The organism is uncultured Devosia sp., from assembly GCF_913055165.1.
In the GTDB taxonomy this organism is placed as follows: Bacteria; Pseudomonadota; Alphaproteobacteria; order Rhizobiales; family Devosiaceae; genus Devosia.
In genome coordinates this window covers 1-43,316 of record NZ_CAJXJS010000029.1, presented here as the reverse complement: position 1 = coordinate 43,316, position 43,316 = coordinate 1, and the positions used below count along the sequence as shown (strand labels likewise).

Below are 43,316 nucleotides of genomic sequence, written 5' to 3'. Positions count from 1 at the left end.
ATCAAAGCCGCGGAAATTTCTGCGATCCTCAAGGACCAGATCAAGAATTTCGGCCAGGAAGCCCAGGTTTCCGAAGTCGGTCAGGTGCTCTCCGTCGGTGACGGTATCGCCCGCGTCTATGGCCTCGACAATGTGCAGGCTGGTGAGCTCGTCGAGTTCCCGGGTGGCGTCAAGGGCATGGCCCTGAACCTGGAAGCTGACAATGTCGGCGTTGTGATCTTCGGCTCCGACCGCGCCATCAAGGAAGGCGATGTCGTCAAGCGTACCGGCGCCATCGTGGACACTCCTGTCGGTCCGGGCCTGCTGGGCCGCGTGGTCGATGGCCTGGGCAATCCGATCGACGGCAAGGGCCCGATCGAGCACACCGAGCGCCGCCGCGTCGACGTCAAGGCCCCGGGCATTCTGCCGCGCAAGTCGGTGCACGAGCCCATGTCCACCGGCCTCAAGGCCATCGACGCGCTGATCCCGATCGGCCGCGGCCAGCGCGAGCTGGTCATTGGTGATCGCCAGACCGGCAAGACCGCCATCATTCTGGACACCTTCCTCAACCAGAAGCCGGCCCATGACGCTGGCAACGAGACCGACAAGCTTTACTGCATCTACGTCGCCGTGGGTCAGAAGCGGTCGACCGTTGCCCAGTTCGTGCGCCAGCTCGAAGAGTCCGGCGCCCTGCCATACTCGATCGTGATCGCTGCGACCGCCTCGGATCCGGCCCCGCTCCAGTACATCGCGCCGTTCACCGGCTGCGCCATCGGCGAATGGTTCCGCGACAATGGCAAGCATGCCGTGATCGCCTATGACGATCTGACCAAGCAGGCTGTCGCCTATCGCCAGATGTCGCTGCTGCTGCGCCGTCCGCCGGGCCGCGAAGCCTATCCGGGCGACGTGTTTTACCTGCACAGCCGCTTGCTCGAACGGGCCGCCAAGATGAACGAAGACCACGGTCTTGGTTCGCTCACCGCGCTGCCGGTCATCGAGACCCAGGCCAACGACGTGTCGGCCTACATTCCGACCAATGTGATCTCGATCACCGACGGCCAGATCTTCCTTGAGACCAACCTGTTCTTCCAGGGCATCCGTCCGGCCGTGAACGTGGGTCTGTCGGTGAGCCGCGTGGGTGGCTCTGCCCAGATCAAGGCGATGAAGCAGGTTGCCGGTTCGCTCAAGGGCGAACTGTCGCAGTACCGTGAAATGGCCGCCTTCGCCCAGTTTGGTTCGGACCTCGACGCTGCAACCCAGCGCCTGCTGAACCGTGGTGCGCGTCTGACCGAGCTGCTCAAGCAGCCGCAGTTCTCGCCGCTCAAGACAGAAGAACAGGTCGCAGTGATTTTTGCTGGTGGCCAGGGCTATCTGGACTCCATTCCCGTGAACAAGGTGCAGGATTTCGAAAAGCACGTGCTGTCGAACCTGCATTCCAAGCACGCTGACCTTCTGAAGACCATCGCCACCGAAAAGCAGCTCAGCGACGATACCCGCGCCAAGCTGAAGTCGGCTCTCGACGAGATCAAGAAGACCTACGCGGCCTGAAGCCTGAAGGAGACGACAGGCAATGCCGTCGCTTAAGGACCTAAAGAACCGGATCGACTCGGTCAAATCGACCCAGAAGATCACCAAGGCCATGCAGATGGTGGCGGCGGCCAAGCTCCGTCGCGCCCAGGAAGCTGCGGAAGCTGCCCGCCCCTATGCCGAGCGCATGGGCAAAGTGCTGGCTGCCCTCGGCGCAGTCTATGATGGCCAGGAAAACGCTCCGGTGCTGCTCGGCGGCACCGGCAAGGATGATGTGCATCTGCTGGTGGTTGCGACCGGCGAACGTGGTCTGGCCGGCGGGTTCAACTCGTCGATTGCCCGCCTCGCCCGCGACCATGCTCAGAAGCTGATTGGCCAGGGCAAGACGGTCAAAATTTTGACTGTCGGCCGCAAAGGTCACGATATCCTGCGCCGGCAATATCCAGAGCTGATCGTCGACACCTTCAACTTCCGCGACGTCAAGCAGGTCGGTTTTACCCAGGCGAGCCAGGTTGCGGACAAGGTGCTTGAACTATTTGCGGCGGGCGAGTTCGACGTTGCGACCTTGTTCTTTGCCAAGTTCGGTTCGGTGATCAGCCAGGTCCCGACGGCCCAGCAGATCATTCCGGCCAAGCTGGAAAAGATCGAGGCTGAAGGCGAGGTCAACGCCCCGGCCGTGCCCTATGAGTACGAGCCGAGCGAAGAAGCCATCGTCGAGGACCTGTTGCCGCGCAATATCTCGGTGCAGGTGCTGCGGGCGCTGCTCGAAAACAATGCTTCGTTCTACGGTGCGCAGATGTCCGCGATGGACAATGCCACGCGGAATGCCGGCGAAATGATCAACAAGCTGCAGCTGAGCTACAACCGCCAGCGCCAGGCCCAGATCACCAAAGAACTCATCGAAATCATTTCGGGCGCGGAAGCGCTCTAACCCATCAGCGAGGACGAACAAATGGCAGAAAAGAAGGCCGGTCGCGTTTCGCAGGTCATTGGCGCCGTCGTTGACGTGGTGTTCGACGATCACCTGCCCGCCATCCTGAACGCGCTTGAAACCACCAATAATGGCCAGCGCCTGGTGCTCGAAGTGGCCCAGCACCTGGGCGAAAATGCTGTGCGCACCATCGCCATGGACACGACCGAAGGTCTGGTTCGTGGCACCGAAGTGACCGATACTGGCGCATCGATCTCGGTGCCAGTCGGCGACGAGACGCTTGGGCGCATCATGAACGTGATCGGTGAGCCGATCGACGAAGCTGGTCCGGTCAATACGGCCGGTCGCCGCGAAATTCACCAGGAAGCCCCCGATTTCGTGGATCAGTCCCCGGAAGCCGAAGTGCTGGTCACCGGCATCAAGGTGGTGGACCTGATCGCCCCCTATGCTCGCGGTGGTAAGATTGGCCTGTTCGGCGGTGCCGGCGTGGGCAAGACCGTGCTGATCCAGGAACTGATCAACAACGTCGCCAAGGCCCATGGTGGTTATTCGGTGTTTGCCGGCGTGGGTGAACGCACCCGCGAGGGCAACGACCTCTATCACGAGATGATCGAATCGGGCGTGAACAAGGACCCCAAGGAACATGGTGGCTCTGCCGCTGGCTCCAAGTGTGCCCTCGTCTTCGGCCAGATGAACGAGCCTCCCGGCGCCCGTGCTCGCGTGGCCCTGACGGGTCTGACCGTGGCCGAGCACTTCCGCGACCAGGGCCAGGACGTGCTGTTCTTCGTGGACAACATCTTCCGCTTCACCCAGGCCGGCGCCGAAATGTCGGCTCTTCTGGGCCGCATCCCCTCCGCCGTGGGTTACCAGCCGACGCTGTCGACCGACATGGGCGCGATGCAGGAACGCATCACCACCACCACCAAGGGCTCGATCACCTCGGTGCAGGCCGTTTACGTGCCCGCCGACGACTTGACCGACCCGGCCCCGGCCACCACCTTCGCGCACCTTGACGCGACGACCGTGCTGAACCGCGCGATCTCGGAAAAGGGCATCTACCCTGCCGTGGACCCGCTGGCGTCCAACTCGCGTATTCTGGACCCGCAGGTTGTGGGCGAAGAGCACTACCAGGTGGCCCGTGACGTGCAGGCCATCCTGCAGAAGTACAAGGCCCTGCAGGACATCATCGCCATCCTGGGCATGGACGAGCTTTCCGAAGAGGACAAGCTGACCGTGGCGCGCGCCCGCAAGATCGAGCGTTTCATGAGCCAGCCCTTTGACGTGGCCGAAGTGTTCACCGGTTCGCCCGGCGTGTTCGTGTCGCTCGAAGACACCATCAAGGGCTTCAAGGGTCTGGTTGCCGGCGATTATGACCATCTGCCGGAAGCCGCCTTCTACATGGTCGGCACCATTGATGATGCCGTCGCCAAGGCACAGAAGCTGGCTGCCCAGGCTGCTTAAGAAGCGAATAGCGAAATAGGGAGTAGCGAGTAGGGGTAGAGAACAGCAACGGCGAGACCATTCGCTATTCGCTATTCGCTACTCGCTAAAAAGAAGATGGCTGAAGGCCTCAAGATCGAGATCGTGTCGCCCGAGCGGCTGGTGCTGTCCGAAACTGTTGTTTCGGTCACTGTGCCGGGTACAGAAGGCTACTTCACCGTCATGGATGACCATGCCCCGTTCATGACCACGCTCAAGCCCGGCTTCATCACTGTGACTCGTTCTGGCGGCGCGGCCGACGTGTACTTCGTCAAGGGCGGTTTTGCCGACGTGTCTGCGACAGGCCTGACAATCCTTGCCGAGCAGTCCGTGCCCTTCGCCGAGTTTGATCATGGCGATCTCCAGGCACAGATCAAGGCGGCCGAAGAAGAACTCAACCGGGCTGCCACGCCTGAGGACAAGTCGTATGCCCAGGAAGTGGTGTCGGGCCTGCTCAATCTGGCTATTGAGGCCCAGCACATCGACGGCGCCCACGTCCACTAAGACAAGCCGCTGGCATCGAAACAAGGCCGCCTTTCGGGGCGGCCTTTTTGCTTGAGAAGTGAGCAGGCTGCTCTCTTTATATGCAAACCCTTGATAGAAAAGGGATTTTGTACCCGTTATACGGTTGGTTAAGGCTTTGCGCGCAAAGTCGGCGCCAGACGGTGACCGCCGGACAGAAGTTCGGCCTGCGGGGACAAGAATATGACCAGGCTTTTGGGCAATTTGCGCCTGACTTTCGCCATCTCCACCCTGACGATCGGCGCTATCGTCATTGCCATTCTGGCGGTGCTGGCCAGTCTCTTCGTCAGCCTCAGCGGCTCAGTGGAGCGGGATGCCAGCAAGGCACTCACCAACACCACCCGGATCGCGGCACAGATCTTCCAGGTCAACTTGCCGAGCCTGGAAGTGGTCGTTGGCGACGGCGGCAATGTGGAGGCCCTGGTGGCGCGAAACATGCCGCGCTTCCGCAATCACAATGTCATCGACGCAGTCGCCGGTGTCTCTGGCGCTGCGGCGGCCGTCTATGTGCTGGACACGGAAGTCAGCCCGGACTTCCTGGTCGGCAGTACCAGCCTTATGGACCCCCAGGGTGAGCGGATGATGGAGATGCCGATTGCGGCCGGCACCCCGCTGTTCGACTCCCTGGTCGCAAATGAACCGGTACGAACCGAGATGGAATTGGGCGGCAGCACCAATCTGGTGCGCTACCAACCGATCGCCACGAGTGAAGGCGTGGTCATTGGCACTCTAATGGTGGTGGTGGACCGGGCCCCATACGAGGCGGTATTGGGCCAGACCATGCTGGTGCTCGGGGGAACGAGCCTGGTCGCCGTGTTCCTGATTGCCATTGCGGCGCTGTTGGCCGCACGCCAGCTGACCCGCCCCATCCCGCGATTGGCGGCGGTCATGGGCGAAATCGCCGAAGGTGATCTCGATGTCGCGGTGCCTTACACCGACCGGCGCAATGAAATGGGTGCCATGGCTCGGGCAGTCGAGGTCTTCCGTGCCAATGGGTTGGAAAAAGCTGCGCTCGATGCGCAGGCCCGGCAGCATCTGGCAGAGGCTGCAGATCATACCGGACAGTTGCAGGCCATCTCGCGCAGCCAGGTGGTCGCCGAGTTCGGGCTGGACGGCACCGTGATGACGGCCAATGACAACTTCCTCGCCCTGCTTGGCTATCGGCTGGAGGAGATCGTCGGCCGGCCCAATGCACTGTTCCTGTTCGACGCGGATCCGGCGAGCGACAGCTATCGACAGTTCTGGCAGGAACTGTCCGAGGGCGCGTTCAAAAGCGGTGAATATCGCCGCCGGACCAAGGATGGCGCGGAGGTGTGGATTCAAAGCACCTTTACCCCCATTTTCGATACAGAGGGCGATGCCTACAAGATCGTGCAGTTCGCGACGGATGTCAGCGCGCGCAAGCGCTCGGTTGCGGCCATTGGCGAGGGTCTAAAGAAGCTCTCGGATGGCGATCTTACCAGCACCATTGCCGAGCCTTTCCCGGCGGAGTTCGAGGACTTGCGCGTCGCGCTCAACGGCACTGTCGCCCGCTTTGTCGATGTGGTCGGTCAGCTGCGCGCAACGACCCGATCACTGCGGACCGCCAGCGGTGAATTGCTGACCGGCGCCAATGATCTCTCCGAACGCACCACGCGGCAGGCCGCAACGATCGAAGAAACGTCGGCTGCCATGGAAGAGCTGGCCGGAACCGTGGCCAACAATGCCGGCATGGCCGAACAGGCTGCCGGCAAGGCCGAGATGGTGTCCCATGCCGCCCAGGAAAGCGGAACGGTCATGGGCGAAGCGACCGGTGCCATGGAGCGGATTACCCAGTCTTCCTCCAAGATATCGAACATCATCGGCATGATCGACGATATCGCCTTCCAGACCAATCTTCTGGCACTCAATGCCTCGGTCGAGGCTGCCCGGGCGGGCGATGCCGGCAAGGGCTTTGCCGTGGTTGCTGTGGAAGTGCGGCGGCTGGCGCAATCGGCCGCCCAGGCCTCGGCGGAGGTCAAGGCGCTGGTGGAAAAGAGCGCCGAAGAGGTCAAGGGTGGATCAAGTCTGGTGGCTGCAGCCAGTGACAAGCTCAAGGCCATGCTTGACGCGGTCAGGGAGAACAGTGAGCTGGTGCGAACCATAGCCCGGGCCAGCAAGGAGCAGGCGGCCTCAATCGAAGAGGTCAACTCGGCCGTCCGTACGCTGGATCAGATGACTCAGCACAATGCTGCGTTGGTCGAGCAAACCAATGCCGTCATCGCCCAGACCGAGGGCCAGACGCAGACTCTGGACTCCATTGTGGAGATATTCGTCCTTGACGAGGAGACGGACGATCTGCCGCGCAGTGTCAGGCAGGCGGCTTAAGGCAGCGAGCGCCTGGCTTCTCTGCTATGAGGCCAGCGCAGCGCTGACCAGCGCCCGGGCATGCAGATCGGTTGTGTCGTAGGTCGGGAGCGCGCTGGAGCTGTCGTCGATCAACATGCCGATCTCGGTGCAGCCCAGGATGACCGCCTGGGCACCGCGTGCGGCCATGCGGTCGATGGCAGCCTGAAAGACGCGACGGGACTCGTCACGCACAATGCCCTTGCACAGCTCCTCGTAGATGATGCCGTTGAGATTGGTGTGATCCACCTCCGGCACCAGGGTGGTCAGTCCATGGCTGGTGAGGCGCTGCTTGTAGAAATCCATCTCCATGGTGAAGCGCGTGCCGAGCAGGCCCACCGTGTCGAAGCCGTCGGCCAACAACGCTTCGGCGGTGGGGTCGGCAATGTGCACGAACGGCAGATCGACCCCTTCGAGCATGATATCGTCAACCACATGCATGGTGTTGGTGGCCAGTCCAAGCACCTGGGCGCCTGCGGCCGCCAGGTTTCTGGCGACGGCGTTGAGTTGGTGGCCGGCCGCTTGCCACTCCCCCGCCGCCTGCATCTGGGCAATTGGCGCGAAATCAACCGAGTGCAAGATGACCGGCGCCGAGTGAAGGCCGCCGCGCCGTCTGCCGGTTTCTTCGTTGAGGATCCGATAGTAGTGCGCGCTGGATTCCCAGCTCATGCCCCCAATCAGGCCTATGGTCTTCATCGTTTCAGACATGGGTGAAACGCTGCGGAATATCGCGGAATGCCTCTACCACCTTCTCGTAGGCCGGGCGCTTGAAGGGAACGATGAGGCTGGGCGCGCGGCTCAGCTTTTCCCAGCGCCAGGCATTGAACTCGGGCTCATGCCTGCCGCCAGCCGGCTCGGAAATGTCGATTTCGCTCTCCGGCCCGGTAAAGGCGAACGCAAACCAGCGTTGCCGCTGGCCACGATATTTCCCGCCCCAGGCCTTGCCCAGCACATCGTCCGGCAGGTCGTAATAGATCCATTCGGGGGCTTCGGCGAGCAGGCTCACCGAAGTCATGTTGGTCTCTTCGTGCAGCTCTCTCAAGGCGGCCTTGAGCGGGTCTTCGCCCTTGTCGATCCCCCCCTGGGGCATCTGCCAGGCAGAGCCATGGGCAGCCGACTGGTCTGGATCGCCAGCAGATTTGCGATGGCCAAAGAACACATTGCCATGCGCATTGAACACGGCGAGGCCCACGCAGTCACGATAAGGCAAGGCATCACGCGGGGGCGGGGTCATGGCACAACTCTTATTTCATTAGCGCGCTGGCCGGAACCAGCGCTATGCCCTTGGCATCCAGTTCTCTGGCCCATTCGGCCACGGCCTGTACCGAAATGGGCAATGCACTGACAATACCAATTGCGCTGCCGGTTTCCATGGCCTGCGCTTCAAGGCTGGCAAGTGCTGAGAGGATGGATGCCCGCGCTGGATTGGCGTCGATCACTTGTGTGGCGCGGGCGAAGGGGACGCGATTGGCGCCGGCCATTTGCGCGGCCACGGAGCGGTTTGACGAGCCATCATCAAGATAGCCGAGTCCGCGCGCGCCAAGTTCTTCCAATATGGGTGCCATATCGGTCGCCGAGGCGGTGAAGCGGGCGCCCATATTGTTGATCACGCCGAAATAGCCACCGAACCGGGCCATCAGCCAGAACAGCTTCTCAAGATTGTCGCGTGGCGATTCACCGGTGAGGATCGTGTGTGGACCGGGGTCGTTCTGCGGATAGTCGAAGGGTTCGAGCGGGACTTCGAGCATCACCTCATGGCCTGCCGTGCGTGCGGCGGCAACGGTGTTTTCCAGCGAGCGACCGTAGGGCGCAAAGGCGAGGCTGACCTCGTCGGGCAGTTGATCAATGGCGTCGAGCGAGCCCTGCTCGTTGATGCCGAGGCCAGTAACGACAATGGCGACCATGGGCCGCCCGGATCCGACCGCAGCGCTGGCATCGCGGCGATAGGCAATGAAGGGCGTCAGCCCGGTGCCGGACATGCGCGGAATGGCGCCATGGGCGGTTTCTTCGCTGAGATCGGGCAGGATACCAAAGCGATCCGGGCTTTCGCCGGGTGTCGGCATGCTGCCGGGCAAGGGAACCGAGACAATGGAGCCATCTGCCGGAAACTGATGTGGATCGGCCGTAATGGTGGCGGGGCCGGTGGCAACCGTGTTGGCAATGGTGTTGCCGTCGCGGGTGGAGGTGATGGCAACCTCCTGGCTGGGGCGGCCCCCGTCGGGATCGTCAACCAGAACCAACCGCAGAGCGACGCCGCCAATGACCAGAAAGATGAGAATGAACAGCAGGCGTGCCAACGGAAAGTGAAACTTGCCCGTTCGTTCCTGCTTCTGGCGCCGGCGTCCGGTCAGTGGCGTGGAAAGATCATTGGCCATCGGCGCTGGGCTCGTCCCCGGATCGGTCTTGGCTCCGTCGTATTTCCGGGCTCACAGGCCGGAGTTACCGGAAACACGTCAAGCGGATGCGGCGCGAATCAGACCGCCGCATCCCGACTTTATCACGACGCGACCTATTCGCCGCTGGGCGGATAGGCCGGATCGGATTCTTCGCCCTTGATCAGACGGATGGCATATTGGAGCTGGGTGTCCTCAGTCTTCTCCGCCGGGACATAGACCGAGGACCCGACCGTGGCTTCTTCCTGGCCATCCACGGTGATGTGCCCTTCAAGACCGGCTTCACCAATAATCTCGTCGCGCCCCTGGAATTCTTCAGGCACGACCTGCCGGACCTCAATATCCGGGGTGATGCCCAGCGCCTGGATGGAGCGATTGTTTGGCGTGTAGTAGCGCGCCGTGGTCAGTCGCATGGCCCCATCGGGGCCCAGCGAAATGATGGACTGCACAGACCCCTTGCCGAAGGAACGTGTGCCCACCACGGTGGCGCGCTTGTGATCCTGCAGGGCGCCGGCAACGATCTCCGAAGCGGAAGCCGATCCACCATTGATCAAGACCACCAGCGGTACTTCGGCAAGCTGCGCATCAAGCGGGTCGGGCGCGGCGTCATAACGGGCGCTTTCGCTTTCGGTGCGTCCGCGGGTCAGAACCACGGCACCGCGATTGAGGAAGGCGTCCGCCACATAGACCGACTGGTCGACCAGACCCCCGGGATTGTTCCGCAAATCCAGGATGATGCCCTTGGGGGGCACGTTGTCGCGTTCCTCGTAAATGTCTTCGATGGCACGCTCGATACCGACAAAGGCCTGTTCGGAGAATCGAGCCAGGCGCAACACGGCGATATCGCCTTCGCCTTCGGTCTCGCCGCCTTCCATGCTCCAGCGCACGGCGCGCATGGAGATGATGCCCCGCGTCAGTTCGAACTCTAGCGGATCGCTGACGCCTTCGCGGAAGACGGTAATCTTGACAGAGGTGCCGACTTCGCCGCGCATTTTTTCGACGGCTTCGTCCTGGGTCATGCCCTGAACCGACTGGCCGTCGATCTCGATGATCAGATCATTCGACAGGATGCCGGCGCGGGCCGCGGGAGTATCGTCGATGGGCGAAACGACTTTGATCAGCCCCTCTTCCATGATGATCTCGACGCCCAGGCCGCCGAACTGGCCCGAAGTATCCTCGCGCATGTCGGCATATTCAATGGGCGGCAGATAGCCCGAATGCGGGTCGAGCGAGGTCAGCATGCCCTGGATGGCGGCGCGGATCAGTTCCTGCTCATCAGGCGGGTCGACATATTCAGCGCGGATGCGGTCGAAGATCTCGCCGAAAAGGTTGAGATCGGCATAAATCTCCAATGGATCGCGCGGCGCTGCGGCCCGCTCAGCGGCGGTCGGTTCGGCTTCCTCGCCACTTTGGTTGGGCTCAATCTGCTCCTCAACCGGCGCCGGATCGGCAGGGGCCTGATCCTGGGCAATCAGCATTGTGGCGGGCACCAGCACTGCCGCCGTGATAGCGGCAAGGCGAAGGGTGGTCAGGCGCATGGATGTCTTATCCCGTCTGTTCTGGTCTGGCCCACCACCCGGCCGGGTCGAAAGGCTCGTTGTTTTCTCGCAGCTCAATATAAAGGGTCGGCTGGTCGTTTCCAGCATTGGTGCTTACGGTTCGTCCAATTGTGCGTGATCCCATGGTTCCCAAGGGTTCGCCCATCTGCACGAATTGGCCGATCTCTGCGGTGATCGCGCCAAGGCCAGCAAGCAGGGCCGTGTAGCCGCTGCCGGTATTGAGAATGACGATCTGGCCATAATTGAGGTAAGGCCCCTTATAGAGCACCCAACCATCGGCAGGAGCCAAAACTTGGGCTTCGGCGCGGGTGACAATGGACTGACCCTGGGCGATGCCGCCGCGCCCGTCATTGGCACCGAAATCGACCACTGTGACACCATTGGCGGGAGAGGTCAGGTAGCCACGCGCCAGGGGGAAGGGCACGGCGGGCTGGGTACGGCCGGCGTCGGCAAAGGCCAGCTCGATGGCCTCGGGCGAGAGCTGGGGCAGGTCGGCATCGGTGGTCGCCGGGGCCGCGGTGGCGCCGGCAGCAGCGCGCTCGGAAAGGGCACCGATCAATTCGCGCAGTGTACTTGCGCGCTCGGCCAGAGCCACGGCCTCGGCCTCTTCGGCCTGCAGTTCGGCGCTCATCTGATCGATGCCCGCCTTGCGGGCTGCGATCAGCGTGGCGATACGCAGTTGTTCTTCCTCAAGAACCTCATGATTGGCCTTGAGGGTTTCCTCTTCGGCCAGAGCCGCGGCCTTAATTTCGGTCAGTGTCTTGAGGTCTGTGGCCACGGCATCGGCGCGCTCGCGCAATTGAGGCAGGATTGCCGCGATCAACATGGCGCCGCGCGCCGAACCAAGGGCGTCGCCGGGATCGACGATCAATGCCGGTGGTGGATTGAGTGAAATTCGTTCCAATGCCGCCAGGACATTGGAGACTTCGGCGTCGGCGCCATCGAGCCGTCCGCGAACTTCCAGCTCACGAACGATCAGATCGGAAATGCGCTCCTCGACATCGGCGACTTCGATCTCGGCGAGCTTTACCCGCTGGGCCGCGGCGATCAGGGCTGCGTTCTGCTGGGTGCGGTCCCCTTCCATGGCCGCGATCTCGGCCTTCAGGGCGTCGATGCGCTCGCGGCTGAGCGAAAGGGTGGCCTCCACCTCGGCAAGGTCGGCCGCGTTATGAACGGCGGGGTCGCCGCTTTCACTTTCCTGGGCTGCGGGGTCCTCAGTAAGTGCCCCAGTGGCATCGGCGCCTTCGGGCGCTGCCTCCGGCTCCATGGATAGAGAGGGGCGCAGTTCCATGTCAACTGCGGGTTCAGGGGCCGTTTCGGTCTGCGCCAGGCCGGGCCAGGAGAGGGCGCCTGTGAGCAATAGGCCGACCAGCAGGCTTCCTATACGATGTGCCGGCCGCAGGGGCATGGCGTCTCCTGAGAAAGGGGAAACCCCCGAATCAATTGGGGCACACTCTAGCAAGCGTGCAGCAAACCGGCGGTTAACATTGCTTAACCATGCCGTGAGCTGGTCAGTCGCCGCGGTGATAAGGATGACCCGAAAGGATGGTGGTGGCGCGATAGAGCTGCTCGGCCAGCATGATGCGGACCAATTGATGCGGCCAGACCATGGGCGAGAAGCTGAGCGCGAGGTCGGCCGTGCGTACGAAATCCGGATCGATGCCGTCGGCGCCGCCGATGACGAAACCGACCGCCGCCCTGCCATCGTCGCGCCAGCGCGCGAGTTGGCCGGCAAAGGCCTCGGAATTGAGGCCCTTGCCGCGCTCATCGAGCATGATGGTGATGCCGTCGGGCAAAGCAGCGCGCAAGGCCTTGGCCTCCTCGGCCTTTCGGGCGGCAGAGGAACCTGCACGGGACTCACTGATTTCGGTGACGTCGAACCCGGTCAGGGCCAGCGGTCTGCCACTGGCGCCGGCGCGCTCAAGATAACGGGCCACAAGCTCGCGCTCTGGCCCGTTCTTCATCCGGCCGATGGCCGCAATCGCAATGCGCATCTGGTCGGGCGGCGCCTAGTGCTGATCTGCGGCGAAGTCGGCCTGCCACATCTTCTCGATATTGTAGAATTCGCGCACTTCAGGGCGGAAGATGTGCAGGATCACATCGCCTGCATCCACCAGAACCCAATCGCAATGCGGCAGGCCTTCTACGCGCGGCTTGCCATAGCCATTGTCCCGCAATGCGGTGATGACTTGGTCTGCCACCGCGCCGACATGGCGCTGGGAGCGGCCCGAGGTCACGATCATGTGGTCGGCCAGCGACGATTTGCCGGCGATGTCCACCGAGACCGTTTCTTCGGCCTTGGCATCGTCCAGCGTATCGAGAATGAGGTCGATCAGGGGTTTTTGCGCGCCGGCCAGATTGGCGGGCGAAGCGGTGGTGGTGTTTTCGGGCAGCGCGGCCATCAGAAACGGCCTTCTGCCCATGCGCGAGCATGGGTCATGCGTAAGTTGAGCATCCTTGGTTGTTGATCGGAATGTTGCGGCGTCGTGAAAACGGCAAGCCGTCTGTTCCTGTTCCGGTGACAATGATCACACTTGGTTCCAAATATGCGCTCTTGCGACCAATTTCGCAAGATCAGGGGCCAATCAATCCTTGCGCATGGTTCTGCGAAGCCCTTATGGCGGTCGAGGACAGGGCCGATTGCCGACCTTGCAGGTAGATCCAGGCCGGGGCCTGGCAACTGGCCAGAACCGCTGCGTCGCTTTCGTCGTGCTGGGCGTGGTCAAAGGTCGCGGCGGCACGAGATGCCAAGGCCCGCCGCGCCGCGCCGGGCCGGACATAGACGGCAATGGGCACCTTGGCGGCCATATCGCGCCAATTCTGCCAGCGGTGAAAATTTGCCAGGCTATCCGCTCCCATTATCCAGACGAAGCGACGGTCGGGCATGGCCGAAGTCAGGAAGTCGATGGTCTGGGAGCTATAGGCAAAGCCCCGCTCTGCTTCGAACCCGGTGACGCGCACGCGCGGGTCGGCGATCAGGCGGCGCGCGGCCAGAACGCGATCCTGCAGCGGCGGCAGGCCGGAATTGTCCTTGAGCGGGTTGCCAGGCGTCACCAGCACCCAGAGCGCGTGCAGCTGCAGCCGGCGCAGCGTTTCCTCCATCACCAGCAAATGGCCCTGGTGCAGCGGATTGAAACTGCCGCCAAATAGCCCGATCCGCATGCCGGTCGCCGACGGCGGCAGGGTCGTAATGCCGGGGATGCGGAGGGGTGGGCGCCGGGTCACAGGATCAGGGTCGCAACTGTCCAGTGCCGCGGACGCGATATTTGAAGCTGGTCAGCTGTTCGACGCCGACGGGTCCGCGAGCGTGCATCTTGCCGGTAGCGATGCCGATCTCGCCGCCGAAGCCAAATTCGCCGCCATCGGCAAACTGGGTCGAGGCATTATGCATGAGAATCGCCGAGTCGATTTCGTTGAAGAATTTTTCGACCGCGGCTGAATCTTCGGCGATGATCGCCTCGGTATGGTAGCTCGAATAATGCTCGATATGCGCAATGGCCGCCTCGATACTGTCCACCACCTTCACCGAAATAATGGCATCCTCATATTCGGTCTTCCAGTCTTCTTCCGTCGCTGGCTTGGCGGCTTCGACCATGGACATGACCGTCGCGTCGCCGCGGATTTCGCATCCCTTGGCCACTAGAGCGTCGATGATCGGCTTGAGATGGGTGGCCACAACGTCCTTGTGAACGAGCAGGGTTTCAGCGGCGCCGCAAATGCCGGTGCGGCGCATCTTGGCATTGAGGGTGACGTTGACGGCCTTGTCGAGATCGGCCGATCTGTCGATATAGACATGCACCAGCCCCTCGAGGTGGGCAAAAACCGGCACCCGGGCTTCGGCCTGGACGCGGGCCACCAGTGTCTTGCCGCCACGGGGCACGATGACGTCGATGTTTCCGTCCAACCCCTTGAGCATCTCGCCAACGGCCGCGCGGTCGGTGGTGGGCACCAGTTGCACACATTCCACCGGCAGCCCGGCCAGATGCAATCCGTCCAGCAGGCAATCGACAATGGCGCGGGACGAGTGGAAGCTGTCGCTGCCCCCGCGCAGGATGACGGCGTTACCGGACTTGATGCACAAGGCGCCGGCATCGGCGGTGACATTGGGGCGGGATTCAAAGATCACCCCGATGACGCCCAGAGGGGTGCGCACGCGCTCGATATGCAGGCCATTGGGGCGATCCCACTCGGACATGACCGTGCCGACGGGATCGGGCAATTCGGCAATCGTCCTGACGGCCTCGATAATGCCGTCAATGCGGGCATCGGTGAGCAACAGCCGGTCCAGAAAGGCCTTCGAAATGCCCTTTTGTTCGGCGGCCTGCATGTCCAGGGCGTTGGCCGCCAGTATCTTCTTGCGATGAGCGTTGATGGCGCCCGCAGCGGTCAGCAGCGCCGTTCGCTTCTGTTCGGGCGTAGCGATCTTGAGCGCGTTGGCCCCAATGCGGGCCTTGCGGCCGATATCGGCCATCAGTGCTGGAATGTCGGTTGTGATGGCTTCAGCCAGGCTCATGGTTCGCCTCCATCTGCTGTTCGGTCTCGTTGTCGCCGCGCGCGCCCGTGAGCACGAGGTTGTCCCGGTGCACCATGGCGCCGCGATTGCCCGAGCCCAGCAGCTCGATTACCGCTTCGCTGTGCTTGCCAATGACCAGGCGGGCGTCCTCGCTGTCGAAGCTGACCAGGCCTCTGGCAATCTCCTGGCCTTCAGGGCCCAGCACGGCAATCGTATCGCCCCGTTCGAAATTGCCGGTGATCTGGGTCACACCAACCGGCAGCAGGGACTTGCCCAGACTGAGCGCGCGCGCTGCACCGGCATCGACGCGCACAGTGCCGGCGATCGCCAACGTGCCCATGATCCAGCGTTTTCGCGATTGAGCGCGGGTGGTTGCCGGCTTGAAGAGCGTATGCAGCCCACCCTCGGTCAGGCGTCGCAGGGGATGCTCTTCGGTACCCTTGGCGATGATCATGGCCGTTCCGGCCTGGGTGGCGATCTTGCCGGCCTCGACCTTGGTGGTCATGCCGCCGCGTGAAAGATGGCTGGCCGCGCCGCCGGCCATGGCTTCGATTGCCGGGGTGATTGCTTCGACCACGGGCAGATGGCGGGCGCCGGGGTCCCTGGCGGGCGGCGCGGTATAAAGGCCGTCGACATCCGAGAGCAGGACCAGAAGGTCGGCCTCGATCATGGTGGCCACGCGGGCCGAGAGCCGGTCATTGTCGCCATAGCGGATTTCGGCGGTGGCAACGGAGTCGTTCTCATTGATGATGGGAATGGCCCCGAGACCCAAGAGTGTCTGGATGGTGGTGCGGGCGTTGAGGTAGTAGCGCCGTTCCTCGGTGATATTGGGGGTGATGAGAATTTGCCCGGTGACAATCCCGTGCTGCCCAAGTGCTTCTGCCCAGGCCTGGGACAGGGCAATTTGTCCTGCACTGGCGGCAGCCTGGCTCTGCTCGAGTGTCAGTGCGAGCGCGGAGAGGCCCAGCAGGCTGCGACCCAGTGCGATGGCGCCTGAGGAGACGATGACGATTTCCCGGCGCTCGGCCTTGAGCGTGGCGATGTCGGCGGCAAGGCCCGCCAGCCAATCGGCGCGCAACCTGCCGGCCTTGTCCACGAGCAGGGCCGAGCCAATCTTGATGGTGATGCGGCGGTAGTTGGTGAGGGGAGAGGCCATGCCCATCAAGGCGTCCATTTCTCTTCTGTCTTCCGGCGCTCGGTCTCCGCCTTTTCGGCCTTCTCGGCGTCCAGGATATGGAGGACGTCGAACAGCACCTGTTCCACGCCCTCGCCGGTGACCCCCGAAACCAGCCTCACTTCGGCCTTGCTGACCTTTTTGAGAGCCTTGACCTTGGCCTTGAGTTCTTCGGGTGTCAGCGCATCGACCTTGTTGAGCACCACGATTTCGGGCTTTTCGGCCAGCACATCGGCATAGGCAGCCAGCTCATAGCGGACCGCCTCATAGGTGTGGGCGACATCTTCGTTGGTGCCGTCGATAAGGTGGATGAGGACGCCACAGCGCTCGATATGGCCAAGAAACCGGTCGCCAATGCCAATGCCTTCGCTTGCCCCTTCGATGAGGCCAGGGATGTCGGCCAGAACAAATTCGCGTTCGGCGATGCGCACCACACCCAGGTTGGGATGCAGCGTGGTGAAAGGATAGTCGGCAATCTTTGGCTTGGCGGCCGATACCGCGGAAAGGAAGGTCGATTTGCCGGCATTGGGCTGACCGACAAGTCCGGCATCGGCGATGAGCTTGAGCCGAAGCCAGATGCCCTTTTCGATGCCTTCCTGACCTGGATTGGCGCGACGCGGCGCCTGATTGGAACTGGTCTTGAAATAGGCATTGCCGAAGCCGCCATTGCCGCCCTTCAAGAGAACCACCCGTTGGCCCACTTCGGTGAAGTCTGCGATCAGCGTTTCCTGATCCTCTTCAAAAATCTGGGTGCCCACCGGCACGCGCAGGACAACGTCCTCCCCATCGGCACCGGTGCGGTTCTTGCCCATGCCATGAACGCCGGTGCCGGCACGAAAGTGCTGTTGGTAGCGGAAATCGATCAGCGTGTTCAGACCGTCGGCACATTCGGCAATGACGTCACCGCCACGGCCACCATTGCCACCGTCGGGGCCACCGAACTCGACGAACTTTTCGCGCAGGAAGCTGACGGCGCCGGCGCCGCCGGAACCGGATTTGATATAGACCTTGGCCTGGTCAAGAAATTTCATGCCTGTCGTGCCTTCCAGCACCTATTGGGTCGCGCCTGCCGCCCGGTTGGCGGGAAACCAGCCCTGCTGGTAGCGCGCTCGTGTCAGTTTGGTGTCGATATGCTCCAGCTCAGCGCCGCGCGCAAGGCAGAGCAGGGTGGATCGGCCGGTCTCGACAAATCCAAGCCGCCGCTGGATCGCCAGCGAGGCAGTGTTGAAGTGGAAGACACCAGACACAATGGCCGGGGCATCACTTGTGTCGAAAAACCACTTCACCGCTGCCGTGGCGGCCTCGGTCATGATGCCTTTGCCCCAATAAGGCTTTCCGAGCCAATAGCCAAGTATGGCACCCCGTCCCATCGGCTGGTAGCCGATATGACCCACATATCCTTCGCCCGCAAGCTCGATGGAGAAGCTGGTCTGGTTCAATTGCTGGTCGCCCTTCTGGGTTGCCAGCCAAGTGCGGGCGTCACTCAAATGATAGGGAAAGGGCACACGCGCCAAATTGCCCGCCACCTCCATGTCGTTGAGGAAGCGCGCGATGGGTTCGGCGTCACCCATCTGCGGTGCCCGCAGGATCAGCCGGTCGGTACGAAGGGTAGGTGTCAAGCGCGCCACTCCATTACCAGGAGTGGTTTGCCGAGATGGCGCTCGACCACGCTATGGGTGTGCTCGATGGTGGTGAACCCGGTTTTCTCGAGCACGCGGATCGAGCCGGCATTGTGTGCCAGCACGCGCGCCCGAATCGGGGTCAGCCCGATGGCGGTGGCAGCGCCGAGCAGACCGGTGATCGCCTCGGGCGCATAGCCTTTGCCCCAATGGCTCTCACCCAGCCAGTAACCGAGCTCAGTGGGCCGGTCGTCGTGAAAATAGAGGCCAATCACGCCCATCAGACGGTCGCTGCCCCTCTCGGCAATAACGAACGGGTGGTGGAGGGCGCGCTGCTCCTTTCCAAGAAAGGTACGGCCGTGGCTCTCCTGGTAGGGGAAGGGCAGGTTGGCCGTCGGCTCCAATACGTTCCAGTTATTGGCCTGGGCGATGAGATCATCGAGGTCCGAAATGTGCGGCGCGCGCAGCACCAGCCGCTCGGTCTCGATGGTCTCGGGCAGCTCGTTTCTCAGGCGCATTGCTTGGACTCCATCATCTGCCAGCGCGTCCGGGTCAGCCGGGTCAGCACATGTTGCACATTGTGCTGCAGCGCGTGCGAAAATCGCATGTCGCGCCCCACCTCTTCAAAGCCCAGCTTGGCTTTGAGGCGCAGTGAGGCGCGATTGTCGTGATGGGCGCTGGCGGAAATATGGTCTGTGTTGCTGGTGGCGAAATGCCAGCCAATGACGGCGCGGGCGGCCTCAAAGGCATAGCCGCGGCCCCAATGCTGGCGAGCGATCCAGAACCCCAGTTCATTGTTCAGAGCGACACAGCCGATCAACCCGCGCCCGGGCAGATCGATAATGAACATGGATCGGTCGGGGCCGTTTGCCGGTGCCAGCCGCAGCCAGTCATTGGCCATGGCGAGAGTGAAAGGAAAGGGCAGGGGCGTCAGCCAGCGGGCGACGGCAAAGTCACTTACCCCCAAGGCAAAGCAGGGGGCATCACCGGGGCGGGCAGGGCGAAGCACAAGACGGGACGTGTGGAGTTCGGTCATCTCTGGTCGAACTCCAGATAGAGAAACACCGCTGGCTTGCCGCGGTTCGTGCCCAGGGGCTCGGGGCCTTCCTGAGTTTCGATAAATCCGGCTTTGCGCAACACGTTGCGCGAAGCGTGGTTGTCTTTGAGCGCGCGCGCGCGCAATGCTGTGGCTCCAGCCGCTCGCGCCGCCGAGACGACCATCCTGGCGGCCTCTGTGGCATAGCCCAGGCCCCAATAGGGTTCTCCCAACCAATATCCGAGTTCCGGCACCTGTCCGTCGCCGAAATGAAGGCCGACCACGCCCATGAATTCGTCATCACGGGTGATGGCGAGGCAGAATTCCTCGGCGCTGGGCACGATCTCGTTGATGAAGAATTCGGCGTCGCTCAGCCCGTAGGGAAAGGGCAGCCGTGCCATCCATTTATGCACATTGGCATTGTTGGCCAGGGCAGCAATGGCGGGAGCATGAGCCAGTGTCGGGGTTACCAGGACCAGGCGCTGGGTGCGGATGGCGGTGGGCAGGCGGTGCTTGAGGCTGGTCGCGACGCTGGTCATTTGCAAATGCTCCGGGGAAGAAAAAAGGGGAACCGGCGGACCGGTTCCCCTTCGCATTTGCTGTCTTTTGCCAAACGCAGCGCCGGGGAACAGGTCTCCGGCGGGTTTGTCAGGCCTGCCGGGTTATTCGGCGGCCTCTGCCGGGATGACAGACACGTGTACTTTGGAGTTGGCGCGGGTTCGGTACGACACGGTGCCGTCCACGAGCGCAAAAATGGTGTGATCCTTGCCCAGGCCGACGCCTGTGCCGGGAGCCCACTTGGTGCCACGCTGGCGAATGATGATGTTGCCGGCGATCACAGCTTCGCCGCCGAACTTCTTGACGCCGAGACGACGACCAGCGGTATCACGACCGTTGCGGGATGAGCCGCCTGCTTTCTTGTGTGCCATGGTTCTCGGTTCCTCTTATTCTTCGGTGGCCTTGGGAGCGGCCTTCTTGGCCGGGGCCTTCTTCGCCGGCTTTTCAGCAGCGGCGTCTTCGGTCTTGGCGGCGGCCTTCTTGGCAGCCGGCTTCTTGGCCGGGGCTTCGGCAGCAGCTTCTGCCTTGGAGGCGGCGGCCTTCTTGGCCGGGGCCTTTTCGGCGACGGCTTCGGTCTTTTCGGCCTTGGCAGCAGCCTTGACGGTCGGCTTGGCGCCGCCGGTCAGGATCTCGGTGATGCGCACGGTCGAGAGCAGCTGGCGGTGGCCATTGCGACGACGCGAATTGTGGCGGCGGCGCTTCTTGAAGATGATGACGGTCTTCTGCTTCTTGGTCTCGACCAGTTCAGCAGCAACCAGGGCGCCTTCCACCAGCGGAGCGCCGATGGTGTCGCCAACCATGAGGACCTGGTCGAAGGTGACGATGTCACCAGCCTCGGCCTCGAGCTTTTCGATCTTGATGACGTCGTTGGCAGCAACCTTGTACTGCTTCCCGCCCGTCTTGATAACGGCGAAAGTCATATGCATGCCAGCTGGTACTCCCAACCGGTCCCTATCTGTCGCGCTCTGCGGCGCCGCGGATTTCGTGCCTTTCCGCGGGCTTTTCGAATGATGAGGGCTGAAAATTCAGCCGGCAGCCTCGAGCAGCGTTTTCAAACAAAACCAGCGCACCGGACGGACCGGTGCGCAGATTGGAGCGCTTATCGGGGCAAAGTCCCCAAGAGTCAAGCTGTTTGGCGGCAAGCCATGGTCGCGATGACCTGTCATCGGTAACGGCGAACCAGCGCCGGTCAGTCCTGGCTCAGGGCATACCAGTTCCGCAGGCGGACTTCGATTCCGTCTTCGACATCCGTCTTGAGCGGGCTGAGGTCGCTGTCTCCATAGTGATAGGGATAAATAATGGCTGGCCTGAAGGTGTTGATCGCTTCGACGGCCTGCTGCGGCGTCATGGTGTAGGGCAGGTTCATGGGCAGGAATGCCACGGCAATTCCGGTCAGCCCCAGCATATCCTCCGTCGGTTCGGTGTCGCCCGCGACATAAACCTGGCTGTCGCCGAAGCTCAGGACATAGCCATTGCCCACGCCGACGGGGTGATAGCGCATGCGGTCTTCCGTGATGTTATGGGCGGCGATGGCCCGAATGGGCAGGTCGAGGATAGTACCGCTCTCGCCATTGGCCATGGCGGTGGCTTGGGCCTTGAGCGCTTCGGGCAGTTTTTCACGGACATCGCCATTGGTGATCAGGGGCGCATCGCCAGCAATGGCTTCGAGCGTCGGCAGATCGAAATGGTCGCCATGGCCATGAGTGATCAATATTGCGGATGGTGCGGGCAGGGTGGCGTAGCGCTCCGGCCCGCCGACCGGATCGACATAGATGGCCTTGCCATCGAACTCCAGCACGAGGCTGGCATGATCCACGGGGTGGATGACCAGGTCGCCGGCACTGGTGCTAACGGTGTCAGCCATGGGCATCTCCTGAGCTTTTGCGACGGTTGATCCGAAATTGACGGCTAAGCCGGCCAGGGGCAAGCCGGCCATGCCGGCGACGACGGTGCGGCGTGTAACCATAAGAGCAGTCTCCCATTCTGTCTCGATAACACTAGGACTAACGCCTCCGGGGTGGGACGGATTGGAACGCACGCGATTGTGAGATCGTCGCGGTGTGTCCCATGTGGTCCAATTGCATGCATAAGAGGTGTTGCAGGCGTGACGAGGCTATGTCATAAGCCGCCCCGTATCGACCAGCGGCGTCCTTTCCAGGGACGTTTCGATCTCGCGGAGAGATGGCAGAGCGGTTGAATGCACCGCACTCGAAATGCGGCATAGGGGCAACTCTATCGGGGGTTCGAATCCCTCTCTCTCCGCCATTACTCCCAAATGTCAGGTTATCTGGTAACCCTCTGGAGTTATTGGCTTTGTAACCGCGCGACTGGTATATAGGAGCGGTACAAATGAACCTCAGAATGGCGACGCGCTGGAAGCATCCCAGTTCGGGAAGATATTGGCTGCGCCGTCGCCCGTGTGCCTAGCGCCTTCGTTTATGTGATCTGCCGCGACCTGCAATGGAGAGAGACGGCGACGACCAAACCTTCGGTCTTTAACGCCACCAGACCGAGACTCGGATGGATGCGCTCAGAAGCCTGGTGAGCCGAACGAGGGCACAGGACCGTTCACCGCGGCAAGGCGTTCAAGGTTGACGATGGTTGAGAGCATGATCCGGTCCTGGCTCCAGTCGCCGGGTTTCTGGATCGCGACAGAGGCGAACAATGTCAGTGCCAGTGCAGGCACGGCCAGCGCCGCAAAAACCAGCCGTGGATGCCGCTCCGCACGCCCCTCGATCACCGACATCATCCGCCGCTTGAGCAGCATGGCCGAACGGCCGCCGAACAGCCGATTTTCGGGCCTGACAAGAGCCACGACCGGCATTTCGACGGAAAGAAGCCGGTGACGACGGATGCCATCATGGCAGACCCGCAAGAGACACTCGCAATAGGCCGCGACATCGTAGCCCCGCCGCGACAGCACCTGCCGGTCGCAAGAGAGCTCGCGCAGCTCCTCGACGTGACGCCGCCAGACATAGAAGGCCGGGTTCCAGAACAGGAAGGGCCGGACCAACTCCATCACCATCTCCCATTCCACGTCGCCCTGACGCAGATGCTGCAATTCATGGCCGAGCGCAATCTTCAGATCGGCTTCACGCGCCAGCATGCCGGAGGGCAGGACAACGATCCGGGTACGCAGTCCGCGGGTGGAAAACGGCACGGCGACCGTGTCGGAGACGCGCAGTTCCAGACGGCCCGAGCGGCGCCAGACATAGCTGTCGGCGATGATCCGCTGCAGTTTCACCACGCTCCAGCCGAGCCGCGCGAGGAAGATGACAGTCCCCGCCGCCAGGGCCCAGAGCACCAGCCGCCCCGTGGGCGAAAAGGCCGCTTCGGCCAGTTGGCTCCGTATGCCCAGAAGCCCTTCGAGGGCGGAGGCGTTCATCTCGAACCGGCCCTGGAGATATTGGGCAACGATGAAGTCAGTGACGTTGACGCCGTGGTGGGGGGCGACATAGCCCGCTTTGCTGACAAGGGCCAGGAGCGCAACGAACACCGGGCTCAGGATTACGGCGAGCAGGACCGCCCGTAACAGATTGAGCCGCGCCGTCACGGCATGGGCGAGACCCGCCATGTCCAGCATTCGCCGGCACAAGAACCAGAGAACGCAGACGAGAGCCAGAAGCAGGTTCACATCGACATAGGCATCCAGAAGCGCGCTAGCGTTTATCATCCCTGAGCCTCTTATCTATCAGCGCTCGAATTTCGTCGAGCGCCTCCTCGGACAGATCATTGTCATCGACGAGCCGCGCAACGAGCGTCGCGGGGGCGTTGTCGAACAGCTTTTCGGAGAGGTTCCTGAGCGATCGTGACTGATAGGTGTCCTTGCTCAGCGTGGTCGTATAGAAGAAGGACTTGCCTTGTTTCGTGCTTGTCACGAAGCCCTTTTGTTCGAGTATGCGCAGGATCGTGGCGGCCGAGGTATAGGCCAGCTTGCGCGTGGGCCCGAGCGCATCCTGCACATCGCGCACCGTGGCTTCGCCCAGTTCCCAGAGCTTCGACATGAATTCCAGTTCCACCTCGGTCAGGAATTTCGTCTTCTTCTGGCTCATTTCGGCCTCGGTCCAATACTGCACGATCTGAAAGCCTCCTTTCTACTAAGGTTTGCGTAATTCTCCAAGTGGAATGGCCCTTCGTCCTGAAACAGCGCCTAGACCTTCCAGAAGCAGAAGACGCCCCAGGCGAGCGAGAGTCCGAGCGGCCACCAGAGCGGCGACCCGATCAACCCGAGCCAGGCCATGAAGATGTAGCTGGTGCCCAGAAGCGTCATGAAGAGCCGGTCGCCGCGGGTCGTCGTCAGACCGAGCACGCCCCGGCGCTCATGCCCGCCGGGGGAGCGGATTTCGAGCACAATGAGTACGCCCATCGCGGTGAAGATGCCGATGAAAACGAGAAGCGTGGCGGGTGTCCAGGCCATCCAGAAGGAGGGCCAAAGCGGATCCGTCCAGGAAAAGCCCGTCTCGACGGGTTTGCCGACATTGCCCCAGCCGGCTTGCTGGGCGAGCGCCCCGGTCGGCAGGAGCGCAAGAAGGCCTATGAGGTAGCGCATCAGACCCTCCCCAGGGCGAAGCCCTTGGCAATGTAGTTACGGACGAACCAGATGACGATGGCGCCGGGAATGATGGTGAGCGTCCCCGCCGCCGCCAGCAGGCCAAGCTCATAACCCGCCGACGAGGCTGTGCGCGTCATGGTGGCGGCGATGGGCTTGGCGTAGACGGCCGTCAACGTCTTGGCCAGGAGCAACTCCACCCAGGAGAACATGAAGCAGAAGAAGGCTGCCACGCCGACGCCTGCCTTGATCGTGGGCAGAAACACCTGGGTAAAGAAGCGCGGAAAGGAATAGCCGTCGACAAAGGCAGTCTCATCCAATTCCTTGGGCACGCCACCCATGAAGCCTTCAAGGATCCAGACCGCCAGCGGGATGTTGAACAGGCAATGGGCCAGCGCCACTGCGATGTGGGTGTCGAACAGCCCGATCGCCGAATAGAGCTGGAAGAAGGGCAGGGCGAAGACCGCCGCCGGGGCCATGCGGTTGGTCAGCAGCCAAAAGAAGAGATGCTTGTCACCCAGGAAGCGATACCTCGAGAAGGCATAGGCCGCCGGCAGCGCCACGGCGACAGAGATCACCGTATTGATCGTGACGTAGAGGATGGAGTTGACATAGCCCCAATACCAGGTCGGATCGGTAAAGATCGTCCGGTAGCTCTCGAGCGTCCAGACCTGCGGGAACAGCGAGAAGCCGCCGAGGATTTCCTGCGTGGTCTTGAAGCTCATCGCCACCAGCCAGTAGATCGGCAGCAGCAGGAAGGCGATATAGGCGATTACGACAATGGATCTTTTTTTCATCTTCGTTCCCTATTTCACGTCGTGCCGCGTCATGAGCGTGTAGAACAACCACGAGACAAAGAGCGTGATCGCGAAGTAGATCAGGCTCATTGCGGCAGCCGGGCCGAGGTCGAACTGTCCCAGCGCGATCTTGACCAGGTCGATGGAGAGCAGCGTCGTGGAATTGCCGGGTCCGCCACCGGTGAGCACGAAGGGCTCGGTATAGATGTTGAAGCTGTCCATGAAGCGCAGGAGCACCGCGATGGTCAGCACCTGCTTCATCTTGGGCAACTGAATGAACCGGAAGACCGACCAGTTCGAGGCGCCGTCGATTTTGGCCGCCTGGTAGTAGGCGTCGGGGATCGAAACGAGGCCGGCGTAGCACAGGAGCACGACGAGCGAGGTCCAGTGCCAGACATCCATGACGATGACAGTGATCCAGGCCGCGAGCGGATCCTGCGTCATGTTGTAGGGAATGCCCAGCGTATGGTTCATCACATAGCCCAGCAGGCCGATGTCAGGCAGCGTGAAGATGTTCCACATCGCCCCCACGACATTCCACGGAATGAGCATTGGCAGGGCCATGGTGACGAGGCAGAAAGGCACCCAGAACCCCTTGCGCGGCATCGACAGGGCGATGATGACGCCCAGTAGCACCTCGATGGCGAGGATCATGGCGGTGAACAGGAACTGCCGGCCAAGGGCCGCGTGGAAGCGCTCGGACCGCAGGATCTGCTCGAACCAGCCCAGCCCGTGCCAGAAGAACTGGTTGTTGCCGAAGGTTTCCTGGACCGAATAGTTGACGACCGTCATCATCGGCACCAAAGCGTTAAAGGCGACGAGAAGCAGAACGGGGAGGACGAAGAGCCAGCCCTTCTGGTTGACCTTGCGCATCAGGCGGCCCTCTCTTTTTCGCTGGCGATCCAGCCGTCCCGGTAAAGCCGCGTCTGATCGGGTCGGAAGCTGAGATGCACCGCCTCTCCCGGTCCCGGCAATGTGCCCTCGACGATGGCGTTAATTCGCGTTTCGCCGGCCAGGGCCTCGACGACAGCATGGCGGCCGAGGTCCATGATTTTGCGCACGGTGGCCGGTACGCCGGTGGCCGCGAGCGATACAAATTCAGGGCGAACGCCAATCTGATGCAGGCCGGCTCCGGGGATGATTGCGCCTTCCAGCGCGATCCTCTGGCCAGAAAAGAAAGCGGCCCCATCCTTCACCTCGGCCGGCAGCACGTTCATGCCGGGTGAGCCGATGAAGTGGCCGACGAAGGTATGGGCGGGCCGCTCGAAAAGGTCCACCGGCGTGCCGATCTGGACCACCTCGCCGTCCTGCATCACCACGACCTGGTCGGCGAAGGTGAGCGCCTCGGTCTGGTCATGGGTGACGTAGATCATGGTCACGCCGACTTTCTGGTGCAGTTCCTTCAGCTTGGAGCGCAGCTTCCATTTCAGATGCGGGTCGATCACCGTGAGCGGCTCGTCGAACATGATGACATTGACGTCGTCGCGCACGAGCCCCCGGCCCATCGAGATTTTCTGCTTGTTGTCGGGGCTGAGATTAGCCGCGCGAACCCTCAGCATCTCGGTGACTTCGAGCATCTCGGCAATCTCGGTGACCCGGGCGGTGACCTTGGCCTCGTCCACCCCGCGATTGCGCAGCGGAAAGGCCAGATTGTCGTAGACGGTCATCGTGTCGTAGATCACCGGGAACTGGAAAACCTGGGCGATGTTGCGCCGGTCGGGTGGTAGGGCGCTGACGTCGTTCCCGTCAAACAGGATGCGTCCCTCCGATGGCTGAAGGAGACCGGATATGATGTTGAGAAGGGTGGACTTCCCGCACCCTGACGGACCAAGAAGCGCATATGCGCCACCATCCTGCCAGTCGAGATTGATCTCCTTGATGGCATAGTCCTGCGGACCCTTCGGGTCGGGCATGTAGCTATGGCGCAGCTTGTCGAGCGTGATCTTGGCCATGCGCGATCCTCAGGCAACGAGCGCGCCATCGGGCGCGAAATAGAAGCAGTGCGCGGGGTCCATGAAGAACTCGTGGTCCTCGCCGACATGGTAGCGATGCACGCCTGGCGCGAGCGACACCCAGGTCTCCGCGCCCAGGCGAAAATGCGCGGTGGATTCCGACCCCGAAAGCTCGGTGATCTGTACCGTGCCGGTCATGGGCACAAAGGCGGCCTCGCTCCGCACGGGCGAAATGTAATTGGGCCGGATCGCAACGGTATAGGTGCCGTCCCGCAGCGCGGCCGCCGGGCCGGTCAGCTGCCAGCCGACACCGTGGCCCAGTTCCACCCGGTCGCCGCTCTTGGTGACTGGCGCCGAATTGATCGGGGGATCAGAAAAGACGCGGGCGGAAACCAACGTGTTGGGCCGCCGGTAGATCTCGGCTGTGGGGCCGAATTGCGTCACCCGCCCATCCTGCATCAGGGCCGTGCGGCCACCGAGCATGAGCGCTTCGGCGGGCTCCGAGGTTGCGTAAACCACGACCGCGCCACGCCCTGCGAAAAGCTCAGGCAATTGCTCGCGCAGTTCTTCGCGCAGCTTGTAGTCAAGATTGGCGAGAGGCTCGTCGAGAAAGACGGCAGTCGACTCCTTGGCGATGGCGCGGGCAAGCGCCGTCCTTTGCTGCTGCCCGCCGGAGAGTTCATGCGGCCGCCGGTGGAGCATGGGGCGAAGCTGCAGCACGTCCGCTGCTGCCTCGACCCGCCCCTGGATTTCGGATTTGGCCATGCCGGCCACTCGCAGGGGCGAAGCGATATTGTCGAAGACGGTCATGTGCGGATAGTTCACGAAGAACTGGTGGACGAGGCTGATATTGCGCTTTTGCGGGCTCATCCCGGTCACGTCACGGCCGTCCATGAGAATCTGCCCGGTCGCTACCCGGTCGAGCCCGGCCATCAGCTTGATAAGCGAGGTCTTGCCCGCTCCGGTCTCTCCCAGGAGCACGTTGAACCGGCCCGGTTCCAGTAGCAGCGAGGTTTCCTTGATATGCGTCACCTGCTCAACGCGCTTGGTGATCGCTCTCAGTTCCAGCGCCATGTTCCCCCCAGGGTGTGCGCGATCACTTCAGCGTTCCATTGCACCGCCGGAATGATACGAGTTCTTGTTTTATGGAGGCTCCGAGCCGCAGGGCTGCTGCCGCGTCTGCTGGAAAGCGCTCCAAGATGCGTTGCCGCGATCTTGCTTCGATGCGTGGGCCGGGATGTTGCCGCGCCTCCCGGCCCGACCTGCCCGGAACCTCTCCCGGGCAGGCAGGGTTGCGACCCTCAGCTTTCGGCCCAGCGGGCCACGAGCTCTTCGTAGGCGATGGTTTCCCCCGGCGGCTTCTCGTTTTCGAGCTTGGCCTTGGGCCCATCCGCCTTGCCGAGCCATTCGGACGGGTCGACAGGGTCGTTCAGGCGCGGGCCGCAGCCACCATAGACATTGGCACTTTCGTCCGCCGCCTGCATGCGCGCCATGGTGATGTCCATTTCCTCGGCCAGGCGGTCCATGGCTTCCTGCGGCGTGAAGGCACCGGAATTCACGTCACCGATCTGCTGCCACCAGATCTGGGCGAGCTTGGGATAGTCGGGAACGTTGATGCCCGTCGGCGACCAGCGCACGCGGTCGGGCGAGCGATAGAACTCGACCAGACCACCCAGCTTGGGCGCCCGTTCAGTGAAGCTCTCATGCCGCACGGTGGAGTCGCGGATGAAGGTGAGGCCCACGTGGGATTTCTTCACGTCGACGGTCTTGGAGACGACGAACTGGGCATAGAGCCAGGCCGCCTTGGCACGGTCTTCAGGCGTGGACTTGAGGAAGGTCCAGGAACCAACGTCCTGGTAGCCGACCTTCTGGCCTTCTTCCCAGTAGGGGCCGTGCGGCGAGGGCGCCATGCGCCAGAGCGGCATGCCATCAGCATCCACAGTGTTGTTGCCTTCCGACAACGGCTTGACCATGTCGGCGGTAAAGGCGGTGTACCAGAAGATCTGCTGGGCGACATTGCCCTGCGATAGTGCCGGCAGCGACTGGTAGAAGTCGTAGGACGCCGCACCGGGCGGGGCATATTCGCGCAGCCACTCGTCCCACTTGGCGATCGCATAGACCGCCGCCGGGCCATTGGCCTCGCCGCCGCGGCTGACGCTGGCGCCGACAGGGTTGCACGAACCGGCCTCCATACGGATGCCCCATTCATCGATCGGCACGCCGTTCGGTTCGCCCTTGGTGCCGGCGCCGGCCATCGACAGCCAGGCGTCGGTCATGCGCCAGCCCAGGTCGGGCGCACGCTTGCCGTAGTCCATGTGGCCGTAGATCGGCACGCCATCGATCTCCTTCACATCGTTGGTGAAGAATTCGGCAATGTCTTCATAGGCCGACCAGTTGACCGGAACGCCCAGATCGTAGCCGTATTTGGCCTTGAAGGCGTCCTTCAGGTCCTGACGGTCGAACCAGTCCTTGCGGAACCAATAGAGGTTGGCGAACTGCTGGTCAGGAAGCTGGTAGAGCTTGCCGTCGGGCCCGGTGGTGAACTGGCGCCCCATGAAGTCCTCGAGGTCGAGGTCCGGGTTGGTCACATCAGACCAGCCCCCCTCCATCATGTCGCTGAGCGGATAGGCCAGCTGCAGCCGCGAATGGGTGCCGATGAGGTCGCTGTCGTTGACGTAGCCGTCATAGAGGTTGCGCTGCGTCTGCATCTGCGTCTGCACCGCCTGCACCACTTCACCCTCACCGAGGATCTGGTGGTTCACCTTGATCCCTGTGATTTCTTCGAAGGCCTGGGTCAGTACCTTGGATTCATAGGAGTGCGTCGGAATGCCTTCCGACAGCACGTTGATTTCCATGCCGGCATAGGGTTGGGCTGCATTGATGAACCATTCCATCTCCGCCATCTGCTCTTCTTTTGAAAGCACCGATGGCTGAAATTCCTGGTCGATCCACTTCTGCGCAGCCGCAGCATCGGCCAAAGCCGGGCCGGCTCCCGCAATGACAGCGCTCGCTGCCACTGCGGAGAGAATGTACTTCCGCATCCTGTCTCCTCCCTGAGATATGTGAGCCAGCTCCCACTGGCTGACGCGATAATCAGCCCGCCCATCATCATTTGTCAAACTAAAACTTTAGTAGACAAGTGTGTCGGCCAATTCCCATCTTAAGCTATTGAAAAAACGTGCTAGTTTCCAGCGCCTGACATGCCACACTGCGGGGCGTGGCCGCGCCATTGGGAACACTTGCGGGCGCCGTTGGCCGGTCCGGCCCGGCTCAGTCCGTGGATCGAAACCGACCGGCAGCATGAAGGGCGCGCATATGAGTATTGCAGCCTTTTTCAACTCAAGGAGCGTGAGCCGACCGCTATGGGGGTTGCGTATCGGAGGGGGAGCAATGCCCCCGTTAGCGAAAGACCGGCCGACCGCGGCCCCATTCCGGTTATGCAACTCTTCACGGGCTGCTTCCAGTGGTGGACATGGCTGATCAAATTCGCAAACGACCAGTTTGGGTCGACAAGATCGTCTAGATCGATCCCTGGATATAGGTCGCCTTGAGATAGAACTCCTTGGGGCCCTGAATATGCTTGCGGATGATCCCGGCCAATTCCTCCGGGGCGCCGCGGGCAATGGCGTCGATCATGTCGAAATGCTCGCCAATGGCGATCTCGCGCAATTCCTCACTGGGAAAGGCGCGGGTGCGGATCGGGTGAGTTGCGAATGTGTAGTGCAGGATGGCATCGGCCAATTGCTGGTTGCCGGCAGCCCGGTACAGCACTTCATGAAAAACGTTGTTGAGTGAAAAGACCTCGCCATAGCGCTGACTGCGCGAGGCTTCGCGGTGGCGCGTGGCGATATCGGTCAGTTGCGAGACCAGTTCCGGCCCTGCCGGGCGGTCGAAATGGGTGGCGGCGCGCGTCTCGAGGCATTCGCGGATTTCGTAGAGTTCCTCGACTTCGGCGATGGAGTAATCCCGGACCTGCACGCCCTTGTTGGGTTGGCGGATCACCAGCCCGACTCGTTCCAACTCGTCAAAGGCGCGGCGCACGGCGTGCCGCGTTGCACCGGTACGCTCGATGATCTCGTCTTCCACCAGACGTTCGCGGGGGCGGAGCTGGCCCGCAATGATCTGGCGCTGCAGGTCGCGATAAACGGCGTCCCAGTTTTTCGTCTGATCCGACAAAGGCTTGGCAGTTCGCATCCGCCCCACGACTCCTAATCGATCTTTTGCGGCATCCTACCCAGTTTCCCACAACCACACAATCATCGTTGACATTATCGATAATGATACCGATGATCATGACGATCAGGGAGGATCGCGGTGTATCGCATCGGTAGTGGCGCCGGCTTTTCAGGGGATCGTGTGGATGCCCCCCAATCCGTGGTGGCAAGCATCGCCGCTGCCGGCCAGGGCGGCGCGATCATTTTCGAAACGCTGGGGGAACGAACGCTGGCCCTGGGGCAGATCGCCCGCAAGCATCATCCCGAACGCGGCTACGAGCCGCTACTTGAAGATCTGCTCGAGCCCATCCTGGCCCAGTGCGTAACCCATGGCATCGTCATCGTGGGCAATTTCGGCCAGGCCAACCCGCCGGCGGCCGCCGCCGTCATCCAGGCGATGGCGGCGCGGCTCGGGCTTGGATCCTTGCGCATTGCGGTGGTGGAGGGCGATGACCTCACCGGCCGCATCGACCTCGATCAGACCGAGCGATGGGATGGGGACGGGCGCTTACCCGAGATCGAGGGGGACGTGATTGCCGTTAATGCCTATCTGGGGGCTGCACCGATCGCCGAGGCAATCCGGGCGGGTGCGCAAGTCGTTGTCACTGGAAGGGTGGCCGATCCGGCCCTAGTGTTGGGACCCTTGGTGGCCCATTTCGACTGGTCGTGGGACGACCTCGATCGCATCGCGGCCGGCACCCTTGCCGGGCATTTGCTCGAATGCGGCTCGCAGGTGTCAGGTGGGTTCTTTGCCGATCCAGGGTTCAAGGACGTCCCGGGTACGGCAGATATCGGCTTTCCCATTGCCGAAGTCGAGGCCGATGGCAGCTTCGTCATCACCAAGGCGGAGGGCACTGGAGGCGTTGTCGACCTGCGCACCGTCAAGGAGCAGCTGCTCTACGAAATCCACGATCCGGCAGCCTATCTGACGCCCGATGTGACGCTGGATGTCACCGGGGTCGAACTTGCCAAGGACGGTCCCAACAGGGTGCGTGTCACGGGGGCGCGTGGCCACGCCGCGCCGCCGCGCCTCAAGGCGACAGTGAGCCTTTATGGTGACTGGCTGGGCGAGGCCGAAATTTCCTATGCCGGACCCAATGCGTTGGCGCGGGCGCGGCTCGCAATCACCACGATCAATGAGCGCATCCGTATGCGTCAACTCGGTGTCCGCCATCGCGCTGATGTCATCGGGGCCGTCAGCACCTTCGATTCCGACGAGGGCGATCTTCTGGTCGACTATGAGGATGAGGCGCCCGGCGACTATCGCGTGCGCTTTGCCTTCGGCGGCAATTCCCAGCGTGCCGTCGAACAGGCCGTGCAGGAGGTCAATGCGCTCTATTGCTGCGGCCCGGCCGGGGGCGGGGGCGTGCGCCAGAGCGTGCGGCCGCGCGTCCGCACCATTTCACACATGGTGCCGCGGGACCTGGTCGAGGCCCGCTACCGGTTCGCGGAGCATCATCCATGAGCGGTCACTTCGCCACCACGGCCCTGCATCGGATCGCCCACGGGCGCTCGGGTGACAAGGGCAACAGGCTCAACGTCAATGTCATCGCCTACGAGGCGCGTCACTGGCCGGTCTTGCTGTCCGAAGTCACCGTTGAGCGCGTGGCGGCGCTGTTCGCCCATCGCGGCGTGACGCAGGTGACGCGCTACGAACTGCCGCGGCTGGGCGCCCTCAATTTCGTCATCGAGGACGCACTTGAAGGTGGGGTCAATTCCAGCCTCGGGCTGGATACCCACGGCAAATGCCTGAGCTATCTGGTGCTCGGAATGGAGATCCGCGTGCCTGTCGAACCGGGAGAGGGCCCAAGGCCGTCGCCCCAACTGCAAACCGCCCCCTAGCGGGCGAAAGGGAGGAAAGAGCATGAAACTCACATCAACACTGCGTGGTGGCCTTTTAGCCGGCGCGTCACTCGCCATCCTGGCCGTCCCGGCGCTGGCCCAGGATTTTCCGCAAGGCGGCACGCTGCGCATCGGCATTTCGCAGATGGCACCGTCGCCTGACCCGGTGGTGACGACATTCGGCGTCAACTGGGCCACGGCTGGCGTCGTCTGCGAAGGCCTGTTCGCACTCGACGAGAGCTGGACGCCCCAGCCCATGCTGGCCGACAGCTTCTCCTATGGCGAAGACGGCAAGACCCTGACCGTCACTCTGCGCGACGGGCTGAACTTCCATTCGGGCGCCGCCCTGACCTCAGCCGATGTTGTCGCCTCGCTCAACCGCTTCCGGGAATCGGCCGGTATCGGCGCTGCTTTCAAGGGCGCGGTGTCTTCCATCAGCGCGCCGGACGACAAGACGGTGGTGTTCGAGATGGCTTCACCATCCCCGATCGTGCCGGGCCTGTTGGCCGGTACCCAGGCCGTCATCATGTCGAGCGCCTCGCTTGAAGGGGCTTCGCCCACCGAGGCCACCCGCGGGCTCGACTGCACTGGCCCCTACACGCTCGCCGAATATCAGCCGGACCAGGGCGTCACCATGACCCGCTGGGACGATTATGCCGCCCGCAGCGAGCCGACATCGGGCGCCTCGGGCAAAAAACAAGCCTATGCCGACCAGATCAGCTTCCGCCTGATGCCGGAGGCCTCGGTGCGGCGCGACTCGCTGATCACCGGGGAAATCGACATCGCCAACGAGTTGCCGAGCGACTTCTACGATGCGCTGCAGAACGACCCCAACACCGAAGCAGTGGTAGTGCCCAACAACCAATCGCTGACCGTGGTGTTCAACACCAGGGAAGGCGTCGCGGCCGATGTCAATCTGCGTCGCGCCATCTACCATGCGCTCGAGATGGAGCCGATCATGCTCGCCTCGGTGGGCAATCCCGAGTTCTACACGCTCGACCCCAGCTGGATCCCAGACCCGAACTCGTTCTGGTACACCACGGCCGGTGTTCCCGAGGGCTTCGGGACACCCGATCCGGACAAGGTGACGGAATATCTGGCGGCGTCAAACTATGACGGCGAGCCGATCCGCTGGTTGGTGGCCTCCGAGCAGTACCAGAAGCATTTCCTGACCGCGATCACTGCGTCCCAGCAGCTCGAAGAATACGGGATCAATGTCGAGATCGTGGAGTCGCCGATGGCCAACTATATCCAGGCCCGCGCCGACGCTGCCCAGATGGATGCTTTTTCGAGCTTCCTGCCGACCTATGTGGACCCGACCTCGATCGCCTATCTCAACGCCAGCTATCCCGGCTTCTGGGAAGACCCGGAAAAGATGGCCCTGATGCAGGAAATCGCCACGACCATCGACCCGGAAGCGCGCAAGGCGATCTTCGAGAAGATCCATGCTCTGGCCTATGACCAGTTCCCGTTCATCAAATACGGCACGGAGTCCAACATGTATGGCATCCGCCAGGGCGTCGGCAATCCGGCCCGTATCCCCTCGCGTTCGGGCGACTACTATAACGTCGCGCCGCCGGCGAACTGATCATGAGCATGACGCAGGCGACATCTCCCGACCGCCTGGCCGGTGGTGACGAAGAAAGCTTCGTCACCACCAACAAGCCGGTCTGGCAGCGGCTGGTGGCCAATCCAACGGCCATGACCTCGATCATCCTGCTGGTGGTCCTGGCGCTGAGCGCGGTGCTGGCGCCGCTCCTGGCACCGGGCAACCCGCTCAAGGTCAGCCCTGCCGACCGGTTCATTCCGCCTGGTGCCGAGCACTACTTCGGCACTGACAATCTTGGGCGCGACATGTTCAACATGGTGCTGCATGGGGGACGGACATCGCTGTTTGTCGGCCTCGTGGTCACTGCCATCTCAATGTCCGTCGCTGTCGTCCTAGGCGCCATTTCCGGCTTCTACCGGCAGGTCGACATGGTGCTGATGCGCATCGTGGACGGCCTGATGGCGTTTCCTGGCATTGTGCTGGCCACCGCCGCTGCTGCCATCATGGGGCCGTCCATGTCCACCGTCATCACCTCACTCTCCATTGTCCTGGTTGCGCCTTCGCTGCGGGTGGTGCGCGGGCAAGTCCTGGTGGTGCGCGAATTGCAGATGATCGAAGCGGCCCGTTCCGTCGGCGTACCGACGCTGCGTCTGTTCACGCGATATATCCTGCCGGCAGTCAGCTCCCCAATCCTGGTGCAGGCATCCTTCATCTTCTCGGCTGCCGTGCTGGGCGAAGCCGGTCTGAGCTTTATTGGCGTCGGCATCGGCCCGAAGGAGCTGAGCTGGGGCAATGCCCTCACTGAGGCACGCAATTACATCGCCCAGGCGCCCTGGATCGTGCTGTTCCCGGGCCTGGCGCTGATGCTCACCATTCTTGCGCTCAATCTTCTGGGCGACAGTCTGCGCGATATTCTCGACCCGCGCCTGGCACGGAGGCGCTGACATGCTGCGCTATCTCGGAAAACGCTTCCTCCTCATCCTCCCCACGATCTTCGTGCCGCTGATCCTGGTCTTCCTGCTGCTGCGCCTGTCGCCGGGTGACCCCGCCGGCATGATGCTGGGCGACCAGGCCACTGCCGAGCAGATCGCCGCCCTGCGCAACCAGCTCGGCCTCGACCAGCCGATCTGGGTGCAGTTCCTGTTCTGGATCAGGGGCATTGTGACGCTGGACCTGGGCAATTCGATCTTCTTCCGCGAACCGGTGATGCAGATCATCCCGCGCTATGCCGGGGTGACCATTCTCCTGGCGGTGGTGGCGCTCGCGCTGGCGGTGCTGATCGGCGTGACCCTGGGTCTGATTTCGGCGATGAACCGGAACAAGCCCATCGACCGGGGCGTGGTGACGGCAGCCGTATTGGGGATTTCGCTGCCCGAATTCTGGTTTGCGCTGCTGCTGATCTTCGTCTTTGCAGTGACGCTGCGCTGGTTTCCTGTGGCGGGCTACAATCCGCCGACTGCCGGTCTCATTGCCTTTGGTGCCACGATCTTCCTGCCGGCCCTGGCGCTGGGCGTGCGCCAATCGGCTCTGATGACCCGCATGATGCGCTCGTCCATGCTCGATGTGCTCAACGAGCCCTATATCACCACCGCACGGGCCCAGGGCCTGCCCGAAAGCACGGTGATCGGCCGCTATGCCATGCGCACGGCCGCCATGCCGGTGATCACCGTCGCCGGTCTTTCGGCGGGCTATCTGCTGGGTGGCGCGGTGACCATCGAGATCATCTTCGCGCTGCCGGGCCTGGGGCGCATGCTGGTCGAGGCCGTGGGCCGGCGCGACTATCCGCTGGTCGAGGGCGGCGTCCTTGCCATTTCGCTGGTGCTGGCCGTGCTCAACCTGGTCATCGACCTGATCTACGCAATTCTTGACCCCCGGATCCGCTACCAATGACCGCGCATATCACACCGCTGCCGGCCGAGACTGTATCGCCAGGAGCCGCCCGCAAGACCGTACTCGAAGTCGAGAACCTCAGTCTTGCCTTCCGCAACGCCGACGGGCTCCTTCCCATCGTCACCGATGTCTCCTTTGCCATTGCCGAGGGCGAGGCCGTGGCGCTGGTGGGAGAAAGCGGGTGCGGCAAGTCGATCACGGCTTCGGCCATCATGGGCATCGCCCCCGACAACGCCGAGATTGCTGGCAATATCACGCTGAACGGGACGGTAATTTCCGCGCTCCCTCCCAAGGACCGGCGCAGGCTTTGCGGCAGGCATATGGGTTTCATCTTCCAGGAGCCGATGACGGCGCTGCATCCCACGCTCAGCATCGGGCGGCAGATGACCGATACGCTCCGGCACAATCTGGGGCTCAGTCACAAGGACGCCACTGACAGGGCGGCCGAACTGCTTGATCGTGTCGGCATTCCCAGGGCCCGCGACATTCTCCGGGGCTATGTACACGAGCTCTCTGGCGGCATGCGGCAGCGGGTGATGATCGCGCTCGCCATTTCCTGCGGGCCCTCGCTGATCATTGCCGACGAGCCGACCACGGCGCTCGATGTGACCATCCAGGCGCAGGTGCTCGATCTGCTCGAGGACATGCGGCGTGAGCTCAACCTGGCCATGCTGTTCATTACTCACGATCTCGAAGTGGTGGGCGACTTCTGCGAGAAAGCCGTGGTGATGTATGCGGGCGATGTGGTCGAGCGCGGGTTTAGCGCCGATATAGTGCGCAGCCCGGCCCATCCCTATGCGCGCGGCCTTATCGATGCGGTCCCGGCGCATGACGACGGGCGGACCCGCCTCACCCCGATCCTGGGCACCGTACCCCCGGTCGGCCAATGGCCCGAAGGTTGCCGGTTCGCGCCGCGCTGTGGCCGCGCCGACGCCCAGTGCAGGACCCGACCATCGCTGGAGCGGCACGGGGTGACCGACGCCCGCTGCTGGCATCCGCTGGAGGACCGGCCATGACCGAGCAGAGCATTTTGAGCGTCACCGGCCTCAGCAAGTCCTTCCGGGCCGTCAAGGCGGTGCGCGATGTCAGCTTCTCGATCCCACGCGGCAAGACCTTCGGCCTGGTCGGTGAGTCGGGTTCGGGCAAGTCGACGACCGCGCGGCTGGTCCTGCGCCTCGTCGAGCCGACAACCGGGTCCATCAGCTTCCGGGGCAGGGACCTGGCCGAGCTTGCCCCCAGGGCGCTGCGCGCTGAGCGCCGGCATATGCAAATGATCTTTCAGGATCCGTTCGGTTCTCTCAACCCCCGCATGAGCGTGCGCGAAACGCTGGTCGAACCCCAACTGGTGCATGATATCGGCACGCCCAGCGATCGATTGCGTACAGCCGAGCGCCTGCTGGCCGAAGTCAGCCTGCCACGGGCGGCGCTGGACCGGTTTCCGCATGAGTTTTCCGGCGGACAGCGGCAGCGCATCGCCATTGCGCGGGCATTGGCAACCAATCCCGAATTGATCGTGGCTGACGAGCCGGTGAGCGCGCTGGACGTTTCAGTACAGGCACAGGTGCTCAACCTCATGCGCGACCTGCAGGACCGGCATGGCACCACCATGCTGTTCATCTCGCATGACCTGCGGGTGGTCCAGTTCATGTGCGACGAGATCGGCGTCATGTATCTCGGCGAAATCGTGGAGCAGGGGCCGCGCGACCGCATCTATGGCGCGCCGGCCCATCCCTATACGCAAGCGCTCCTTGCTTCAGCCCCCGGCAAGGGAAGCGGCCAAAGGGCACGGCTCAAGGGTGAAATTCCCAGCGCCCATGCCGTGCCCAGCGGCTGCGCGTTCCGGACACGGTGCCCGCATGCCTTTGACCGTTGCGTCAACGAAAAGCCGGCAATGCGCGACATTGGCGGCGGCCAGAAGGCAGCCTGCCACCTGTTGGACAAGGCCGAAGCGGCATGACCGACGCCACTCCTATTGAAATCCGTAGCCGTGACGCGACCTATCGTGGCCTGAGGGACGTCAGGGGCGATCGCTTCCTGGGCATTCGTTATGCCGATGCCCCGATCGGGCAAAGGCGGTTCAAGCCGCCCGAGCCGCTTGAACCCCAAGGTCTGGTCGACGCAACGCGCTACGGGTTCGCGCCCCCACAAGCACGGCGCCCGATGCCAGCCTGGGCACCGAAAGGGGATGGGTTCGAGACCGGCGAGGACTGCCTCAACCTCAATCTCTACACGCCGACCGCCGACAATGGCCGCCGGCCCGTGATCGTCCATGCCTTCGGGGGTGGTTTCCAGGGCGGGGCCGCCCAAGGTGGCTGGCTGGACGAGGTGGGCTTTACCCAGCGTGGTGACGTCGTGCTGGTCCGGCCCAATATGCGGGTCGGGGCGCTGGGCTTCCTGCATCTGGCCGACGCCTTCGGGCCCGACTATGGTGCCGTCAATCGCGGCATGCTCGATTTCGTCGCCGCGCTCCGCTGGGTGCATGAGAATGTCGCGGCTTTCGGCGGCGACCCTGACAATGTGACCCTGGTCGGCATGTCCTCGGGTGCCTTCACCATCTCCGCCTTGTTCGGAGTGGGGGGGCTGGCCCATCTCTATCGCCGGGTGTGGGTGATGAGTGGACCGTCCAGCCGGATCATCGACAGTGCCACGGCCTCCGCTTTGGCCGCTGATTTTCTGGGCAAGACGGGTATCAGTCCGGGCGACGTTGCGGCCTTGGAAGCACTGCCGGTTGAGACCATCCTTTCCGTACAGGAGCAGGTGCTGGCGACCCATCTGGGCGAGCGCAACGCACCGGGTGGCCGCACCTTCGGCATCGTTCTGGATGGGGCAAGCCTTCCACGCCATCCACTGGATGGACTCGCATCGGGCCGCTTCAAACAGCACCGGATCGTCACCGGCTGGACGCGCGACGAAGCGCGCATGTGGTACGCGTTCGGACTGATGCCGGAGGTGCCGGATCGTCAAGCCCTTCTTGCCTCGATTGCCCGTTTCCACCCTGATGATGCCCAGGCCCGATTGACGGCACTGGAAGCAGAACGGCCTGGGCTGAGCTTCACCGAATATGAGGAAGTATTCCTGTCTCGCGCGATCTACCGCGATCCCGCGCTCAGGACCCAATCGGTCCATGCGGCCGCGGGCGGCACAGGCTATGCCTATGAATTCTGCTGGGTGCCTGACTTCGAGAACGGGCGGTTGGGCGCCGCGCATGGCTTTGACGAACCGTTTGCCTTTGGTCAGCTCGGTTGCATTCCTCTCGCTAGCGGGAATGCATCGGCCTCGGCCCTGGCGACCGAGTTGTCTCGATCGCTGTTGCGGTTTGCGCGCTCCGGTGACCCAGGATGGGAGGCCGCCTCGTCTGAACAGCACATCCATAGGTTCCTCTAGCCACCCAACAGGTCTTCCTTGGCAGGAGTGCGCCCTTCCTGTCGTCGACCCCGTTGCCTGGCTGGGTACCATCGTGATTGTTGCACCCAAGACGATGATGTGGACACAGGGCAGGGGCGATGTGGTCAGGGCCTCGGCGATCCAATGTTCAGGACAGTCCGCCAAGTCGTGCGGCCTCACGCGCCAGCAGTCCATCCGGCTGCGCAAGCTGTTCGAGAATGGAAAAGTGATTGCTCCCCTCTATGGGCACGAGGAGTCCGTTCAACCCCCCTGCCTGCCAGGCAGCCAGATAGTCTCGTGACTGGCGCTGCAGTTCGGGCAGTTCCGCTGTGCCATAGGCGACAACAAGGTTGCCTGCCCGGCTCGGCAGGTTCTGCATCGGGCTGAGGCGTTGGACGTCCTCCCGGATAAGGCCCAACTTGTCGTTGAGAGAACCCAACAGGATCGGTTCGAGATCAAATACGCCGGAAATGGTCAGGCCGGCATCGACCTCGGCCATGTCCATCGCGCTGGCCGCTAGGTGCCCACCCGCGGACCATCCGGAGATCACCAGTCGGTCCTTGCCGGTGCCGAGGTTTGAAGAACTCTGACGGATAAAGGATATCGCAGCCCGGACTTCTGCAACAATTTCTGCCAGGGACGCGTCAGGCGCCAGCGTGTAGCCGACCAAAGCGACATCCAGACCGGCGGTGATCGGCCCCTGGGCCATGCAGCCGAATATTTCCTTGGAATTGCGCTGCCAGTAACCGCCGTGAACAAACACCAGCATGGGTGCATCAGCATGGCCGCAGCGGTAGATGTCGATGCGGTTGCGCTCCCTTGGTCCATAGCGCAGGTCCAGCAGATGACCGGGTTCTGCCCGAAGCGCCGCAGTCCTTGTATACCAGCCTGCAAGGTATTGTCCGCTCTCGGCTACAGCGCCGCTATTGTCATAGGCGCGGTCCAGGGCAGCTCGGTCCATGCCGCGCCAGACTGGAGGGTCATTCTTCTCCTCCACTACGAAGCTCACGCGGCGACCTTCCCGTGATGGCTGTGCAACTTGCCGGACAATGACCGTCGGAGCTCGTTGAAGTCCTGGCTGGATACGTCGCGCGGTCTGGGCAGGTTCACGGTGATGTCGCTATCGATACGCCCCGGCCCGGCACTCATGACGATGACCCGGTTAGACAGGACGACCGCTTCTTCAATGGAGTGGGTGACAAAGAGCACGGTCAGCTTGGTGCGATCCCACAATTCCAGCAGCTCGTCTTGCAACCGCTCTCGCGTCATCGCATCCAGGGCACCGAACGGTTCGTCCATCAGCACCATTTCGGCCTCATTGGCGAGAACCCGCGCAATGGCCACCCGCTGCTTCATGCCCCCGGAGAGCTGGTGTGGATAGACGTCGGCGAATTTGCCGAGGCCGACCAGATCAATGAAGTGGTCTGCTGTGTCCTTGACCTCACGGCTGGGACGCCGGCGCGAAGCCGGGCCAAAACCGATATTGTCGCGGACCGTCAGCCACGGAAAGAGGCCGTAATCCTGAAAGACCATGCCTCGGGTCGGGTCTGGCCCTTCGATCGGCCGGTTCCACATCAGCACCTCACCGCTGCTTGCGGTTTCAAACCCGGCAACGATGCGCAGCAGGGTCGACTTGCCACAGCCCGAGGCGCCGAGCAGGCAGACAAACTCGCCTCGCTTCACGTCGAGATTGGCATCGCGCAGGGCCTCGATCTTGCGGCCCTTTACGTCGAAGGTTTTGCCGACATGGCGCAGGGACAGAATGGTGGGCGTGTCAGACATGGTTGGGGCTCCAGGACAAGAGCTTGCGGCCGATCATCAGGATGATGCGATCGGAGATGAAACCGGCGACGCCAATGGCGATCATGCCGCAGATGACGATTTCGGTGCGAGAGAGTTGCCGCGCCTCCATGATGATGGCGCCAAGGCCGGTGGGAACCCCGGTCATTTCGCCGATCACGATGATCATCCAGGCAAAGCCCAGCCCGAGGCGGAGACCAGTGAAGATAGCAGGCAGGGATGCGGGCAGGACAACCTTGGCAAATTGCGCCGAGGGTGTGCATCCCAACATGCTGGCCGCTTCGAACAGGCGCGGCTCGACAGAGCGCACGCCGAAAACGGTGTTGATCAGGATCGGGTAGAACGCGCCCAGGAAGACCAGGAAGATTGCGGAGGTGGGACCAATACCAAAGATGATCATGGCGAGCGGCAGCCACGCCGTCACAGGTATGGGCCGCAAGATCTGCAGCATCGGGTCGAGCATCTGGCGCACGACCTCGATACGCCCGATCAGCAAGCCAAGGGGCAGCGCTGCGAGGACTGCCAGAAAGAAGCCGCCATAGACGCGGGAGACCGAGGCGATGACGTGGGTCAGCAGTGTCCCACTGAAGAAGTCGTTTCGTATGCCGCCAAAGGCGAGGTCGTAAAAAGCGAGCCCCACCTGTGCGGGCGGTGGGATCAGGCTATAGGCTTTTCCGGCTGTCGCCAGATGCCACAAGATGAGCACCAGCAGGGGTAGCAAGAGCGCCAAGGCAGGTTGTTTGAGCCGCGCAGCCTCGAAGGCAATCTGCCTTCGAGGAGCGGTTGCGGCTGGCGGTGTCTGGTTCCGGTCGGCCGCGACACTCATGGCTAGGCCCCTTGTGCCAGTGCGTTGACAAAGCTGGTGTCAAACAATTGGTCGAAATCGGGAAGGGCCTGGATCTGATTGAGTTCCAGCATGTGCTGGGCGTAGGTCTTGGATTGGGTCAATTCTGTCTCCCCGAAATTCCAGGTCAGTTCCACATTCGGAGCCGAAAGCTCGATGGCAGCGCGGTCCTGACCCAATTTCATCACCGCCATGTCGACCATGGCTTCCGGATTGGCCATGGCGTATTCCGACGCCTGCCGGTGGATGTCGAGGATGACTGTGACCAGTTCGGGCCGGTCCGCCAACGTGTCACGATGGGCGCCGAAGATCATGTTGAGCGCCCCCATCTCGGTCCCATAGGGGTACTCCACAATCTTGCCGACACCCGTGGCCAGGCTGACACCCGGCGCGGGCTCTGCGCCGACATAGGCATCAATATCGCCACGGGCGAGCGCGAGGTGCATTTCGCTGAACGAGATGCGAACCGGGGTAATATCGGCAATCGACATGCCTTCCATGCGCAACCGTTCCAGGATGAACACTTCCTGGGTAGAGCCGGGCCAGATGGCGACACGTTTGCCCTTGAGGTCGCTGATCGCGCCGATGTCGCTGTCCTTCCCTGCGACGACGCCCATACCCTTGTTGCAGGCACCGGCAATCACGACGATGGGTTCACCGGCTGCCGCGCCCAGCGTGGCCGCAGCGATGCCGAACATGCCGAAGTCGACAGATTTGGTCACGACGGCGTTCTTGCCCTCGGTCGGGCTTTCAAATGGAATGACTTCGACCTTGTAGCCGGCAGGGGTGAACTGCTCGTAGAAATGCGGCGCGATCGAATGGATGGGTTTGAGGGCGCCCA

General features: G+C 62.5%; 44 protein-coding genes and 1 tRNA gene. 14 read left to right on the top strand and 31 right to left on the bottom strand.

The window, feature by feature from the left end:
• From atpA to QZ564_RS11110, 5 genes are all read left to right on the top strand, one after another.
• A partial coding sequence (gene atpA / locus QZ564_RS11130; protein WP_297109386.1) for a F0F1 ATP synthase subunit alpha occupies positions 1 to 1,527 on the top strand: 1,527 nt, incomplete at its 5' end.
• 22 nt (positions 1,528 to 1,549) lie between these two features.
• Positions 1,550 to 2,437 carry a F0F1 ATP synthase subunit gamma gene (locus QZ564_RS11125; protein WP_297109382.1) on the top strand — a complete coding sequence of 296 codons (888 nt, stop codon included), beginning with the start codon at positions 1,550 to 1,552 and terminating at the stop codon, positions 2,435 to 2,437.
• A gap of 21 nt (positions 2,438 to 2,458) precedes the next feature.
• Positions 2,459 to 3,898 carry a F0F1 ATP synthase subunit beta gene (atpD, locus tag QZ564_RS11120; RefSeq protein WP_297109379.1) on the top strand — a complete coding sequence of 480 codons (1,440 nt, stop codon included), beginning with the start codon at positions 2,459 to 2,461 and terminating at the stop codon, positions 3,896 to 3,898.
• Positions 3,899 to 3,994: 96 nt separating this feature from the next.
• On the top strand, positions 3,995 to 4,420 hold the full coding sequence (locus tag QZ564_RS11115) for a F0F1 ATP synthase subunit epsilon (protein WP_297109376.1): 426 nt from the start codon (positions 3,995 to 3,997) through the stop codon (positions 4,418 to 4,420).
• Between the two features lie 201 nt (positions 4,421 to 4,621).
• A complete protein-coding gene (locus QZ564_RS11110; protein ID WP_297109373.1) occupies positions 4,622 to 6,784 on the top strand; it encodes a methyl-accepting chemotaxis protein in 2,163 nt (720 codons plus the stop codon).
• 24 nt (positions 6,785 to 6,808) lie between these two features.
• Here QZ564_RS11110 and QZ564_RS11105 read toward each other — a convergent pair whose 3' ends face one another.
• The 18 genes from QZ564_RS11105 to QZ564_RS11020 all read right to left on the bottom strand — a co-directional run bounded on the left by QZ564_RS11105 (position 6,809) and on the right by QZ564_RS11020 (position 21,518).
• Entirely contained in the window at positions 6,809 to 7,510 is a 702-nt protein-coding gene (locus QZ564_RS11105; protein ID WP_297109370.1) for an aspartate/glutamate racemase family protein, read from the bottom strand.
• Positions 7,503 to 8,036 (bottom strand): RNA pyrophosphohydrolase, encoded by a 534-nt coding sequence (locus tag QZ564_RS11100; protein ID WP_297109367.1) that lies wholly within the window; start codon positions 8,034 to 8,036, stop codon positions 7,503 to 7,505. Before QZ564_RS11100 ends, QZ564_RS11105 begins: the two co-directional genes overlap by 8 nt.
• A gap of 10 nt (positions 8,037 to 8,046) precedes the next feature.
• Positions 8,047 to 9,177 (bottom strand): divergent polysaccharide deacetylase family protein, encoded by a 1,131-nt coding sequence (locus tag QZ564_RS11095; RefSeq protein ID WP_297109364.1) that lies wholly within the window; start codon positions 9,175 to 9,177, stop codon positions 8,047 to 8,049.
• Positions 9,178 to 9,311: 134 nt separating this feature from the next.
• Positions 9,312 to 10,733, bottom strand: coding sequence for a S41 family peptidase (locus tag QZ564_RS11090; protein WP_297109360.1), 1,422 nt, complete (start codon positions 10,731 to 10,733; stop codon positions 9,312 to 9,314).
• Positions 10,734 to 10,740: 7 nt separating this feature from the next.
• Positions 10,741 to 12,162: a peptidoglycan DD-metalloendopeptidase family protein gene (locus tag QZ564_RS11085; RefSeq protein ID WP_297109357.1), complete on the bottom strand. Its 1,422-nt coding sequence runs from the start codon at positions 12,160 to 12,162 to the stop codon at positions 10,741 to 10,743.
• Positions 12,163 to 12,265: 103 nt separating this feature from the next.
• Positions 12,266 to 12,748 (bottom strand): 23S rRNA (pseudouridine(1915)-N(3))-methyltransferase RlmH, encoded by a 483-nt coding sequence (gene rlmH, locus QZ564_RS11080; protein WP_297109355.1) that lies wholly within the window; start codon positions 12,746 to 12,748, stop codon positions 12,266 to 12,268.
• Between the two features lie 15 nt (positions 12,749 to 12,763).
• Positions 12,764 to 13,156, bottom strand: coding sequence for a ribosome silencing factor (rsfS, locus tag QZ564_RS11075; RefSeq protein ID WP_297109351.1), 393 nt, complete (start codon positions 13,154 to 13,156; stop codon positions 12,764 to 12,766).
• A 172-nt stretch (positions 13,157 to 13,328) separates the two neighbouring features.
• Entirely contained in the window at positions 13,329 to 13,979 is a 651-nt protein-coding gene (locus QZ564_RS11070; protein ID WP_297109348.1) for a nicotinate-nucleotide adenylyltransferase, read from the bottom strand.
• A gap of 4 nt (positions 13,980 to 13,983) precedes the next feature.
• Positions 13,984 to 15,267 (bottom strand): glutamate-5-semialdehyde dehydrogenase, encoded by a 1,284-nt coding sequence (locus QZ564_RS11065; RefSeq protein ID WP_297109346.1) that lies wholly within the window; start codon positions 15,265 to 15,267, stop codon positions 13,984 to 13,986.
• Positions 15,254 to 16,423 carry a glutamate 5-kinase gene (gene proB / locus QZ564_RS11060; RefSeq protein WP_297109392.1) on the bottom strand — a complete coding sequence of 390 codons (1,170 nt, stop codon included), beginning with the start codon at positions 16,421 to 16,423 and terminating at the stop codon, positions 15,254 to 15,256. Before proB ends, QZ564_RS11065 begins: the two co-directional genes overlap by 14 nt.
• A 5-nt stretch (positions 16,424 to 16,428) precedes the next feature.
• The gene (gene obgE / locus QZ564_RS11055) at positions 16,429 to 17,472 is read right to left on the bottom strand and encodes a GTPase ObgE (RefSeq protein ID WP_297109344.1); all 1,044 of its coding nucleotides are present in this window, start codon (positions 17,470 to 17,472) and stop codon (positions 16,429 to 16,431) included.
• Between the two features lie 21 nt (positions 17,473 to 17,493).
• The gene (locus QZ564_RS11050; protein ID WP_297109341.1) at positions 17,494 to 18,060 is read right to left on the bottom strand and encodes a GNAT family N-acetyltransferase; all 567 of its coding nucleotides are present in this window, start codon (positions 18,058 to 18,060) and stop codon (positions 17,494 to 17,496) included.
• The gene (locus QZ564_RS11045; RefSeq protein WP_297109338.1) at positions 18,057 to 18,578 is read right to left on the bottom strand and encodes a GNAT family N-acetyltransferase; all 522 of its coding nucleotides are present in this window, start codon (positions 18,576 to 18,578) and stop codon (positions 18,057 to 18,059) included. Before QZ564_RS11045 ends, QZ564_RS11050 begins: the two co-directional genes overlap by 4 nt.
• Complete coding sequence (locus QZ564_RS11040) at positions 18,569 to 19,096, bottom strand: GNAT family N-acetyltransferase (RefSeq protein WP_297109335.1); 528 nt, start codon at positions 19,094 to 19,096, stop codon at positions 18,569 to 18,571. The genes QZ564_RS11045 and QZ564_RS11040 overlap by 10 nt, the downstream gene beginning before the upstream one ends.
• Positions 19,093 to 19,635, bottom strand: coding sequence for a GNAT family N-acetyltransferase (locus QZ564_RS11035; RefSeq protein WP_297109332.1), 543 nt, complete (start codon positions 19,633 to 19,635; stop codon positions 19,093 to 19,095). Before QZ564_RS11035 ends, QZ564_RS11040 begins: the two co-directional genes overlap by 4 nt.
• Before the next feature lie 123 nt (positions 19,636 to 19,758).
• Positions 19,759 to 20,025, bottom strand: a complete 267-nt coding sequence (rpmA, locus tag QZ564_RS11030) for a 50S ribosomal protein L27 (RefSeq protein ID WP_297109329.1) — start codon at positions 20,023 to 20,025, stop codon at positions 19,759 to 19,761.
• 15 nt (positions 20,026 to 20,040) lie between these two features.
• Positions 20,041 to 20,574, bottom strand: coding sequence for a 50S ribosomal protein L21 (rplU, locus tag QZ564_RS11025; protein ID WP_297109389.1), 534 nt, complete (start codon positions 20,572 to 20,574; stop codon positions 20,041 to 20,043).
• 269 nt (positions 20,575 to 20,843) lie between these two features.
• Positions 20,844 to 21,518 (bottom strand): MBL fold metallo-hydrolase, encoded by a 675-nt coding sequence (locus QZ564_RS11020; RefSeq protein WP_297109326.1) that lies wholly within the window; start codon positions 21,516 to 21,518, stop codon positions 20,844 to 20,846.
• A gap of 311 nt (positions 21,519 to 21,829) precedes the next feature.
• On the opposite strand from QZ564_RS11020, the gene QZ564_RS11015 reads away from it, so the two are divergent.
• Positions 21,830 to 21,919: transfer RNA gene (locus tag QZ564_RS11015), tRNA-Ser, on the top strand.
• Between the two features lie 265 nt (positions 21,920 to 22,184).
• Here the strand turns inward: QZ564_RS11015 and QZ564_RS11010 are convergent.
• The 9 genes from QZ564_RS11010 to QZ564_RS10970 form a co-directional block, all read right to left on the bottom strand.
• Positions 22,185 to 23,327: a M56 family metallopeptidase gene (locus QZ564_RS11010; protein ID WP_297109323.1), complete on the bottom strand. Its 1,143-nt coding sequence runs from the start codon at positions 23,325 to 23,327 to the stop codon at positions 22,185 to 22,187.
• Positions 23,314 to 23,730: a BlaI/MecI/CopY family transcriptional regulator gene (locus tag QZ564_RS11005; RefSeq protein WP_297109321.1), complete on the bottom strand. Its 417-nt coding sequence runs from the start codon at positions 23,728 to 23,730 to the stop codon at positions 23,314 to 23,316. Before QZ564_RS11005 ends, QZ564_RS11010 begins: the two co-directional genes overlap by 14 nt.
• Before the next feature lie 74 nt (positions 23,731 to 23,804).
• On the bottom strand, positions 23,805 to 24,203 hold the full coding sequence (locus QZ564_RS11000; RefSeq protein ID WP_297109318.1) for a DUF2160 domain-containing protein: 399 nt from the start codon (positions 24,201 to 24,203) through the stop codon (positions 23,805 to 23,807).
• A complete protein-coding gene (locus tag QZ564_RS10995) occupies positions 24,203 to 25,000 on the bottom strand; it encodes a carbohydrate ABC transporter permease (protein WP_297109314.1) in 798 nt (265 codons plus the stop codon). Before QZ564_RS10995 ends, QZ564_RS11000 begins: the two co-directional genes overlap by 1 nt.
• Positions 25,001 to 25,009: 9 nt before the next feature.
• The gene (locus tag QZ564_RS10990) at positions 25,010 to 25,873 is read right to left on the bottom strand and encodes a sugar ABC transporter permease (RefSeq protein ID WP_297109309.1); all 864 of its coding nucleotides are present in this window, start codon (positions 25,871 to 25,873) and stop codon (positions 25,010 to 25,012) included.
• On the bottom strand, positions 25,873 to 26,952 hold the full coding sequence (locus QZ564_RS10985) for an ABC transporter ATP-binding protein (RefSeq protein WP_297109305.1): 1,080 nt from the start codon (positions 26,950 to 26,952) through the stop codon (positions 25,873 to 25,875). The genes QZ564_RS10990 and QZ564_RS10985 overlap by 1 nt, the downstream gene beginning before the upstream one ends.
• Positions 26,953 to 26,961: 9 nt before the next feature.
• Entirely contained in the window at positions 26,962 to 28,026 is a 1,065-nt protein-coding gene (locus tag QZ564_RS10980) for an ABC transporter ATP-binding protein (protein WP_297109302.1), read from the bottom strand.
• A 227-nt stretch (positions 28,027 to 28,253) separates the two neighbouring features.
• Positions 28,254 to 29,993, bottom strand: a complete 1,740-nt coding sequence (locus tag QZ564_RS10975) for an ABC transporter substrate-binding protein (RefSeq protein ID WP_297109297.1) — start codon at positions 29,991 to 29,993, stop codon at positions 28,254 to 28,256.
• A 478-nt stretch (positions 29,994 to 30,471) separates the two neighbouring features.
• On the bottom strand, positions 30,472 to 31,146 hold the full coding sequence (locus tag QZ564_RS10970) for a GntR family transcriptional regulator (RefSeq protein WP_297109294.1): 675 nt from the start codon (positions 31,144 to 31,146) through the stop codon (positions 30,472 to 30,474).
• A gap of 120 nt (positions 31,147 to 31,266) precedes the next feature.
• Between QZ564_RS10970 and QZ564_RS10965 the strand changes: the two genes are divergently transcribed.
• Genes QZ564_RS10965 through QZ564_RS10930 form a run of 8 tightly spaced genes read left to right on the top strand, consistent with a single transcriptional unit; the run spans position 31,267 to position 39,831 of the window.
• Complete coding sequence (locus QZ564_RS10965) at positions 31,267 to 32,631, top strand: acyclic terpene utilization AtuA family protein (protein WP_297109291.1); 1,365 nt, start codon at positions 31,267 to 31,269, stop codon at positions 32,629 to 32,631.
• Positions 32,628 to 33,008 carry a hypothetical protein gene (locus tag QZ564_RS10960; protein WP_297109288.1) on the top strand — a complete coding sequence of 127 codons (381 nt, stop codon included), beginning with the start codon at positions 32,628 to 32,630 and terminating at the stop codon, positions 33,006 to 33,008. The genes QZ564_RS10965 and QZ564_RS10960 overlap by 4 nt, the downstream gene beginning before the upstream one ends.
• A 22-nt stretch (positions 33,009 to 33,030) precedes the next feature.
• Positions 33,031 to 34,596, top strand: coding sequence for an ABC transporter substrate-binding protein (locus QZ564_RS10955; protein WP_297109285.1), 1,566 nt, complete (start codon positions 33,031 to 33,033; stop codon positions 34,594 to 34,596).
• A gap of 2 nt (positions 34,597 to 34,598) precedes the next feature.
• On the top strand, positions 34,599 to 35,501 hold the full coding sequence (locus QZ564_RS10950; RefSeq protein ID WP_297109282.1) for an ABC transporter permease: 903 nt from the start codon (positions 34,599 to 34,601) through the stop codon (positions 35,499 to 35,501).
• 1 nt (position 35,502) lies between these two features.
• Complete coding sequence (locus QZ564_RS10945; protein WP_297109279.1) at positions 35,503 to 36,447, top strand: ABC transporter permease; 945 nt, start codon at positions 35,503 to 35,505, stop codon at positions 36,445 to 36,447.
• Entirely contained in the window at positions 36,444 to 37,463 is a 1,020-nt protein-coding gene (locus QZ564_RS10940; protein ID WP_297109275.1) for an ABC transporter ATP-binding protein, read from the top strand. Before QZ564_RS10945 ends, QZ564_RS10940 begins: the two co-directional genes overlap by 4 nt.
• The gene (locus tag QZ564_RS10935; protein ID WP_297109272.1) at positions 37,460 to 38,404 is read left to right on the top strand and encodes an ABC transporter ATP-binding protein; all 945 of its coding nucleotides are present in this window, start codon (positions 37,460 to 37,462) and stop codon (positions 38,402 to 38,404) included. Before QZ564_RS10940 ends, QZ564_RS10935 begins: the two co-directional genes overlap by 4 nt.
• Entirely contained in the window at positions 38,401 to 39,831 is a 1,431-nt protein-coding gene (locus QZ564_RS10930; protein ID WP_297109269.1) for a carboxylesterase family protein, read from the top strand. The genes QZ564_RS10935 and QZ564_RS10930 overlap by 4 nt, the downstream gene beginning before the upstream one ends.
• Before the next feature lie 148 nt (positions 39,832 to 39,979).
• Here the strand turns inward: QZ564_RS10930 and QZ564_RS10925 are convergent, their stop codons facing one another.
• The 4 genes from QZ564_RS10925 to QZ564_RS10910 all read right to left on the bottom strand — a co-directional run.
• The gene (locus QZ564_RS10925) at positions 39,980 to 40,840 is read right to left on the bottom strand and encodes an alpha/beta hydrolase (protein ID WP_297109263.1); all 861 of its coding nucleotides are present in this window, start codon (positions 40,838 to 40,840) and stop codon (positions 39,980 to 39,982) included.
• Positions 40,837 to 41,613: an ABC transporter ATP-binding protein gene (locus tag QZ564_RS10920; protein WP_297109260.1), complete on the bottom strand. Its 777-nt coding sequence runs from the start codon at positions 41,611 to 41,613 to the stop codon at positions 40,837 to 40,839. Before QZ564_RS10920 ends, QZ564_RS10925 begins: the two co-directional genes overlap by 4 nt.
• The gene (locus QZ564_RS10915; RefSeq protein ID WP_297109257.1) at positions 41,606 to 42,457 is read right to left on the bottom strand and encodes an ABC transporter permease; all 852 of its coding nucleotides are present in this window, start codon (positions 42,455 to 42,457) and stop codon (positions 41,606 to 41,608) included. Before QZ564_RS10915 ends, QZ564_RS10920 begins: the two co-directional genes overlap by 8 nt.
• Before the next feature lie 2 nt (positions 42,458 to 42,459).
• The coding region (locus tag QZ564_RS10910) for an NrtA/SsuA/CpmA family ABC transporter substrate-binding protein (RefSeq protein WP_297109255.1) at positions 42,460 to 43,316 on the bottom strand (857 nt) is incomplete at its 5' end.

Excerpts from the sequence above, each read along its gene's own strand:
- QZ564_RS11115 (WP_297109376.1), top strand. The coding sequence starts at position 3,995 with ATGGCTGAAGGCCTCAAGATCGAGATCGTGTCGCCCGAGCGGCTGGTG.
- QZ564_RS11110 (WP_297109373.1), top strand. The coding sequence starts at position 4,622 with ATGACCAGGCTTTTGGGCAATTTGCGCCTGACTTTCGCCATCTCCACC.
- QZ564_RS10970 (WP_297109294.1), bottom strand. The coding sequence starts at position 31,146 with ATGCGAACTGCCAAGCCTTTGTCGGATCAGACGAAAAACTGGGACGCC.
- atpD (WP_297109379.1), top strand. The coding sequence starts at position 2,459 with ATGGCAGAAAAGAAGGCCGGTCGCGTTTCGCAGGTCATTGGCGCCGTC.
- rpmA (WP_297109329.1), bottom strand. The coding sequence starts at position 20,025 with ATGGCACACAAGAAAGCAGGCGGCTCATCCCGCAACGGTCGTGATACC.
- rlmH (WP_297109355.1), bottom strand. The coding sequence starts at position 12,748 with ATGCGCATTGCGATTGCGGCCATCGGCCGGATGAAGAACGGGCCAGAG.
- QZ564_RS10950 (WP_297109282.1), top strand. The coding sequence starts at position 34,599 with ATGAGCATGACGCAGGCGACATCTCCCGACCGCCTGGCCGGTGGTGAC.
- QZ564_RS10915 (WP_297109257.1), bottom strand. The coding sequence starts at position 42,457 with ATGAGTGTCGCGGCCGACCGGAACCAGACACCGCCAGCCGCAACCGCT.
- QZ564_RS11065 (WP_297109346.1), bottom strand. The coding sequence starts at position 15,267 with ATGAGCCTGGCTGAAGCCATCACAACCGACATTCCAGCACTGATGGCC.
- QZ564_RS10945 (WP_297109279.1), top strand. The coding sequence starts at position 35,503 with ATGCTGCGCTATCTCGGAAAACGCTTCCTCCTCATCCTCCCCACGATC.
- QZ564_RS10930 (WP_297109269.1), top strand. The coding sequence starts at position 38,401 with ATGACCGACGCCACTCCTATTGAAATCCGTAGCCGTGACGCGACCTAT.
- QZ564_RS10980 (WP_297109302.1), bottom strand. The coding sequence starts at position 28,026 with ATGGCGCTGGAACTGAGAGCGATCACCAAGCGCGTTGAGCAGGTGACG.
- QZ564_RS11105 (WP_297109370.1), bottom strand. The coding sequence starts at position 7,510 with ATGTCTGAAACGATGAAGACCATAGGCCTGATTGGGGGCATGAGCTGG.
- QZ564_RS10995 (WP_297109314.1), bottom strand. The coding sequence starts at position 25,000 with ATGAAAAAAAGATCCATTGTCGTAATCGCCTATATCGCCTTCCTGCTG.
- QZ564_RS11045 (WP_297109338.1), bottom strand. The coding sequence starts at position 18,578 with ATGCGCCTGAGAAACGAGCTGCCCGAGACCATCGAGACCGAGCGGCTG.
- QZ564_RS11095 (WP_297109364.1), bottom strand. The coding sequence starts at position 9,177 with ATGGCCAATGATCTTTCCACGCCACTGACCGGACGCCGGCGCCAGAAG.
- QZ564_RS10985 (WP_297109305.1), bottom strand. The coding sequence starts at position 26,952 with ATGGCCAAGATCACGCTCGACAAGCTGCGCCATAGCTACATGCCCGAC.
- QZ564_RS11040 (WP_297109335.1), bottom strand. The coding sequence starts at position 19,096 with ATGACCGAACTCCACACGTCCCGTCTTGTGCTTCGCCCTGCCCGCCCC.
- rplU (WP_297109389.1), bottom strand. The coding sequence starts at position 20,574 with ATGACTTTCGCCGTTATCAAGACGGGCGGGAAGCAGTACAAGGTTGCT.
- QZ564_RS11035 (WP_297109332.1), bottom strand. The coding sequence starts at position 19,635 with ATGACCAGCGTCGCGACCAGCCTCAAGCACCGCCTGCCCACCGCCATC.
- QZ564_RS10940 (WP_297109275.1), top strand. The coding sequence starts at position 36,444 with ATGACCGCGCATATCACACCGCTGCCGGCCGAGACTGTATCGCCAGGA.
- QZ564_RS10955 (WP_297109285.1), top strand. The coding sequence starts at position 33,031 with ATGAAACTCACATCAACACTGCGTGGTGGCCTTTTAGCCGGCGCGTCA.
- QZ564_RS11090 (WP_297109360.1), bottom strand. The coding sequence starts at position 10,733 with ATGCGCCTGACCACCCTTCGCCTTGCCGCTATCACGGCGGCAGTGCTG.
- rsfS (WP_297109351.1), bottom strand. The coding sequence starts at position 13,156 with ATGGCCGCGCTGCCCGAAAACACCACCACCGCTTCGCCCGCCAATCTG.
- QZ564_RS11000 (WP_297109318.1), bottom strand. The coding sequence starts at position 24,203 with ATGCGCTACCTCATAGGCCTTCTTGCGCTCCTGCCGACCGGGGCGCTC.
- QZ564_RS11125 (WP_297109382.1), top strand. The coding sequence starts at position 1,550 with ATGCCGTCGCTTAAGGACCTAAAGAACCGGATCGACTCGGTCAAATCG.
- obgE (WP_297109344.1), bottom strand. The coding sequence starts at position 17,472 with ATGAAATTTCTTGACCAGGCCAAGGTCTATATCAAATCCGGTTCCGGC.
- QZ564_RS10935 (WP_297109272.1), top strand. The coding sequence starts at position 37,460 with ATGACCGAGCAGAGCATTTTGAGCGTCACCGGCCTCAGCAAGTCCTTC.
- QZ564_RS10975 (WP_297109297.1), bottom strand. The coding sequence starts at position 29,993 with ATGCGGAAGTACATTCTCTCCGCAGTGGCAGCGAGCGCTGTCATTGCG.
- QZ564_RS10990 (WP_297109309.1), bottom strand. The coding sequence starts at position 25,873 with ATGCGCAAGGTCAACCAGAAGGGCTGGCTCTTCGTCCTCCCCGTTCTG.
- QZ564_RS10920 (WP_297109260.1), bottom strand. The coding sequence starts at position 41,613 with ATGTCTGACACGCCCACCATTCTGTCCCTGCGCCATGTCGGCAAAACC.
- proB (WP_297109392.1), bottom strand. The coding sequence starts at position 16,423 with ATGGCCTCTCCCCTCACCAACTACCGCCGCATCACCATCAAGATTGGC.
- QZ564_RS11020 (WP_297109326.1), bottom strand. The coding sequence starts at position 21,518 with ATGGCTGACACCGTTAGCACCAGTGCCGGCGACCTGGTCATCCACCCC.
- QZ564_RS11010 (WP_297109323.1), bottom strand. The coding sequence starts at position 23,327 with ATGATAAACGCTAGCGCGCTTCTGGATGCCTATGTCGATGTGAACCTG.
- QZ564_RS11100 (WP_297109367.1), bottom strand. The coding sequence starts at position 8,036 with ATGACCCCGCCCCCGCGTGATGCCTTGCCTTATCGTGACTGCGTGGGC.
- QZ564_RS11085 (WP_297109357.1), bottom strand. The coding sequence starts at position 12,162 with ATGCCCCTGCGGCCGGCACATCGTATAGGAAGCCTGCTGGTCGGCCTA.
- QZ564_RS10960 (WP_297109288.1), top strand. The coding sequence starts at position 32,628 with ATGAGCGGTCACTTCGCCACCACGGCCCTGCATCGGATCGCCCACGGG.